Consider the following 48,262-nt stretch of genomic DNA (forward strand, 5'->3'; position numbering starts at 1 on the left):
AAGTGAACCCGTTAAAATACATGAGTGACCCCTTGTTTTATCCTCTTATCTAAAGGAGGAACTATTATGGGCTTTGGTGGTAGTTGTGGTAGTTGTGGTAGTTGTGGCGGCGGTGGCTTCGCTGGAGGATTTGCTTTATTAGTTGTATTATTTATTTTATTAATCATAGTTGGAGCTAGCTGCTTCTGCTAAAAAACTATCGGAAAAGACACTCATGTGAGTGTCTTTTCTTTGTACGTTAAAAAGGCCCAACCATTTTCTTAGGTAGGCTATATCTTTATTACACAATACCAAAGCAAACTCTCTTCTCGCCTTAAATTCTATGTAATAATAAAGGGATTTTAGAATCAAGGGGGAATTATATCAGTTGTATATGATTTCACATATCGTGATACGATTAGCATGTCAAATTCAAGAGATTTTTTGCAATAGAACCGTAAAAACAATTGATGCTCTATGATAAAATACAAGCAATGGAGAACACGCAAAATGAAAATTAGTTATGGGGGATATGTATGATTAATGACATCATTAAGCAACAAAATGTAGAGTGTATTGGTGGATTTATTGCTAAGTACGCAGATCCAATTATGGCTCATATAAATCCTGGGAATTTACATAAAAATGATATTGCTATCATAATTAAAAGCGATAAGACAGTATGGGCAAAGAAAGTGATTCAGCAAGACGTAAATCAAAATTACACCGAGTGGTTAGAAATCCCGAGAGATAATATAAAGAAGAAAAGAAGTCTTATTCTGAAAAAAGTATGTTTTTTTGAAATCAAAAAGGGTAATTTATATGGTACTTATGTAATTTCAGAGAATTTGATTTCAAATGACCGATTTTCCGACCAAAAATCTTACCTTGATTTTATGATAGGATAAACAGTATTATTTTTAATCTTCACGAAGTGAGGAACCTTTATAGATGGGCCCTTAATCTTTATACAATGATTAACATTTACCAGAGTCTAAATAAAAAGCATAAAAGTCGATACTTCATTCGTTATACTAGATTTAATCTACTATAACTTTTTTCGAATAAAAAATGCTATTCTTTCTTCAAAAATCATTCGAGAGAATAGGCATTTTTAGCTTCATTAATCATTATTTTATTAAGGCTAAAATATAAAACTAGTAATTTATATGTATTAGTAAATTTAACGACGGATCGCTTCTATAGGGCTTAACTTAGATGCTTTAATTGCTGGTATAATACCAAACGTTATACCTATAATCATCGATGTAAGAGTCGATCCAATAAAAACATTAGCTGTTAAAATGGGTTGAACAGGTAAAAATATACCTATAAAACGTGAAAGACTATATCCTAGTGCAATTCCAAAGCCCCCACCTAGGGTAGTGATAAAAATCGCTTCAACTAAAAATTGCAATAATATCACCCTCTTTTTCGCCCCTATAGCACGGCGAATACCAATTTCTTTACGGCGCTCACTAACAGAAACATACATAATATTCATTACACCAATGCCGCCAACAAATAAAGAAATACCTGTTACAATTGTAATAAACCCAGTGATTCCATTAATGATTTTCTGTAAAGATTTAATTGCTTCATTTTGATTCTCTTGTTTATATCCCCCTTTAAGATCTGAATGAATATGTTCTAATTCCCTTTTTATATCTTTGAAAACAACTTTTTTGTCATATCCTTTTTCTACTGTAATATCTATTGAAGAGATAGTTTCTTTTTTATCAATGAGTTCCTTAGAAAATTTCGGAATATAACTAGAATTACCCGTTAAATCATCATTGCTATCATCTTTAATACCTATTACCTCAAAAAGTTCACCTTTAATTTTAATTCCTTTCCCTATCCCGATGCTAGCATCAGAACCAAATAAATCTTTAGCTTGCTTCTGTGAAAGGACGATTACGTTGTTTTTTTGGAAAAAGGGCAATTTTTTTCGGGTTTTTCTTAGTTTTTCGTTTGACACTCTTTCTGTCCCTATTATGGGGTTTTGTAACATTTGAATAATTGTATTTTGTTTAGTTTCTGAGCTTGTTAGAAAGGAAAACATGAGGTTGTTTTATGATGAAGAAAATAACCTTTTCTTTTGATGTGTAAATTATATTAAAGGTTTTAATTCTAATTTCAGGTACAAAGATACACGCGTTTTGAATTAAATAAAGTGAAACTTTAATCACCCCTCATCAATCGGGCTGCTCGGCAAATAGCGGGATAAAACGACGGTAACGCATAGACAAGCTGCCTAGCGAAAAAAAACACGGTTTAATTAGGCTTCTTTGGCATGCTTACTTTCCTATCACTTGCTAGTTTTGAAACAAGAAGCATTTCGTACCTAGTAATTTACTCAGCTAGCTTGATGGGCATGTGGCGAGACACCTATTTGGTAACAACTACATTAATCATTACAAGTAAAGTTACAATGCCTATTAATGCAGTAAAAATCTTCTTTTTATTCATTATTAATCATCCAAAATATAAAATTATAAAAGCTATCATATTCTATCGAATTAATACAATAAAAAAAGCATCTAAAACAGATGCTTTTTCTCATTCTCAATACATAAACGTAATCGTCACCAAAGAATACCCTTCTTTTGCATTATACGGCTCCGCTTTATAAGAAACACGGTTCGCTCCTTGCGGGAAACGAATTTCTCCAATTGCCTTCTTCACATCTTGCAGTGCGCCGTCCATTGATTGCTTATACAGAATTTCAATCTTTTCAGGCTTTGCACTATAGCGCTGCTGCATTTTATTTTTTAATTCGTTATAGCTATTTGCGATGTATTCATTTCTTAAATAATTTAACTTTGTATCTTTTAATATTTGTCCGTATGCAGCTGATTTCGAGCTACCCCCTGCAATTTTACTCGTCAGTGTATCATAATAATTTGTTGTAGCCTGCGGATAGTCTCCGCGGTTCCACTCGTGATTTCTTGCAATTTGTTCATCTGATAAGTTGAAATAAGAATATGTTACGCGGCCTTGTTCATCTGGCACTGGATCATCGAATGTTGTATCAAGATGGTACCATTTGTTATTGATTTTAACTAAATTCCAAGCATGAGGCTGACCGTCTCCAGTTCCTACTACAAAATGATTCTCAATTCCAGCTTCTTTTAATAATTGATAGGTTAATAGGGTGTAACCTTGGCAAACGGCAGAACGATTCGCGAGTGCCTCATATGCTGTATACGCTTTATAAGACGTATCGTAAGAAACATGTTTTACTACGTAATCATGAACCGCCTTCACTTTTTCATGATCATCCATACCGACTTGAATAATAGAAGAAACGATCGCTTTCGCTTCTTTCATCACATACTCGGTTTGTTCTTTCGTTTCGCGATATGTAATATGTAGCGTAAACGTATAATTCCCGGGCGATCCAGATAGTGAGTATGAAACATTCGATCTATTATAATTTGTATACTCATTTTTATTTGCGACTTCTTTATATGCGTTAAAAAGTGTATTCATAACTTCTTCTTTATTACTATTTCTCGTGTAATATGGAAGTGTAATATTCGTTTCGTACGTATTAATATGCTTTTGCACTTCATCTTTAAACGCTGTTAATAATGCCGCATCTCCTGTATCCTTTACATCAGTATTTTTATATTTCAAAGTTTTATATAAAAACTGTGCATACTGTTCACGTGTTACTGTGCCATATGGTTCAAATTCCCCGTTGCCTGTACCATCTGCGATTCCGTTTGATTGCACCGCACTAATCGCATTTTCTGCCCAAAATGGACTTGGAACATCATTAAATATATGTTTTTGTTTAGCAGAAAGATGAAAAGCATTTGTAAGAATTTGTGCCATTTCCGCACGACTCACAGAAGCTTTAGGTCTAAATCGGCCATTTTCATCACCTTTAAAAACCCCTAAATTCGTTAAAGTTAATACCTCTTCTGGAAACATTGTAGAATCTCGATTAATATCACCGTAAGGATTTTTAAACGTAGAGCCATCTTTTAATACGTAACGAGTTCCATCATTACTAAACGAACCGCCTTGCTTATTCGGCACTAGCACTCGATAAATTAAAGCTGCAACTTGCTCCCTCGTCGCAACATCTCCAAAACCAAATATCCCATTTCCATAACCTGAAATAATATTTTTGCCCGCTAAATCTTTAATCGCCGGATACGACCAATGCGATGTAGGTACATCAGAAAAAACGCCTGCTTCAGCAGCTTTCACATCACTGCCATTTGTATATAATAAAGCACCACCTATTAGTGATAATGATGTAATTGATTTTAATAGTTTTGTGTACATAATGCCTTCTCCCAATACGTCTTCTATTTTTTGTTGTTTTTTGTCGAAAAATCTAAAAGAATATGACAAAACACATTATACAATTAAAACTTTTCGGAGGATATACTGAATTTCAAAATATGCAAAAATTCATATTACTATAGGGATTCATACTGATATTATGCTATTTTATTTGCGAATATATAAATAAAAAGGAAATATAACATACAGACAGCCCTCCTCAGCATATTTCACAAAGTTTTACAAAGGGACATGGTGTATCATGTCGAAAACACTATTTATAACCAAGTTAATTTACTTCTATTTGTAAAGGAGATGGAGAAATGTATTTTACAATAGAAAAACACACCAAAATAAATATCAACCTAAAGAGGTGTTAGTACTATGAAAAATAAGAGATGTGATAATTGCGGTTCTACTAAATTTAAAGAGGGGAAAGTTGGATTTGCTTATCATGCATATGTTTGTGAAGATACGTCTAGTTCGCTCTTTAAAGCAGGAGACCGTTCTAAACTATTAACAACATTCTGTTTAGAGTGCGGTGAGGTGAAATCATTCAGAGTGGAAAAACCAGAAATATTTAAAGGATAAAATATATCCAAGACACTTAAATTATTTATACTTTTGAGTGTCTTGGATATTAGTTTGAAGTCGATTTATTTAAAGAGACGCTTCGTTCCGGCAACAACATTGGCTAGAATAGCAATTATAGCTGCACCAATAATTATATATTTGATTTCAGGTTTAATAACAGATTCTAGAAAAAGAATAGATACAATTATTGGAATCCACTTCATACCTCCATGCAATATTCTTTGGAACTTTTGGATACATTAAATATGCATAGCATTGTAGTTTGCATATATTTCACTTTTGTATTTTTGAACCAAGTATTAGGAGGGTATTTATGATGAAAAGCTGTACAGCATTCCTTATTATTGATGTACAGGTAGGTTCATTTGAGGAGAGAAAAGTCCTATATAATAGAACGGAATTATTAAGAGTCATTCAATTATTGATTTCTAAAGCCCGTTCTGCTTCAGCCCCTATTTTTTATATGAAGTTTAATGGGAAGTCTGGTTCTTCGCTTAGACAAGGGACACCTGGATGGGAAATTCATAAATCAATTACTCCAGCAACAGGAGATGTCGTTCTTGAAAAGAATCATCCGGATTCTTTTCATAAAACGAGTCTTCAACAAGAGCTGGAAATGAGAAATATAAAACGAGTTGTTATAGCAGGAATTCAATCTGAAATTTGCATAGATGCAACATGCCGGCGTGCATACAGCTTAGGATATGACGTTACTCTTGTAAAGAATGGACATAGTACATATAACTCTACATTATTATCGGCGTCTCAAATTATTGAGCATCATAACGAGATAATAGGTCAATGGTTTGCTTGTGTGAAAAATTCCGAAAGTATAGAATTTTGATTCTATCTCTATATAAACGAAACCGCAGTCAGGGACTAGACTGCGGTTTTTCGACGTACAATGAATTACAGTAATTACTAAGAGTTGCATAATCTTTCATTGTAATTAACTTAACTTTTTATTTGCTAAGAAGCATTGCAACAGAACCTAGTAAAGTCTCAAAAAACAACTTATTATCAATCAATATTTAGTAAAAACATATTAATACTTTAGAATTTCTTTAATTTTCATTATTTTTTATTTAAGATTGTCCTTTATATTTATAATGTGTTATTTGAATTTATCGTATTGAAGCGGATTTTCACATCACTATAAGCAATTTAAAAATGGAAAAAATAAAGTCCCCATTAGATTAATTATCCTGTTCTTTTGCGTCTTTTATCTAATTATGTTAATTATTATGCAGCTAAAAAAAGTACAACTTATTGATGGAGAGAGGAAATAAAATGAATTTAGTGAACTTACGTCCTAAACAGCGGTCTAAGTATCGCATTCTACTAGGGACATGGTATTACTCTACAAAGAGGTACATTCAGTGGTTAGCAGACGGAAAAACATATGCAAAAACGTTTCAACAAGAAAAGTTACCCTATACAGCGATTCAGCACCGAACGATACTACTTCGTAAGCTCAAAGATGTAGATATGTGGTATCAACAAAATAAAGTTGTTAATTTGAAGATTGCTATTAAACAACTAAATGGTATCGTCATTAGACCGGGAGAAACATTCTCTTACTGGCGTTTAATAGGTAAGCCTACGAGGAGAAAAGGGTATGTAGAGGGCATGATACTACACTATGGATCTTTTCAAGCAGGCATTGGAGGAGGGCTTTGTCAGCTTTCAAATTTAATATATTGGATGACCTTACATACACCATTGACAGTAACAGAGCGATATCGTCATAGTTTTGATGTCTTTCCTGATTCCAAGCGGACCCAACCATTTGGAAGCGGCGCAACTTGTTCTTATAACTATTTGGATTTACAAATCAAAAATGAAACGGACCAATCGTATCAACTTCACCTTTATATTACAGATAAGCATTTAGTCGGTGAATGGAGAGTTACCCATCCGCAGCTTTATCAATATGAAGTATATGAAAAAGAACACTCAATCCAATCTGCATACTGGGGTGGTTATATACGACATAATGTTATTCAACGTAGAGTATATAATCAACAGAAACAGTTTATAGAAGACCAATATGTAACGGAGAATCACGCTATAATGATGTACGAACCACTATTAGCTTATAATAATGAGGAAAGCGAGTGACGGTAACATTCGTGTATCAAGTATTTTTGTCTAATAACACAATACATGCCTTTCTTCATATAATTAATAGGCCCATTCCTTTTTGTAACATAACTTTTTCGTTTTTATTGAAAATGAATTTTATATCTTCCTTTCCAACAAACTGGTTCCTAAACTAAACTGCCTCGTTTCCACAATAAAAATAGAGCTGCCCATAAGTCGGTTTCACCAACTTATGGGGCAGCTCCCTCATAGTTTCACCTTATTCTATCGATGAATCCAAACTGCACCTGCAGACTTGTCTTCAGCTTGACCTACTACTTCAAACTTCAATCCTAGTTTCGGCAACTTACGTCCTGCATCTGGAATCGCGCTGTTGATGTACTGCTTAGAATCATCAAATTTTGCAACTCCTGGTAATCCTTTATAGTCAAAGATACCGCGAGTTGGCGAATCTACTCTCCATGCTGGCGCTTGATCAAATGAGAATGCCGCATCGGCAATTTGATAACGCGTACTGCTCTTCACAGTCGGTTGTCCGTTTAATGTACCTACGATTGCCTCTGGATGAGAATCTACTACTCCTAAGAATCCTTCACCTGGATGAACACCTACCCAGTTATCTGTAAAGCTTTGATCCGCATACCATACAACCATTCCTGTATTAAATACTGGACCACGCGCATGTTGTAACGCTGTGTCAGAACCAGCGTAATTTCTCCACTCTACATAGTAGTTATTTTTTTTCTGTTCCAATCCGTTAGATACAGTAAATCCTTTTAACGTCATTGCTGGTTGACCTTCTGCATCATCTGAGAAAACAACTTTTCCATCTACAGTTAATGCAGCATTATCTAACGCAAATCCTTTATAAGCTACTGCAATATCTGTTAAATATTCAAATTGCAGTTTTACTTTTTTCCCTTTGAATTTGCTTAAATCGTATGATTTATCAACCCACTTACCATCAGTTGTATCCATACCGCCTTTTACATCTTTTTCGCCAATTCTATCAATACGTGTCTTCGTTCCATCTTCTGTAATCGCATTTACGTCAAGGAAATCATACTTCGCTTCAAGTTCGTAGAATGTCTTATAATCGAACTTAGCATCCTTTGCATTTGTTAAGTCAAATACTGGTGTTTCAAGTGTTGTATGAATGTCATTTCCTTTTGTACTGTAATAAAACTTCTTACCAAATGCCGCTTCGATATTTTTTATATCTTTGTCCGGCAAGTTAACACGAACGATTCCTGGTCGTTTTGATTTTGTAACACTTTGATCTAAATATGTTGCAACACCGACTCCTGTGCGAAGTTTATCATAATCTACCTCAACGATATTCGCCCAGTTGCCATTCATATTCTTTTGGAAAAATTCTTTATTTTGTGGTGAGAAACTTGTTGGCTCTGTTCCTGCAATTTTTCCAGCCCAGCTGCCGCCGCTCATAATAGACCATGACTCAACAGGTTCACCTTGTCCTGAGTACTTCGTATCGTACTCATCTGGTAATCCTAAATCATGACCATACTCATGCGCAAACACACCAACTGCTCCGTCCTCAGGCTCGATTGTATAATCGTATGCAGCCATCTTTCCGCCCCAATTTGAAACAGAAGATTTTGTGCCATCAATCGCATATGGTTTTGATCCAAGTTTTGAACGATGAGACCAAATTGCATCATCTTTCAATTTACCGCCGCCAGCTTCTTGACCTACGCCCGCATGTACAACCATTAAATGATCAATAATGCCATCTGGCTCGTTTTTATTTCCATCACCATTTTGATCGTATTGATCAAATTGATCATAGTCAGCTAAGTTAATTCCTTTTGCTACCGCTGCTTTTAATGCTTCTTTCACAAGATCACGTGGCCCTAAAGGACCTTTGTTATCATGACCAGTGCCCGCATCCGCACCATAATCTGAAGCTTTCCCTGGAACAGTAAGCCATTCCGTTACAGTTCCATCAACTGTGTAGCTCCCGCCAGATTGTTCTTCATAATATTGTTTAAATGTATTAATCTTCGATCCATCAAATAACGTAAATGGTTCATCACCAAATAACATTTTTTGATAATGTTCACGATTAAAGTCCTTAGAATACATATATCCTGGCTCTTGATCAATATTGTTATGCTTAAAATCACTAAATTCTACGAGTAAAACAAGCACTTTATCTTTTCGAACAGCTCCGTTGTACTCTTCTTGCTTCGCTGGTGCAGTAGGTACTTTTCCATTTAATTTACTAGAATTCAATCCTGCACCTTGTCCAGCTACTGGTCCTACTGCGGGCTGCTGCGCCTGTTCATTTTCCTTCATTTTTGCATCTTTTACTTTTTTCATAAAATCAGAAGCTTCTTGCGTAAGACTATCTCCTGTCAAGATTTCTTTCCCAGGGTTTTCCCCTTTCTTTTTCTCAACATATTTTTCGACAGCCTTTGACGTCTCAGCTTGTGATGCAGATTGATCAATTACGCCTCGTTGTTTTAGCGCTTCCGCTAAACGCTCATCCGGTATTAAATGCTCATCTATTGGTAGAGATGATGGCGCATCAGCATAAGCTGCATGACTTCCAAAAGCAAAACTACTACTTAGTACTGCCGCTGTTGCTAAAACTGATAATGGTTTTAACTTCTTATTCTTTTTCAATGCATTTCCTCCCCAGTGTCTGCAAATTATCGTTTTTTTTGCCGATAGCAACATAATATTCTCTTTATAGAGAATATTCAATCTTTTTCAACAAATAAAATGTTGAGAAATATTTTTTTGTGCAGGGTGAAATGCGTAAGATAGAAAAATACAAAGGTTCTGCTGGTTTATGCTTTTTTCAAGTTTTGTACATAACCATACAGTGGGATTACTCGTTCTTTTATCTTGATGGCAATGGAGTAAAATGCTTATTTACAATACTAAGGAAATAAAACATACAAATAACCCAAGTTCCTCATTGGAACTTGGGCTATTTGTTATTTGAATGAATACTTTCCATATGGATTCTTATAAGATTTTGAATCAGTTTATGTAGATTCACTTTACAAAAAGGCTGTTATTTATTTTAAGTGCAATAGTCATACTTGCTCGATTCACTTATTTTTTGGCAATAAATAAATGATCACCACCTAAGGAATCCTATTGAATTCCTTTTCTATTTATATTCTAATTACCCTTTAAATTATCAGAAAATTATTGAAAAAGTTTTTTTCTTTCAATCTATCACTCTATCACACTTAATTTCTTGCTAGTATATACATACCAATATACAAATAAATATAGTAGAAAGCGGGGAGAATTATGGTAAGTCATCTAAAAACAAAAGATATGATCACACAACTTTTAAATAATTGGTATCAAGAGATACGTGCCCAGCACCTAAAAGAAGCAAAACATTTAAAAACAGAGATTGATACACACATAAAAAGTATTAATGAAGATCCAAATTTACTATTCCATTACTCACTTCTTACTTTTCGCTTTAAAGTTTTGCTTGATCATTTAAGCATCACACCAACAAGCTTCCAGGCAATCGATTCACTGGATATACCCAAAAATGAATTGTTGTCTTATTATTACAAATTTTTCAAAGGGATTCACGCCACACTACTTTCAAACAACAATGAAGCCTGGGAATACTACGAAAAAGCCGAAACACTATTACAACATATCCATGACGATCTTGAAATAGCCGAGTTTAACTATCGTTTTGCTAACTTCTATCTTCATACCTATCAACCTCTATTAGCAATTCAACATGTGACTCAAGCTAAAGAGATTTTCTCTAAACATAATGGTTATGAAAATAATGTCGCCGCTTGTGAGAACTTATACGGTTTAGCATGTATTGATATAAGACAATTCCCTGTAGCAGAAGAAAAATTTAATTCTGCAATAGATATTTTACGTAAAAATAATGAAGATTCCCTAATATTAAGAGTCCGCAATAATTTAGGTTTTTTATATAGTAGCCAAAACTTATCCACTTTAGCAATTCGACACTTATCAGAAGTAACAACTAAAACTCCAGAGCATTTTAGGGCCATTTTCCTTAAAGCTAGAGAACATTTAAAGATTACTGAACTTGAACAGTCGGCCGAGTTAATCGAACGAGGATTAGCAATTTGTGAGAAGCTAGACAACAAAGAATACCTATATCATTTCAAACTTTTAGATTGTATGAATAAAGGTGTTTCAGCTGTTATTCTCGAAGAATTATCTTTGGAAGCCATCTCATTTTTCGACACACAACAACTCTATAATTACACACAAGAATACACTGAAAAATTAGCAGTTAAGTTTTATCAAGAAAGTAATGACTTAAAAGCTAGTAAATACTTTTATCTTAGTCATCAAGCCAAAGAAAAAAATTTCGAAAAAGGAGCGTTAAAATAATGAAGAAAATTTTCGGGACGATTTTAGGTTTAACACTTTCAGCTGCTTTATCTGTAGGATTAGCATTCTCTTCACAATCAGATTCTAAGAAACAAGTTGATTCGACTAAATCTAGTACAATTATGTACATGCAATCCAGCCACGGTGACTCCTGGTAATACAAAGAGTTTTTTATCCGTTAACATCATTAATTATGAAAAGGGCACTCCCTCAATGGAGTGCCCTTTTCATAATTAATAGACAACATATAGCAGACTACTTATTAACTTCAGCCCATTTAACCTTGAACTCTGCACCGGAATTATTTGCTTCTAAGCCACATTAATATACCATTTCACTAAATTTAAAAACCCCTCCACCTTAAGGTAGAGGGGTTCTTCTAATTTCTATTTCAAACTACCCGTAATCTCCGTAAAGATAACCCCAAGCGCATGCGCACCTGCATCCGGATATCCTAAACTTCTTTCGCCAACTGTACCAGCGCGACCCATGCGAGCTACGATTTCTTTCGTATACTCTGCGCCTTTAACCGCTGCTTCTGCTCCTTTTTCAAAGGCAGTTTTCACGTCTACTCCGTTTGAAGCGCTGCCTAGCCAAGAGTCTACACATGGAGCAAGTGCGTCAACAAGCGTTTTATCACCAACTACCGCTCCTCTACCGAATGATCTTTCACCGATAGATTGTATACCTTGAAGTGCCGCTTGCAACATTTCAGCGAACTCTTTTACTGTTAGCTCACGTTTTTCTCCTGCTTCTTTACTAGCTGCGCGGAATGCACCACCCCAAATTGGACCAGAAGCGCCACCGCAATGTTCCATAATAATCATTGAACAACCGTCAAGAAATGATCCGATTGTTACATTCTCTTGTCCTACAATAGATTGCCACTCACGTTTTAATTGCTTAAATCCTTTTGCTACACTCATTCCGAAGTCGCCGTCACCTGCATGTGTATCTAACTCACAGAACGGTACTTCGTTTTTAATAATAATGTCGCTCATTTTATCAACGAGATAGATCATGTTATTTAATGTAATGACATTATCTTTCATAACAGCGTGCTCTTCCGCTGTTTCTAGTTCAAATGAAACTTCCTTCTCCTCTACCTCTTCAAGCACATTCACGTACTCAACACTTTCAACTGGTCCATCTACTTTAAACGCAGGTGTATTACACTCTTTCGATAATAACGTTTTTAGCTCGTCATCTAACTTCATCACTGTTAAAGACATCCCAGCCATATCGATACTCGTCATATAATTACCGACGAATACTCGATTAATTTTAATGTTTCTAGCAGCTAATTCTCTCGTAACTGCGTTGTTAAATAGGTAAAGTTCTTGCAGTGGTGTTCCGCCAAAACCGTTTACTAGAACCGCAATTTCTTCGCCATCTTTTACTCCTAAATCTTTTATTAAATCATTTGTCATACGGTTAGCTAATTCATCAGCTGACATCGTTTTTTCACGCTTAATTCCTGGTTCACCGTGAATACCAACGCCGTATTCCATTTCATCTTCCGCAAGTGTAAAAGTAGGTGAACCACTCGCTGGTACTGTACAAGAAGTTAACGCTAAACCAATTGTGCGCACGTTAGCCGCTGCTTTTTCAGCGATAGCTTTCACCGCTCCTAAATCCATACCTGCTTCCGCTGCTGCGCCGGCAATTTTATGAACTAAAATAACTCCCGCAACGCCGCGGCGCCCTACTGTGTACAGACTATCTTCTACCGCAATATCATCATCCACTTTTACATAGTCTACTTCAATTCCATCTTCCGTCGCTAAATGTGCACCGTTTTTGAAATTCATAATATCGCCGCTGTAATTTTTAATAATTAATAACGTACCCTTTTTACTAGCTGTCTCTTTAATCGCCTGATATACCTGAATTTGTGTGGGAGAAGCAAACACATCTCCGCACACTGCCGCATCTAACATTCCTTTTCCGACTAGTCCGGCATGTGCTGGCTCATGACCACTACCGCCGCCGCTAATTAACGTTACTTTATTTTCATTCATTTCTTTCTTCTTAATCACTTTATATTTTTTCAAAAACTCAAGTTCTGGATGAGCCATAACCATTCCGTTGCACATCTCCATTACTAATGTTTCAGGTTTATTTATAATCTTTTTCATTGTGATTCTCCCTCAATTCCTTTAATATATTGTGATATATTTGAAATCTTCTTCTTACTACTCATGTTAAAATGAAAGCGTTTTATAGTAAACGGACAAATTGGGCAATTTGTCTAAAGACACCGCTCTCATTTATAGATAGGATTTTCATATTACTACATTCTAGGGATGATTAAGATGACCTCTTCTATAATTTCTAAAAAGATAATCGCTAATTCATTGAAATATTTAATGGAAACGGAATCGTTTCATAAAATATCAGTGAGCGATATTATGTTACACTGTCAAATGCGTAGACAAACTTTTTACTATCATTTTAAAGATAAATTTGAACTATTAAGCTGGATTTATAGAGAAGAAACGAAAGAAAACATTATAGACTTTCTCGACTATGAAACATGGGAAAATATTTTCGATTTATTATTTGATTACTTTTATGAAAATCAAAAATTTTACCGAAATGCTTTTAAAGTCATTGAACAAAACTCATTTAATCACTATTTATTTGAGCATACGAAAAACTTATATATGAAGATTATTGATGAACTATCTATGAGCTGTAGATTAACTCTTTCTATTGAAACAAAAAATACGATTGCCTCCTTTTATAGTCACGGCTTCGTTGGAACGATAAAAGATTGGATTGAAAGCAAGTGCGAAGTAAATCCGTCCATCATGTCTTCTCTCATGAAAAATATGATAAATAATCAATTACTACTTTTACTCGAACAATCAGCAAACAAATCATAAGGTGGCCAAAGCAATGAAAAAGATTATGAATGATGTAGAAAATATTGTTCAAGATATGCTGCATGGCTTTTATTTTGAACATAACGACAAAGTAAATTACGACGAAACACATAACATCATTTATGTAAAAGATATCGAAAAAATGAAGCAAAACGTTGTCATTATAAGCGGCGGTGGTAGCGGACATGAACCTGCCGATATTGGTTATGTAGGAAAAGGAATGCTTACGGCAGCAGTAAACGGAAATATTTTCACCCCGCCTACAGTGGAGCAAATTGTGGCGGCAACTCGCTTAATGCCAAAAGATAAAAGTATTTTATTCATCATTAAAAACTTTAAAGATGACGTAGAAAACTTTCTAGCTGCAGAACAAGTCGCAAGAGAAGAAGGAAGACAAATTGACCACATCATCGTAAATGACGACGTTTCAATTGAAGATGATGCTTCTTTTAATAAAAGAAGACGCGGCGTAGCTGGCACTGTTTTCGTTCAAAAAATATTAGGTGCGGCCGCTCTTGAAGGCTATTCTTTAGAAGCACTAACAACACTCGCCCGTTCTGTCACCGAAAACTTACATACATTAGGAGTCGCCCTTTCACCTGCAAATGATCCAGTACAGGGAAAAGCTTCATTTTCATTAAACGACGATGAAGTCTTTTACGGAGTCGGCATCCACGGCGAAAAAGGTTACCGTAAAGAAGCACTATCCTCTTCTGAAATATTAGCGATAGAACTTATGAACAAACTAAAAAGTATTTATCGCTGGAGAAAAGGCGACAACTTCGCCATCCTCATTAATGGACTCGGTGCGACACCATTAATGGAACAATACATTTTCGCAAACGACATTCGCCGTTTATGTGAGCTGGAAGGGTTACATGCGAAGTTCGTAAAAGTTGGTACCCTTCTCACTTCTTTAGATATGAAAGGTGTTTCATTGAGTTTGCTTAAGGTAGAGGATTCTGATTGGGTGAAGTGGTTGAAGGCGGATGTTGGAGTGAGTAGTTGGTAACAAATTTGCAATTTATCCACCAGTTCCCACAATCCAATACATGAAATGTGGTTATCCAGTCGGAGGAAGGCACCTTAGGGTGTCTTTTCTTTATTTTCAAAAGGACCTGCTCCATTATTGCGTAAAAAGCATAAAGTAAGTTGAATCCGTTAAAATACATGAGTGTACCCTTGTTTTCCCCTCTTATTAAAGGAGGAACTATTATGGGATTTGGTGGTAGTTGTAGTAGTTGTGGTGGCGGCTTTGCTTTATTAGTTGTATTGTTTATTTTATTGATCATTGTCGGAGCTTCTTGCTTCTGCTAAAAAACTATTGGAAAAGACACTCTTATATGAGTGTCTTTTCTTTATAATAAAAAGCTCTCCATAAAGGAAAGTTTTTGGGTTTATACATTCAAGTCATCCAAATCAGTTATTTACACAACACTTTATCACTTTCGGTCTTTAGTGTGAAATACAAATAATCCTTCCGCTACACAAAGTTGCTCAACTAACTTTAATTCCTTAGATTCAAAACTTATATAAGTAAAACACCCATCATAATAGGGTGTTTTAAATAGATAGGATAAAACGAAAAAAGTCCAATTTCTTAATACCGAGAAATTGGGTTTTTTAATATCGTAAACTCCTTAACGTTGTAAATCCGCATTTTCCTGACGCTAAGGAAATGTCACTTATTAAAAAAGCCGATTTCCATCTCAAGGAATCGACTTCTTTAGTTATTCTTAATGAACTAACGCATGCGTTAGTTGCATAAGTAAGAGGTTTGAAAAAATAGCCCGTATATATTTGAACGATGAATAACTTACCTATTTTCTTGTGTTTGCACCATATACAGAAAATAGGGAAAAACGTAACATATTATTTATCTGTTTGTTTTTGCTTCTTTTTCAAATACTCCGCGCGCAATTTTTCAAGTTGCTGCTTTTTATCAAATTTGGCAGGCGTCTGTTTTTCATGAAACTTTGTCACAGCTGCCTGACCTTTATAATCCAATTGATATTTTCCCACTTTGTTCACCTACTTTTCTTGTCTTTAAAGAGAATCTATTCAACAAATATACTATACCTTATTTTCCTGAAGTAAACCTTATTATTTTATTAGTTGCAAAGTCTTTTTACTACTTGTTTAAAAAAATCTACATCCCCCATATTTTTCTCCAAAAAATCACCCCTTGTTATTAATTTTTCTACTTATATCTATCCCAATCCAAATATTACCTTATTAAACTAACCTGCCCCGTTAGTTTAAGTAGGAAACTTCACAATCTCAATAGAGTAAAGCCTATTGGTACATAATCAAATCACCTTTAAATTAGACTTCATAATATCTCATAAGACTTGTATCAAAATGCTTATCGTTGTAAATGCGCATTTTCCTGACGCTACCCCATACCCATCAACCTAAGATTTTGAAGTATCCCCAAAACGGAAATTTCATCCTTTCATAGTTGTCCGTAGGAATTTAGTTCATTTTGAGGAAGAATGTATTTCTTAACTTGATAGCGATGTGACGCTACCCCATATATGACGTACTATAATCATTCTTGCTATCAATGGAATTTAAAGAAGATGACTCCTGTTTGCATACAGAAATCATCTTCTTTATGTTGCCTAACTTTTTTAGAATGTCCTTTACAAAGAGTACAGATCCAGAGCACCTCCTTCCTATTCACCGAGATCACGTATACCTTCTCCCCTCAAAATCACCAAAACCCATTTACAAATCTATAAAAGTAGATATAATATCCTTATGGAACCTTTATTAATTTATAAAGCATTGTCAAATAAAACAAGATGTCAAATTTTATCATGGTTGAAAAATCCAGAAAACCATTTCGATGAAAAGCCTTATCTAGAACAAGGCCTTAACTTTCAAGTTGGAGTATGTGTAGGAGATATCCAGCTTAAAACTGGCTTAGCCCAATCGGTTATTTCTAGTTATTTATTAACTATGAAAAAAGCAGGCTTACTAGAATCTGACCGAATTGGAAAATGGACATACTATCGTCGAAATGAAAAAACAATACGAGAGTTTTCTGAATACGTCCAAAACGAATTATAAAATGAAAGCTAATAATCAATCTGCATATCAATTGATTATTAGCTTTCACACATTCTGCTTTTTTACAGGTATCCAATTACTTTTTTATAAATTGCACTACCTATAAAAGCAAGAAACATAGAAAGGAGAAATTTTTTTAATATATCACATCTAGTTATTTAGATATCTGTTATTGTGTTTCAAATTACATAATCCTAATTGACATCCAATCATGCTTGTAATAATGCTTCTTTGCTAATGAATTCACTTTCAAAATACTGATACGAATGGAGAGTTTTATAAATGAAAAAAGTAAATCCTTTACTTATTCTGACACTCGCAATAGGTGTGTTCGGAATTATTACTACCGAGATGGGTATTGTCGGTGTATTACCACAAATCACTCGAAAATTCGGAATTTCAACTACACAAGCTGGATTTTTAGTGAGTATATTTGCACTAGTTGTTGCTATTTCTGGTCCGTTTTTAATTCTGCTCGTCTCTAGTATTAATCGCAAAATAATTTTATTAACAGCAATTTTCATATTTGTTATTTCAAACATAATCTACGCTTATACAACACAATTTGAAATCATGCTTATTTTTCGTATTTTACCGGCAGCGCTTCATCCACTCTTCTTTTCAATCGCTCTTGTAACAGCTGCTAAACTTGTCCCTCCAGAAAAGAGCGGTCAAGCAGTTACAAAAGTTTTTATGGGAATTACTGTTGGCTTTGCTTTAGGTGTACCACTAACCTCTTACCTTGCAGACCAATTTTCACTCGAAATTGCTTTCTTATTTGGAGCGCTTGTTAACACTCTTGCATTCATTGGAATACTAATCCTACTTCCTTCTATGCCTGTTAAAGAAAAAATGTCTTTCGGCAAACAAATTCGTATACTCGGCAAACCAGGATTATGGTTAAATATTTTAACCGTCACATTCCTTTTTGCAGCCATGTTTTCCGTATACAGCTACTTCGCCGAGTACCTTGCAAAAGTAACTTCCATGAATGGATCTCTCATCAGTATCATGCTATTCATATTTGGTATAGTTATGATTTTAGGTAATCATTTATTTGGTAGTCTCCTGCAAAAAAGCATAATAAACACCGTAATATCATTCCCTATTCTATATTCTGTTGTTTACATATTAGTTTATTATTTAGGTTCCTACCTTGTTCCAATGATTTTTATAGTATTCATTTGGGGAATCGTACATGCTGGTGGATTAATTGTTGGTCAAACATGGTTAATAAGCGAAGCAAAAGAAGCACCTGAATTTGGTAATAGTCTATTCGTTTCGTTCTCAAATCTCGGAATTACTCTAGGAACAACTATTGGAGGCTGGTTCATTTCAAACCTAGGTATTCACCAGCTTATTTGGAGCGGATTTATATTCACACTACTTTCATTTCTATTAATTATAGTAAAACTAAAATTTTTCAATTCTAATAGCCAGGCTTCATTATCAAGCTAGTACATTTTCAGTTCCAAATTTGAATTCTATCCATAAAAAATCATAAATTTTTCTCTATATAAAATACAGGTTATTCTTCTTATAAGATTTTATAAACTAAAAAGTATAATGCTCAAAGCCTTTAGCCATAATTACGACTAAAGGCTTTTTTGTATATAAAGTGAAACTTTAATCAGTGGGGGTTTTGTTCATCCCCCACTGATTATTAGCCCTCACCAATCGGGCGTTTACGGGCAGCAGGGCTCCCACCTAACTTCTTTGCTCCAGCCAAATTTTGAGGTGGGAGTCTTACTGCCCGCAAATAGCGGGATAAAAATAAATCTAAAAGGAGCTAGTTTTATGGAACATAATCAAAATGGAGTACTTGCTTTAATTGTTTTGTTTTTAGGATTAGTGTTTTTTGTTAGTGGAATGGTTTATCATTTATGGGGTTCTTATTAATTTCAACTTTTAGAAAGATAAATAATTCAAAAACTAAAACGTGTATTGTAATTATCGATATGGCATATTTCCAAAAACAACTTAACATGGTAAAATAATATTCGGACGGGAGTCCAATATTATTAAAATTAAGATGGTTCAAGTCGGAGGAAGGCACCTTAGGGTGTCTTTTCTTTATTTTCAAAAGGACCTGCTCAATTATTGCGTAAAAAACATAATCATCAAACAAATTCCATATAGACCCATTATTGGTTAAAATGCTATAATGAAATCAACCTACATAGTTACTCATCGTCAGACTGAGGAACTAACGTCTTGTTAAGCAATGCGCATAACTCAAATAAAAAAGACACTTCAAAGTGTCTTTTTTATTTGCATCAAGTTTCCTTTTTATCCCAAAGTCAATATAATAAGATGTAACATTTAATACACATAAAGAAAAATATAGATTTACTAAATCATCATGGCGCCCATGAAAGTACTTCTATTTTGGAGGAACAAACTATGAACAAAAAGTTATTAACATCATTATTATGTAGCACATTCTTATTTGGATTATCAGCTTGCAGTTCACATGATACATCTAGCAGTAACACGAAAAACGAACAGGAGACTTCTAAAGAAACAAAGAATGATGAACTTAGCAACAAGGATCCTCAAAAAGAACTTCCCACCCATGGAGATTTTTCTGATGTATATATATCTATAGGCCCTGTCGATTCATTAGATGTTATAGGTAATGGAGAAGTTAAAGCACAAGGTGTATTTAAAGTATTAGACGTCAGAGTGCATAATGATAAAGAGGAACCCATTACACTAAATAGCAACAACTTTAAATTAATTGACGGAATCGGAAGAGAATATCACATTTCTAATGAATTTCAATTAACACTTAAAGCTGCCAATACCGCTACATTAAAATTTGGTGTTCTTAATCCTCATGAAAATTCGGAAGGGAACATTGTATTCGATGTACCGAAAAATACGCAAGGATTAACTTTAAAAGTGAGTGGCGATATGTTGGATAAAGGTATCGAGTTAAAAGTGGAATAGTCAAAGAAAATATAAAAGTTGTTTTTCTACAAAATATATAAACCGCCTATCACAACTTATACTAACATAACAAAAAGTACAGCCTCTGTATTAACTACAGTAAACTGTACTTTTTCATTTGTGATTTTGTATAACTTACTATAACAGGATTCCTTAATCCCTTTGAGTTGATGCTCTCCAATCACGAAAAGATGTTGGGCGTCCAGAAGTAGCTCTTTTCTTTGGAGCAGCTGGTTTTTCTTCAAGAGCAACTGGTTTTTCTTCAAGAGTAGTTGGTTTTTCTTCAAGAATAGTCAATGCTGTTTGCATTTTCTCCAGCTGTTCTCTTAAAGCTTGCTGTTCAATCTTTAAATCCGTAAGTAAACGTAATATCATCTCAGAATTAGCCATAACGATCTCCTTTCCCCAAATGCACAGAATAAAATACCATATGTAATAAGCGTAATACTCGTGACAAAAATAAGTTCGTCACCTCTCTTAAAATACCGAGTGCTTTTATTTTTTCAAAAGGACCTGCTCAAGTTTATCCGTAAAAACATAAAGTGAAATAAATCCATTAATATATGGACTTTATGGAAGGAGGAGTTAATATGGGCTATGGTGGTAGTTGTGGTGGAGGCTATGGTGGTAGTTGTGGCGGAGGCTGTGGTTTTGGCGGTGGATTCGCCTTACTTGTTGTGCTCTTTATTTTATTAATCATCGTTGGAGCTAGCTGTTGGGGCGGCGGATTAGGCTGCTAATAAGAGGCACTCTTGAGAGTGTCTTTTTTTATTTCTCAATATAGGGCTAACCTATATGTGTTACTATCAAAGTGCGAGATTCCCTAAGCGTAATATAGTAGTTTACCAACTATGAAAGCCACTGTCACAAGAAAACAGTAGGCTTTTATTTTTTTATTTAGAAAGATTAGAACAGGGATTATTCTTTGCACTAATCAACATTTTAAAATTGACATAGCACTTCATGCACCATATACTGTTAACAACAGTATACTGTCATTAACAGTATATATTCCAATTCACTCTAGGAGGTATATTCATGAAACATACAGGAAGACATACAGGTGCATTTCTTTTGTTATTTTTAGCAGAAGGTGATAACTATGGCGGACAGCTACTTCAGAAATGCGTGGAAGAACTTCCGGTCAATCCAATCGATAGTGCCATCCTGTACCGCACGCTGAAGAAATTAGAAAACGAAGGTGCTATTGAATCTTATGTAAGTACAGCTCATCAAGACAAACCGAGAAAAATGTACAAAATTACCCCTGCCGGAAAAGAACAATTAGCAGATTTTCAAATGGATATTGAGGAAAAAATGAAAAACTTATCATTTTTCCTGGGCAAATATAAAGACTTAAAGGAATCTTATCATGATTAATGGCGCTATCCTTTACACTTTGGCCATTGTTCTTACGGGGATTTCTTTTATGAAGGATCGGAATAAAACGAAAGCTGCCCTATTAAAATCATGGAAAATATTTCGAAACCTCCTCCCTGCCATGCTCTCCATTATGCTTTTCGTCGGACTATCACTTTCTATCTTAACACCGTCCTTTATCTCTTCTATCATTGGAGAACAGTCCGGATTCTTAGGTATTATTTATTCAGCACTACTCGGCTCCGTTGCACTCATTCCAAGCTTTGTCGTGTTCCCTCTTGGTAATACGTTAATACAGCACGGCGCAGGTCTTCCTCAAGTTGCGGCACTCATGTCTACATTGATGTCAGTAGGAATTACAACCTTGCCGATGGAACAAAAGATATTCGGACGAAGCTTTGCTTACGCTCGTAATGCATCTGCATTACTCATGTCACTCCTATTCTCATATATCATTTGGGTGGTGATGGTATGAAGGAACTAAAAAGATATCGCTTCTTTTTCATATTGCTGATTGGACTTATCATACTAACTTTTATAAACCAATCTTTAGGATGGAGCGCATTACAATTAACGGGGAATAGCATTTTAGATATGCTGTTTCTACTCCCCCCTGTCCTAATATTTGTAGGGTTACTTGATCAGTGGGTGAAGAAAGAAACGCTAATGAAATATATGGGAGAAAAGTCCGGCATATATGGAATATTATTCTCCCTATTATTAGGCGGAATTGCAGCTGGTCCCCTCTATGTTGCCTTTCCGATTGCAGCACTACTATTAAAAAAAGGCGCAAGCATTAGATACATCGTATTTTTCTTAGGCGTTTGGACAACTGCGAAATTACCAATTATGGTGTATGAATTTTCTTCATTTGGGGCTACCTTTACACTTATTCACATTTGCTTTGGTCTATTGTTCTTCTATGTAATGGGCATTATTTTCGAGAAGTTTTATGATCAAAGGCAATTGTTGCAGTATGACATTACGAAAGAAATGTAAAAAGACATCTCGTAAAGATGTCTTTTTTATATGAACCTTAATTCTCATTCTGTAAAACCTGCGTTGCCTTTACTCCCTCTTTTTCTTCTTTTAAGAACAAAGATACGATAAAAGCAATAATGATAAAGATTAACCCTAGTGTAAATGCACCTTGGAAGCCGGATGTTAAACCGTTTAACTTCTCTACTGGGTCCATTGGATTTGCGGAGCTTTCCATATACTTAGTTGTTCCTGAAGACATTTTCGAAATAAAGATAGCCGTACCAATTGCGCCAGCTACTTGCTGTAACGTATTAAACAGCGCTGTTCCGTGCGGATATAGATCTGGTGTTAATTGATTTAACCCATATGTTTGTGCTGTTATTACAAACATGAGTCCAACCATTAATACACTATGCATAATAATAATTTGCACCATTGATGTATCAGGAGTAATGTCTTTAAATAAGAACATTGCAATCCCTACTAACACAATGCCGGGAACGATAACAACTTTCGGGCTAAATTTATCAAATAGTTTACCTGCGATTGGCCCCATTATGGCGCTAATAATACTTCCTGGAAGCATTATTAGTCCTGATTTAAAGGCTGTAACGAGTAAAACTGTTTGCAGAAACATCGGTAATAAAGTCATCGTTGAAAATAACGACATCATCACAATGACGATTAATCCAACTGATAATGTAAACATCGGAAATTTAAATGTACGTAGTTCTAAAATTGGATTATCGATTTTTAATTGTCGCACGATAAAAATACATAGTGCTATAAGCCCAACAATTAAAGTGCCATACACTTTCGGATCGGACCATCCTAAGTCACCTGATGCACTAAAGCTATACACAAGCCCGCCGAAACCTAATGTTGATAAAAGAATAGATGGATAATCTACTTTCGGTCTTGTTAACTCTGAAACATTTTGAATGTACTTCATTCCAATTACAATAGAAATAATTACGATTGGAACGACAAAGTAGAATAACCAGCGCCAATTCAATGAATCAACGATTACTCCAGATAATGTAGGACCAATTGCTGGAGCTGACATCATCACAAGTGCGATTAACCCCATCGTGGCACCACGTTTTTCAGGCGGACAAATAATTAAAATCGTATTCATTAATAACGGTGAAATTAACCCCGTCGCTACTGCTTGGACGATACGGCCGACTAATAAAACGGAAAATGTTGGTGCGAATCCCGCAATTAATGTACCGACTAAAAACGTTACCATAGCGATCAAAAACATTTGTCTCGTTGTGAGCCATTGCTGAAGTAACGCTGTAATCGGTACTAAAACACCAACAACTAGCATGTATGCTGTAGAAAGCCATTGGATTGTTGAAGCTGTTACGTCAAATTCTTTCATTAATACAGTTAACGCATTACCAAGTAACGTTTCGTTTAATAACGCAACCATCGCCCCTAGAAGTAATGCAATTAAAATGGGGGTATGTTTCATTTTAGACGTATCAACTTTGCCACTTGCGGGGCTCTTAGTTGTTATATTCATGTATTGATTCTCCTCCTGTTTTTTCTCCAAAAGCTTTATAGAAGCCTGAACACATGTAATATAATATACATATGTAGATTAAAAAGGGAGAATCAATTTTCAGCCATTGTATATTTAATCTACAAAAAAGGAGAAGTGTAGATGAACGATAATGAAAAACAACTTGATTTACGTATTAGACGTACACATAAATTACTATGGAATTCCTTATTTGAATTAATGACGCAACCAAAACAAAAATATAGTGCCATCACCATTAACCAAATATGCGATCGTGCGATGGTACACCGAACAACCTTTTATAAACATTTTGAAGACAAAGATGCTTTATTAGCATTTGGATTTAAACGATATAGCGAACTGATTGCTGAAATACCACTTTTAGATCGATTAAGCAAACCATTTCAAGTGATGGAACGATTCCTGCATCATGAAGAAATCTGTAAAATGTTTGAGGCGCAAATGTCTGATGAACAATTTATTAGCCGTGTACATTATTTAAGTCATGACACAAGAAAGCAGGAAACGGAAGCATTAAATCGACTGTGCAAAAATCATACGATACCAAACGATTTAATTACCGAATTCTATTCCGGGGTAATCACAACATTAAGTGCGTGGTGGTTTCAAAATGAAAGAAAAGTTTCTGCAGCAGAAATGGATAGGCACTTCCATCAACTCATTAATCGGAATATTTTTCAGTTTGAAAAGGAATAGTATTACACCTTTTCAATCATGTAATCAAATTGACCATAAAATAAGAATATGATATATTTTCGGTAGAATACTATATAAGTGTGACATCGAATGAAATTGCGTATAATAAAAGAAGAGATGCGCTAACATCTCTTCCCTAACTGCTACCGCCTAGGGTGGTGGTTATTATAAGTTATTTCTTTTTGCGGAACCCACCCTTTTGCTTGTGACGGCGCGGAGTGGGTTTTTTGTTGTCCTTATCCAGGAACTGCTTCCGCAAAAAACACGCTGAAACTTCGCGCACAGTCGCTTTCACAAACTCTTTTACAAGATCAAACAAAAACTCCATATTATCACCTCCTTTCCTTCCGAATAGAAAGAAGGGATAACCCTCCACCCTCACAATATGCAGTTAACTTTATTTTATCAAATGATTGTAAAGATATTATGTTAATAAAACAAATGAAATTTTACATATAAAAAAAGCCCTATGAAAAAGGGCTTTTTTGCACATACTATTTATTCTCTTTTAACTTCTCTAACTCCAGCTGTACTTCTTCTTGCAAATTTTGATCTAACACTTCTTGTTGATTAGGAGACTTCAAATTATAAAAATAGTTACTAGCAGCTGTTTCTGCTTCTAGTTTTTGCACATACGATTCAATGCGTGCAAAGCCTTTCGCTGTACTTTCTGTATGGAACGAATCAATTGCTCTGTTGCTCTCTTTTATCGCTTGTGCTGCATTTAACCGCGAAACAAGAACTAGTTCTTTATATTGCAACTCTCCATATTTCTTTTGCAATTTGTCAATTTGTTCATAAATCGTCGCTGTTTGCTCTTTTGTTATTTCGTACTGCTGGCGATATAGCTCCGCTTTTTTCTCATTTACAATCTTTTCTTGCAGGGCTAACTGCGCCATTTGATCTTCTTCGCGTGATACTGCAAGCTCAGCTTGACGAGTTCTCTTCGCAATAAGAGCATCCGTTTCTAAAATTAATGATTCATATTTCTTTTCTAAATAATATTGATGAGAAAGTGCTTTTTCAGCCTTCGTAATTTGCTGTTCTGTTTCACGAAGATATTGCTTTAACATGCTAACAGGTTTTTCTATCTTATCTAACGTTTGATGCACATCCGCCACTACAATATTTTTAATACGTTTTAAAATACCCATTATTACTTCTCCTCCTTACGAATATTGCGTTCCCATTGATCTAAAATATCTACTTGTTTTTGTACTTGAAAGTCGCTGTATACATCTATATCAGTTGCCATTCTTTTTTCTTTTAATTTTTTATATACCCAAACAATCATTGCAACAAATGCAATCATCGGAAGGACTGGTAATAAACCAATAACTAGGAGCAATATGCCTGTCCATTTTTTAACCGTATTCCCTTCAGACTTACGAATCATGAACCAGCCGAAAAGAACAAATCCAAACGCTAACAGGAATGGTATAAAGAATAAACCTTCAAACTCTTTTTCATGGTGTTTTTCATGATGCTGATTTCGCTCAAAGTTATTAAACTTTTCTTTTTGCGCGACGAAAGCTTCCCTTTCTTTATCGTGAGAAACAGTATACGCCGCTTGCTTATGCTTCTCATGGTCCCACCTTTCAAACTTCATACTATGTAATCCAAACAATAGTAATGCCAGAAGTAACGGAAGGATCAAAATCCATTTTAACCAACGCAATTTTTTACGCTTATTCTTTTTCATCTGTTCACCACCATCTATCATTCGTTTTGAGATAAGTAAAAAATGTATTACCTCCCTTTACCTTTGATACATATGAGTGTAAAACTTGGACGTGAGAAGAGCATGAAAGAAACATGATGAATATATGAGAAATATCTAAAATTTTTCTCATAATTATTCCAAAACGAAAGAACCCAACTTCTCCATATCAAATAGAGAAATTGGGTTCTTTTTTCATTATTTCTATTTATTTTCGAAACTCACATACCAATCTTCTTCAAATCCAAACTTTCAATAATTGAATGGAGAAAAAAGAGTCGATAAATTTTTGTTCCAAATATTCAGAATTAATATTAAAATAAACAATGGGGCCACGGGTATTACAAATTATACATAACGAGGGAATAGAAATGAAAATTCAATTAAAAGCTGATTTAATGCTACTACTAGTTACATTTTTTTGGGGTGCATCCATCCTACTTACAAAGCTTGGACTTGATGGCATAGAAGAATATAATTTAATCGCATTACGATTTATTATTGCCTTTCTTTTATCAGGTTTAATATTTTACAAACACTTATTCAAAGTCGATTTTAAAACTGTAAAATATGCTTTTATACTAGCTTCCGTTTTATTTATCGTCTATATTTTCGCGACTTTCGGTACAAAGTATACAAGTGTGTCTAATGCTGGTTTCTTACTATGTCTCACAGTCATTTTCATTCCAATATTATCAGCTATATTTTTAAAACACATTCCTGAAAAGAAAGTTATATTAGGAATTGTGTTAACGATAATAGGAATTGGCTTATTAACATTAACTAGTGAATTCAAGATTGGTAACGGCGATATATTTTGCATACTGTCTGCCTTATTTTATGCGATTCACGTCATCATTACTGGAAACGTAACAAAACATGTGAATTCAATTGCACTTGGGGTAATACAACTTGGTTTTGTCGGCCTATTTAGTCTTATTTTTTCATTAGTTATGGAAACCCCAAAACTTCCTGGCACTATCGACTCATGGCTAATAATCTTAGCCTTAAGCATATTTTGCACCGCAGTCGCATTCATTGTGCAAGTTATTGCCCAGCAATACACCACTCCCACACATACAGGTCTTATCTTTTCATTAGAACCTGTCTTTTCCGCAGGGTTTGCCTTCTTCTTCACAGGTGAAACGCTCACAGGTAAAGGGTACTTAGGGGCGACGCTTATATTAGTAAGTGTGTTGATTGCTGAGGTGGATTTTAAGAGTTTGTTGAGGCCTAATTATAAGAAGAATGTGGAGTGAGTATTTTATTAAGATAGATGAACATACCCCGAAAATAGTCGTTTGTATTATTTTCATTCTCTTAACTTAAATTTTCTTTTAAATGAGCTTTTTTTTAGATGCTATCTTCGAATGAGGTAGCATCTAAAAAATGTTCAAAATTACTTAATGAATATAATCGTAAAGATTTTTCGCTAACAATAAACAGGTTACTGTAATGAAAAGAGCACGAACATACCCGCTTCCTTTTTTTATAGCAAATTTGGAGCCAACAATCCCTCCAGCAATTTGAGCAATCCCCATTATAAAACCATACACATAGTTTACTTGCCCTACATACATAAACATCAACAATGCACCAACATTACTTCCTAAATTAAGAAGCTTCGCATTACCTGCTGCTTTTAAAAAATCATACCCAATAAATAAAAGAGAAAACATTAAAAACGAACCTGTGCCAGGACCTAGAAACCCATCATAAAAACCAATAATAAAAATAAAAAAAGTAAAAATAATGAAGTGTTGACCGGACAATTTCTTATGAGTAGAAACACTCCCCCAATCCTTTTTGAATATCGTATAAATAGCAACCGCACCAAGCATGATCAGCATCAATGGCTTCAGTACTTCTGGGTTCATTAAATGAACGATCCATGCCCCTATTATGGAACCTATGAAAGTGAGTGGAAATAATTTAAACGCCGATTTCAAATCAAGATTACCAGAACGATAAAACACAATATTACTAGTTGCACACCCCATTGTCGACGCTAGTTTATTCGTAGCTACTGCACTTGCTGGATTCAATCCTGTAAATAATAAAGCGGGTAAGGCAATGAGTCCTCCACCACCTACAACTGAATCAATAAATGCGGCTAAAAATCCAAAAGCAATCAAAATAATTAATACTGATGGGTCTAAATAAAAATCCATTTTATCAACCTCCCCTTAGTCACTATTTGAATAGTAACTAATGATTTGCTATATGTAAAGAGTTATTGTAACGTTAAAATATAAAAGCAAACATCGGAGGACGAAAAAAGTGGACTACATAGTGCAACAGCTTAAAAAAATTGGTTTTAATGAATATGAAGCTAAATCTTATGTATCTCTTGTTAAACAGGGGCCTGTTACAGCCTACCAAGTAAGTAAGGATTCAGGTATCCCAAGAGCGCGAATTTATGAGGTTTTGGGTAACCTTGTAGAAAAAGGAATTGTCATGAAAGAAGAAATAAATGACACCACTCGCTATTCACCTCTACCTGTTGAAATCTTTTTACAAAAGGCGCAATCAGAATGGCAGTCTACTTATGAAGTAATCAGTGATTCATTAAACAAACTAGAAACTTTCGAGGAAAAAACAGATAATCGAGTGATTACTTTAAAAGACAATAAAACAATAATTAGCTACTGTCAGGCATTAATAAAAAAAGCCCAAAAACGTATTGTCATTTCAATGTGGGATGAGATGTATGAAGCGTTAAAAGAGGAACTATCTGAGGTAGCTGATAAAGTTACAGTACAAGGTATTACCCTGCATGTTGAAAATCCCATTAAAAATCTAGAAGCCCATCGTATAACACCTTATACAGAAACCCTGTCTACAGAACATTGGTTTATTTTATCGATAGATTCTAAAGAGATGATTTATGGACCATCACTTGAGGAGCGTAATATTGCTTTTTATACAGATGACCCCGTTCATATATACCTATTAGAGGATTATGTATGGCATGATGTGTTAGTGAATCGACTTGTCCAACGTAGCCAAGATAATTTGGAGCAATGGATTACTACAGAGCGAAAATCCTTCTTTATGGAAAAATAAGAAGCATATTCAAGAGCAACCCAAAAAATTTGCGTATTAAACCTAACAACTTCTCCGTACAAAAATAGCCGACTATTATATAGTAAATAGTCGGCTATTTTTATATAAATTTATACAGACGCTGCCATTTTCCCTTTGCGGAATATTCCCATTAACCCAGCGATTAATGAGATAAACGCTTCTCCCACTCTTTCACCTTCTCAATTGTTACATCTAATTTCTTAGCCACTTCCTCTATACTCATTCCCTTAAAGAGCATTCCAGCTGCAGAAAGAGCTTTATCAATTTCTTCTTGCTTCTCTTGCTCATATAAACGACCTACTTTTGTCATCCGTAACCACTCCTTTACCTTTTATATGCCTTCTTCTATTTTATCATCCAATCTCCACAAACCGCCCAAACTCCTTCAAAAACCTCAATTTAAAACTCCCCACAGGTCCATTCCGATGCTTCGCCACATGAATCTCCGTCATCTCTTTCTGCATCGTTTCCTTATCATAATAATCCTCTCGATACATAAGCATAATGACATCCGCATCTTGCTCAATTTGTCCTGTCTCTCTTAAATCAGATAAAAGTGGTCGCTTATCTTGACGTGACTCTACGGAACGAGACAATTGCGACAATGCTACTACACAAACATTTAAATCACGCGCTAACAACTTAAGCTTACGAGAAATCTCACTAATCTCTTGAAATCGATTACCCTTATGCTTCGAATCGCCCGTAATAAGCTGCAAATAATCTACAATAACTAACAGCTTTTTATCACCGTGCTTCCTCTTTAACTTACGAGTCTGCATCCAAATATCTTGCATTGTAACGCCTGCCTTATCATAAATCTCAAGTGGCAACTCACCAATTTCCGCAAACGCCTTACTCACCTTTTCCCAGTCCTCTATCGTAAAACGATGCTTCGGATTTTTCAGCCTACCTCCTGACACTTCACCCGCGCAAGACGCCAGCCTTTTTAACAATTGTTTACTACTCATCTCTAACGAAAACAACCCAACCGCCGCTCCAGACTTCGCCGCATGCAGTGCAATATTTAACGCAAACGCCGTTTTTCCCATAGAAGGACGCGCTCCAAGAACGACAAAATCCCCTTCCTGCAATCCGCACGTCATCTTATTTAACGATGTATAACCCGTCTCAATACCAGTATTCTCTTTCGTATCTTGATGAAGCTCCTCATATAGCCCAACTAACGCATCCTTCAAATCAAACTCACATACATAGTCCTTTTCCTCTAACTCACAAAGCGCCGTAATCGTCTCACCAATAATTTTCTCATTCTTCTCCGCAATAAGACGCTCTCCCATCTTGTGCCCGAGAACGCCAGCCTGATACATTTTCCATGCACCTCGAACAAGCCCCTCATAATAAGAAAAGTTACTAGTCGTAGGCACACCCTCTATTAATGCTATAAAATACTCCATTCCCCCGATATTCTCCAAAAAATTTGGATTCATCCGAGAAACGAGCGTCACAAGATCAATAGGTTGCCCCTCATCTTCAATTTCTCGCATTAACCGAAATATAGACTTATGCACCGGCATAGAAAAATAATGCTCCGTCAAGCGGCACTCCTTAATAAGCTCTCCATCAATTAAAAGAGAACCTAAAACCGTCTTTTCCGCCTCCACATTTTGAATACTCATGGACGCCACCCGCGTTCAGTTAAGAACCGCTGCAACTCTTCCTCTGAAGGCGCATTCTTCTCCCACTCCTCACACCTCGCCAAAAACTCCTCCGTCTCCCCCGTGCTAACAGACGACTCCTTCTTCCTAAACTGAGCCGTATCCGCCTCAACCTCAGAAACCTTCGTAAATCCCTTCCCGTGCCAACCACGCAAAATCCCCTTCACATAAGCAACCGTCCGCTTATTATTCTCATGCGCAATTTGAAGAGCCTTCAGCACAAGCTCCTCTGACAAATCAACCATCCACGCACTCAGTTCCTCTACCGTATGAGGAGACAAACTACCAAAATGTTGTTCATAAAACGTGAACACCTTACTTCCCGTTTCCTCCTCTATAACCTCTTCTTCCACTGTTTCCTCGCAAACTGGATCAACATCATCCATAACCAAATCACTAGGCATACCGAAATGTGCTAAAAGCATCGGAACATTCAGCTCCTCCTCCGCACACTTCTGAAGAAACATATGTACAAACTCCTTATTCTTCACACCCTTAAGCTCACGAAGCACACACTTCTCCACATTCGTATTCGTCACAGGATTATAACGAAGCCAATTTAAAATAAATAACTCCCTCGTCTCCGCATCATAAAGAATCTTTCCATAATCAATGAAGCGCTGCACTAACTTATCAACAGTCTCCCTGTTATAACCAGTCTCCATCTCAGCTAACCGCTTCGGAAACGGAAAAATCCCACACTGCGTTGTCTTCGAACAAGTTAACAAATACACATAAAAATACCGCTCCTCCGGCGTCAAATCCAAAACAAAATCATCCTGCCAAAAATTCACCTGCACATTACGATACACCGCCATCAAAGTTCCTCCCGTCTCCATTCAAAAATGAAAATTCCTCTTTGTACTATATATAGGAAGGAGGGGCGGGTTTTTGGCGTGTTATTTCAAATTTTTTTTTGACTACTACTACGGTTTTTGTTTTTGTTTTTGTTTTGTTGTGTTTTTTCTTAGTGATTTATTACTTGGTAGGGGCTTGGTAGGGGGTTATGAGGGGCTAGTTATCGGTTACTTTGATTAAGAAGACTCGATCTGAGAAACCACCTCTTTCTTCTGCTTTCTTTTTACGGATGTTGTTGATTTCTTCTAGTGTTGTGCCTTCGTGTTCGGCTAGGGCGTTTATTAGTTCTAGTAGGTCGGATAGTTCTTCGAGTCTATGTTCTTTTGTTGTTGCTTCTAGGTATTCGGTTAGTTCTTCTTGTGTTTTTTTGCATAGTTCTTTTATGTAGTCTTCTTTGGGTAGGATTCTTGTTGTGGGTGTTTTTCCGTTGTTTTTTATTATTTGTGGGATTTTGTTTCGGATTAGTTTGTTGTAGGTTGGCATGGGATTTTCCTCCGTTTGGTTTTTCTTCTATTATAATGGAAAAGCAGTTTAACTAGTTGTTAAACTGCTGCATTGCTTCTTTTATGCTGTAGTGATGAAAAGATTCCAACAATAGCTGAGAGTAGTAGCATGATGGTCATGCTTCTTTTTTCTTGAATGGTATTTTTCATATTTGCTTTCTCTCCCTATTTGTTATGTCTTCTTTAGGTTAGGAATTGACATTAAGGAAATTTCAGCACCATTAATGGAAAATATTAAATTTCATATAATCGAGTTACTATTCTTGCCGAACACTTGTATCTATTTTATAATAAAAAATATAAATTACGTACGTAAAGAATGGAGATGTAATAAATGGATTATGGTTTTAGCTATAACTTCCCTGCTTTACGTGGAAAACAAGGTGGTAATGAGTACTTTGTTGTAATGTGTCCTTTACGCTTAATTCCAAAAATTTTTCTATTTGATGAAGAAGAAATCCCTGCTGAACATCGAGCCCAGAGGATATTAAATAAAATTAGGATCCCAGAAATCACAAATTATATTATTGAGAATCAAAATGATTATGTTTTTTCATCCCTTACTGCATCTATAGATGGTGATATCGAATTCCAGCCATTTAGTTCGGACCAGTCATTTCAAGATTTAGGACAACTTCGTATCTCCCTGGATTCTAAGTTCCTGATTAATGACGGACAACACCGTAGGGCAGCTATCGAAGAGGCGATAAAGCTTTCACCAGAGTTAGGACATGAAACGATTTCAGTTGTGTTCTATCATGATCAAGGTCTAAGAAATTCTCAGCAAATCTTCTCCGACCTTAATAGGCATGCAGTCAATACAACTTCTTCTATTGGTATCTTGTACGATCATAGAGATAAATTGGCATTAGTCACAAAAGAAATTGTAGAGGAAAACAATTTATTAGTCAGATATACCGATAAAGAAAAAGTAAACCTATCAAAGAATTCACCGAAGATTCTAGCGCTGAATCATATTTTCAATACAAACCTTCGCCTACTAGGAAAAACAAAAGGTGACTTAATTACAGAAAATGAAGAACAATTCTTAAAAGAATTCTGGAACCTTCTTTGTGATACAATAGTCGAATGGAATTTAGTTTACAAAAAAGAACTAAGCCCCCGTGAGCTCCGAATGAACTATATTGTTGGACATGGAGTATTTATTGAATCTGTCGGTTTAATAGGAAAATATGTTTTTGAAAAACATCCACAGGATTGGAAAAAATACATCTCTCTATTAGCCGATATCGAGTATAGTCGTTCTAATACTTCTGATTGGCTAGGACGAGCTTTTAATGCAAATGGTCGTATACAAAAAACAAAAGAAACGGTCACTTTAACTGCAAACAAATTAAAAGAAAAATTAGGTCTTCCTCTTACAGAAGGAGAACAAAAGATAGAAGAGAAATTCCAGTTAGGAGCATCATAATGTTAAATAATCTCATTACTGACTTATTAAATAATAAAAATGACTTTGTTTCGGAAGCGAAAGAACATATAAAAAAAGTTTATCTTTCTGACGACCGTCCCTGGGTTGTTGGTTATAGTGGTGGAAAAGATTCCACAGTCGTCGTTCAACTTGTTTTCGAAGCTCTATGTGAATTACCTACAGAGCAATTACACAAAAAGGTGTATGTAATCTCCTCAGATACATTAGTAGAAACACCGTTAATTATTCAATCGATTAATGTTACTTTACACAGAATCCAGGAAGAAGCTTTAAAACGCGATTTACCTATTGAAACCCACAAAGTAAAACCTAAATATGAGCAATCATTTTGGGCGAATATTGTTGGAAAGGGCTATCCATCACCAAATCAACAATTCCGCTGGTGTACTGATCGCTTAAAAATCGAACCAGCAAACGCATTTGTGATGGAAAAAGTTTCTACGTTTGGTGAAGTAATCATGGTCCTTGGTGTACGTGAAAATGAAAGTGCTACTCGTGATAACGTTCTTAAATCCCATACTGTTGAAGGTAAAGATTTAATGCGCCATTCTACGTTAACAAATGCATATGTTTTTGCACCAATTAGACCGTTTAGTTTAAATAATGTGTGGGACTACCTACTAGAAAACCCTTCTCCTTGGGGGAATGATAACCACGAATTGAATAAACTTTATCAAGATTCAAGTAGCGGTGAATGTCCTCTTGTTGTTGATAAAACAATTAAAGAAAGTGCTGGTTCATGTGGAAACAGTCGTTTTGGTTGTTGGGTTTGTACAGTAGTAAATGAAGATAAAGCCTTAAATGGCTTCATCCTTAGTGGATCTGATTGGATGAAACCTTTACTAGAATTCAGAAATTGGCTAGCTGGGATTCGTGATAATCGCAACTTCCGTATGAAATATCGTAAAGGTGGTCAAATTTACTTTAATACGTTAAAAACTGAAACAAAAGATGATATTGAATATGTTATTATCCCAAAAAAATCTAGCCGCCCTAAACAACTTATTAAATTAGAAGAATTTACAATTTTAGAAAAGGACGAGCTAAAATTATACGTTGATCAAAACAACATTGATTTAAGTTCTTCTGAGGACCCTAAAATTTTAGTCAAACTTGAAGATAATCAATTCGGACAACTAGGTTTAGGTCCTTTTACACTGGAAGCAAGGAAAGAGATTTTACGCAGACTTCTTATTGTCCAAAGAGACTTAAAACATCCAGACGAGGAGAACTTTGAATTAATTAAAGAGGAAGAACTCCGAATCATTCGTCGTTATTGGTTAGAAACTGGTGATTGGGAAGATGCTTTACCTAATATCTTTAAAGAAGTAATGGGGCATGACCTAGATTGGGAATATGATGATCGTCCATTATTTGATAATGAGCAAATTACTGATTTAGAAGTATTATGTAGTAGATATAATGTTGACTTTAAAGCATTAAAGAAACTTATATCATTGGAAAAGAATTTTGCAGGCTATAAAGTCCGTCGTGGTTTAATGCAAGAAATTGAAAAAGTACTAAAGCAAGATTACTTACATTTGTAGGGTGAGGTTAAATTTATGTTAATTGAACAACTAGAATTAGAAAATATAGGAGCATATACGGAAAGAAATACCTTTGACTTGTCTATTTCCTCTCCTAAGAAAAAAGTTATCTTAATAGGTGGCGAAAACGGTGCTGGAAAAACAACGTTTTTAAACTCCATCAAACTGGGGTTATTTGGTTGTTTTGGATATGGATATAAGACGGAGAATAATGATTACTATAAACGCGTCCATGGGTATTTAAACGCTTCTGCTCGTAAAGATCAAACAAATCCTTTTAGCATTACAATTACGTTCAGTGAAGTAGAAAATTTCAAAAGACACGTTTATACTTTCAAAAGATCCTGGAATATTTTAAACAGCGCTGTAAAAGAAAAATTCACTGTAAAAAAAGATGGACAGTATCTAAATGATGTAGAAAAGGATATTTTCGAATCAAAACTGAGAGAGAGTTTCCCACCTAAATTATTTGATCTATGTTTATTTGATGGAGAGGAAATTTCAAAAATTATAAATGAAAATAAGTTATCATCTTATTTGAAAGAACTATCTACTGTCATATTCAACTTAGATTTATTCCGAAATTTAGAAGGAGATTTGACCAATTATCTACAACAAGAAATTGATCAAGAGCACCTTTCTTCTATAGAAAGTGAAATTATTTCACTTCAGCGTCAAGAAAAAGAGCAAACTTTAAAAATTAAAGCTCTCGAAGACACAATCAATGCCGCTAAACAACAAATAGAAGAATCGAAAGAGTCATATGCTTTACTGAAAAAAGATTTTGAAACACACGGTGGTTTAATTAAAGAAGAACGTGAAACATTAAATAGACAAGTACTGGAGATCGAATCTCACCGTAAAGCTAATTCCGAAAAAGTTCGAGAATTTATTCAGACCCTGTTACCTTTCTATCTAAATAAAAATTTATTATTAGCTACTAAAAACCAATTACAGAATGAAGAAAAACAGTCATTGGCAAATCAATTAACTGCAGAGTTGACTGATGACCGTGCTCTGGAACTAGCTAAAAGTTTACCTGGTGTCTCATCCCCTGATGATTTAGCAGTTGAATTAAGGAAACAAATTTTTAATATTATTAAACCTAACGATACAGATGTTGAGTATATCCATCGAGTATCACCTGCACAACGCACACAATTTGAAGTAGCAGCACAAAATGTTGAAAGTGAGTCTCACGACACATATATTCAATTGCTTCAAGAGAATAGGCAGAAATTACTTCAATCGCAAGAACTTAGAAAGAAAATTTCTACTAATGATTCAACAAATGAATTCACACAAATGTTAGAAAATATGACTCAAACACAAGAGAAAATCTTTAAATTAGAAAAAGAAGTAGAAGAAAATTCAATTGTTTTAGAATCACGCCAAGAGGCTTTAACAGCACTAAAAAACACAATTGATTCAAAGCAACATGTAGTACAACAAAGTAATAAGACGAGAAATACATTCTTAATAGCACAAAACATTATGAAGTTAAGTACAGAGTTTCAAATGCTACAACATCAAAAGAAATTACAACAAGTACAATTTGAGGCTACAAAAATGCTTAATAAGTTAATGCGCAAGCATCAATATATTTCTTCTCTACGCATTGATTCTAGTACATTTGAAGTAACTTTATATGATAGTAATCGTGACCATGTAGCAAAAGAAACACTCTCTGCAGGTGAGAAGGAAATCCTATTACTATCGTTAATATGGGCCATGTTTAAATGTTCTGGACGTCGTGTTCCATTTATATTTGATACACTTCTGGGCCGTCTTGATCAGACACATAAACATAATATTTTAGTAGATTTCATCCCTGCTTGTGGTGAACAGGTCTTAATCTTATCAACCAACTCCGAAGTTGATGAAAAACACTACAATTTATTAAAAAACTTTGTATCCCATGGATACTTATTAGAATTTGATACAGAACTACGAAAAGTGAATATTTCAGATCAATATTTCAACTTTAATAAGGGGCAAGCAAAATGAACTACCGTTTAAAAATATCTAAAAGAGTATCGGATAAACTTAAAGAATTACAAGCTCCTACTAATTTAACACCTAATATTTTAGCTCGTTTAGCTGTTGGCTTATCTTTAACTGATCCAACAGTCCCTGAAATTTTAAACGATAAAGAAGCTGGTGGATTAGAAATCAATCGCCACACACTAACCGGGGATTATGATTTCATTTATAAATGCTTAATTACCCAACATGCTGGACGTGAAGTATCTGATGATGAATACTTCCCCACTCTATTCGATGCTCACCTAGAACGCGGGATTAATTTATTAGAAAGTGAGTACAAGCATGCTGGAAACAACGAGAAATTCTCAATGAACTTACTAAAATACGGTAAGGAGTGATCCTATGCTTTATCTTGATAATAGTGCTACAACACAATTATTACCTGAAGTTAAAGAAACAATGCTACCCTATTTACTTGAAGAATTCGGAAATCCTTCGAGTAAATATTATGGATTAGCACAAAATGCTAAAGACGCTGTAGAAACCGCAAGAGCACATGTAGCTCAATTATTAGGTTGTGAAACTGATGAAGTAATTTTTACTAGTGGTGCTACAGAAAGTAACAACTTTATTTTGAAAGGCATCACTCATTTTCATAAAGATAAAGGCAATCACATTATTACTTCTAAAGTAGAACACCCTTCTATTATAGAGACTTGCAAATTTTTAGAGGAGAACGGGTATAAAGTCACCTATCTTGATGTAGATCAATATGGAAGAATAAATTTAGAAGAACTAACAAGCGCTATTCAAAAAGAAAAAACTCTTCTCGTTTCAATTATGTGGGGAAACAACGAACTTGGTTCTCTAAATCAAATAAACGAGATCGCTAAAATCTGTAAAGAGAATGAAGTATTCTTCCATACAGATGCTACACAAGTAGTTGGAAAAGTACAATTCTCTCTTTCAGACATAGATAGTATAAACTTTTTATCCTGCTCTTCTCATAAGTTTCATGGTCCAAAAGGTGTTGGGGTAACCATAATACGTAAAGATAATTTAGGATTACCAATCCAAATTACCCCTCTACTTCATGGTGGTGGACAAGAGCGTGATATACGCAGTGGCACACTACCCGTCCATAATATTGTCGGAATGGGAAAAGCTGCAGAAATCGCATATATTAATTTAGAACAAAACATCTATAAATTAAAACAACTAGAGAATAAATTAACTGATATTCTAAAAAACAAATTCCAAAATCATATTGAATTTAATAATGATATCCAAGATAAAATACCTGGAATTCTAAGTGTTATATTCAAAGGTGTAAATAATGAAACACTTGTAAGGACCCTTTCCCCAGTAGCTGCTGTTTCTACTGGTTCGGCTTGTAGCTCAAGTAAACCAAGTCATGTATTACAAGCTATCGGGTTGTCTATGGATGATTTACGTTCTACTATTAGATTCTCACTTTCTTCAAATATATCTTTAGATGAATTAGAGGTATTTCAGAAATTGTAGAAAATTCAATTAGAATTTAATAATTATTAATTTAAAACAAAAAAGGGCTTAGCTCATAATATAATGAGTTACGCCCTTTTTTATTATTCTCATATACAATTTACGAATTCTTGTTTATGCTTTACTGACTAAAGTCAAAATATAGTTATCTAAATTAGACATAGAACTGATCTCTTGCTCCATAATTTCTAATCCTTCTTCAATAAACAATAACATAAACTCATCTATCTCTTTGCCATCTAAAGTTTTTCCAATTTTATTTATAATAAGGTGCTTAAACAACAAATATTCTTCTCCCTTAGCTATAACACCATTTGGAATGACAAATTTAGATGCTTTTCGTTCTTTTTTTTCTGGTATCCCATTATATTCCCTTACCCCTTTTGCAAATGCTATTCGCAAGGCATTAGGACGTTTCTCCTTCATATCTAACTCAATCATCACTTGATGTAGAACCTCTTCTCCATGTTGTGATAAGGTCATTCTACCATTCGCCATATTACATCACCTTACTAAATTGAAAGTAGCCTTCCTTAATTTTTGTTACTCTTTCTTCATCATCATATTCTAAAAGATACGACTTTTCCACAAATGGTTCTATTGTTTCAGCAAAATCCTCTGTGACCTCTGTATCTGTTGAAAGAATGATAACTTGATCACTTAAATTTGTAAAATAATAATCTACAATATTCCTTCTATGTACACTATCTAAACGAGCAAGTGGTGTATCAATCACAAAGGGAACTTTTGCTCCAGACACTTTTGTTAATGCCCAAATCATAGATAATGCTATCAACTGTTTTTCTCCTTCAGATCTTGACATTAAATCGATTTCCTCACTAAATTCATTAAAAATACGGAGTGTATAGTCCGCAGGACTAAATTGAATTTCAGCAAAATCGGATTTTCTAAATAAAGAACTTAATATCGTTTCGATTTCTAATTTAAGTTGATTAGCTTTTAACACCGTAACATTTTCAATAAACTCTTGTGTAGCACTGATATAAAGGTTTAACAATTCAATTTTTTGTTCAATTGGTCCTAAATCCTTCTTAAGCTCTTGTTTGCGGGACATTTCATTTCTAAGATTCGTCCGCCGATCACGCAATCTAACTAGATCTTGCCCTAAGTTACTTCGCTCTTTACGTAAACTTCCTAATTGCTCAGAAATTTGTGATAAGTTATCATCAAATTCAACTGTATTAATTTCTTCTGGAGCATCCCCTAGCTCCCTATTTAATTTTCCAAGTTCTTCTTGAATCTTATATTGTTCATCAAATAATCGCTTTATATTACTTGAATTAACATTATAACTAATAAGTTTACTATAATCCCCTGGTGAAATATCATGAAGGATTTCAATATCCTCACTAATAAGTGCCTGTTGTATTTTATTAAGTTGTGCCCAAATCTCTTTTCCATTTGTATATAACTTTTTCTTTTGATTTGGTAATAATGGTGGGAAAAGATCCGTTTTCAAAACCTTTTGCATAAAATTATCATAGGATGAAAAAGTACTCTTTTCCCTTTCCTTCGCATTAATATATTCCTTCTCTTTATTCAATCGTTCTTTTAAATCTTTGATAAGTGGTAATAAAATATAATTTGGGAGAGTTTCTCCACCAAACTTCTCAATTTTCACTTTTACCTCTACTAATTCTCGCTCTTTATTACCTATAACTCGATTAATTTGTTGCTTAGTTCTACTATTTTCTGCAATTTTCTTTCTTCTTTCTCGTTCTACTACTTGTTTTTCTCCTTCAAGATCTTTAATTTGTTGAGAAAGTTTTTCTTCAAATGATTTTTTCTCATCATATTCCTCAGTAACCGCCGTAAGCTCTTCAATAATCGCTTGAATTTCTTCGTCTTTTACTAATTTCTTTAGATTTTTAGTACCTTCATCAGAAATATGGTTTAAATCCTGAAGTAATTTATTGTACAGCTCCAGCGAAACAATTTTTTGAATAGCATCAATAGTTTCTTTTTTATCATGTTCTCCAACAAGATCTCTAATTTTCTCCGCATCAAATATGAAAAAAGGAGCAACATCTATTGGGATACGCTGATCAACAAAATCATTAAATTCTTGTTCAGAATTAGTGATTTCTCTAATTATTTCCCCTTCTTCGCTTAATACATATATATTCCTGGTTTCAGAAATATCATTTCTTCTCTCATCATATGTAAATTGAACCTTTATTGCGTAAGAGCCTGTATGATCATGAATTCCTAGTTCAATAGAGCTCTCAACCCCTCCTTCATTCCTATATGTTGTATTAATAGAATTTTGTCGTATTTCATCATATTCCTTTTTTGAAAATTTTCTTCTTCCATAAAAGCAAATATGTATAGCATTAATAAGAGAGGTTTTTCCTGCTCCATTAAGACCACCAACTAAAACTATATTTCGCATATAAGGAGAATCATTGGGTTCTTTCGATTGAAAATAAATAGTCTGATCTCCATAATAAGGTCGATAATTTTGAAATCTTAAATATTTAAATAGCACTTAACTCACTTCTCCTTGATTGTTAAATTTTTCATAATTTGTTCAGACAATTGATTATATATTCCAACTCTTCTACTTAAATTACGATCCGCAAATTCTTTTTCTATATTAAATAATTGTTTAAATGTGTCTTGATTTATATTGTACTTTTCGCATATCCCGTTCAATAAATCCTCTTCATCTTTATGCATACTTCTTCCTCCTTACTACTATATAAAACCCAAATTTCACCTATACATTTTAGAAAATCTTACTATAATTATAAAAGAATAGTAAATAAAATACTAGGAGGTTAAGAATTGAAAGTCTATTGTTCTCCCTATACAGAAAATATAGAGTTATTTATAAAAAAATCTTTCAATTTAAACAAGAAAGTACTGCATATTGTGCCTACGTTAATTTTACATAAAAGAAGAAATAATTTTTATATTAAAGACGTTTTACATCCATATCTACCAAATAGATTAAAAGCAATGAATATAAATGATTTAAAGGAAGCAATTGATAAATATGTTACGTTAAATGAAATGGATCAATTTTTAAGATCTTCCATCTATAAATTAAATCGAAATATACTCTCTAAAAATGAGTCTTCCATTATTTTAGAAAGGCTATTGACCGAAGATAAAAATACAAATAACCTAGCATGGACTTCAACCATAAACGACCTACTTACTTTATTTTTTCAGCTATCAGAATCAGGCTTATCATTAGATGAGATAGGGCTACTAGAAAATAGTAAACAATGGGGGCATATAACAACTATCTATACTCGTTACATAGAAGAACTAAAAAATTTAAACACAATAGATATTGGTCTTGCATCAAGCATTGCCTTAGATGAAATGGATCTATCTGAATATGATGAATTAATTATGGATGGTGGTTTTCTACCTATGTTACCGAAACACCATCGTCTAATTAAACGCTTTGTAGAATGCGGAAAACCTGTAAAGTTTTTCATTCCATTTGATATGAAGAATCCTAACAACCCTGCCTTAGAGGCACTAAAAATAATTTATGAACCTTATCAGCCAATAAAAGATTGGATATGTATTCAGGAAAATACAAGATCTTCTTCTTTTTTCATTAACACATTACCAAAAATAATCTTTCAAGATGCAGGGCCAGCGCGGTTAGATCGCACCTTTCACTTATTAAAGTTCGCAACTCTAGAAGAAGAAATACATTATATCATTAGGAATATAAGTATTTTAGTAAAGAATGGACAAGCTGATCCAAGGAAGATTGCTATTGTGACATCAAATCCGATGGAAATGCGTCCGTTAGTTCGTGAAATATCTGAATTATATGGCTTAGATACAGATATTCCTGAACGTCCTCTCTTACACTTACCTAAAGGAAGAGGAATAAAAAACCTAATCGATATCTTTGTAGATAACAGGAAATTTGAACATAGTCATTATCTTGATTTAACAATGGTAAAAGACTTGCTTCAATCCAGCTTATTTAAAACGACAATTGATTTATATACTTTGGTCAAAAAATTAGAAGCTTTCTTTAATTACAGCAATACTTTTGAGCAATGGTACAATAAAATAGATGAATTACTAGAAGCAAAGAGACAAACTGACATTAGAGAAAATAAATTCCACCCTATACTGACTATCACCGCCGATGACTTATTACACTTAAAAGAGACAATAAAAGATTTTGAATCCTTAAGTATGCAAATTTTCAGTTCAACTAACAAGACGATAAATCAGCATACAAAGCATATTATTGAAGTTTTAACTAGTCATTCTAAATTGAATCCAATAGATGATGAGATTTTAGAAAAGATTACAAATGTTAGTGAAGCTATGGAGACACAAACTAATATTCAAATTAGTCCATTGGAGTACGGAAAAAGGATTTCATCTTTCTTTATTGAGCCTGAAGATAAAAATGCAGATAATATTAATAAAGAAGACAATTTTTCTAAAGAAGTTTTAGTTACTGGGCCTAATAACATAGAATTCCAAAATTATGAATATGTATTCCTTTGCCGATTTACACAGGACATGTACCCTGAACCACAGCGTCATACGTGGCCAATGACAATAGAAATTGAAAGAAACCTTCTCAATAAAGTCACCAAACAATATTTTAGCTCGAATCGATCATTAAGTCTTTTTTACCTAAATCGCGGGTTATACCATTTTTACTCTGTATTACATTCACCAAGTAAACAGTTAACTATCTCATATTCAGATGTAAAAGATGGAATTAAACTTTCTCATGCTCATTACCTACACGATATTTCAAAAGTATTCGGTATCGAAGAAGGGAATCGCTTAGAAGATCGCTCACTACCGTGTTTAGAACATTTATTAATGCAATATAAAGTATTAAAGCAGCCAGATGAATTTTCGCTACTATTCCATGATGAAACAACGCCTGAAGTAGTTAACTCGAACTTTCAAACTACATCTTTAAGCATAGAGGACTTAGCGGTGTTTAAGTTCTGCCCAAAACGTTTTTATTATGAAAAATCTTATCCAAATGAACGTATTTATACAGACCATTTCCATCTCACTTCTTATGCTGCTGCTATTTTATATGAAGCTGCCGTAAAAGAAATGGTTGCTAAATATCCTGAGTTTACGGAACAAATTGATACAAAAAGAACATATCATACTATACTCAACCATATCCCTGTCTATATTAGCTTAGCAGAAAAAAACATTTCTCTTCTCTTTCCGCTTAGCAGAAGGGAATGGTGTGACATTAGGGCTAAAACCAGTTTTAGATTGGAAAATTTATTGAAAAATATTTTCTATAACCCTTACTTAAAAAAAACACAAATATCAGGCTATAACAATATAAGAATTAAACTTTCTATAAATGATGAACCTGTAAGTAAAACATATAAAGGGATTACCCTTCATGGGATACCCAATTTAGAAGTTTGTTATAACAATGCCATGATCCATCGATACTCTATCTCTAATCTTAAAGATTTTCTTTCACTTAGCTCTTCAAAAGTCACTGAAAGTGAACGCATGGAGCAAATTAAACAATGGTACTTTGATACTAGAAGACAACTTTTTAAAAAAGGACAACCTTTAAATCGTGATATAAATGATCTAATAGACACCATCTTCTCAGGAGAATTTAGTAAAATCCCTGGGGGGCACTGTACACATTGTAACTTTTATAGATGGTGTCAACAAAGGGAGGTTAATAATAATGTCGACATTAACAACCGAACAGGTACAAGCGATTAATGAGAACTCTAATCTCATTTTAGTAAAAGCCGGCGCTGGTACAGGAAAAACAGAAATCTTAACTCGAAGAGTTATAAGACTTCTAAAAGACGATCCAAATCTTAGCATTCAAGATATGGCTATCATTACCTTTACAAATAAAGCTACCGAGAATTTAATTTCTCGCTTAAAAGAATATTTATATCAATATTGGAAAAACGAGAAAGATCCTAAACAAAAACAAAGGTTTCGGTACGAATTAGAAGGGTTAAATACTGCTTCTGTTTCAACTATTCATAGCTTTTGTAAAGAAATTTTAGACTTTTCAGGTCCCGTTTCTCTTGATGATTTTTCATATTCTCCATGTTTTCGTATCTCATCAATGGCCCTTTCAAGAGCTATTGATGATGCCCTTGAACAATGGCTAGAAAAAAAACAACGGGAAAACAAACAGATCCAGCACCTCACTATCATGCCGGTTCATGAACTGAAGAAACAAGTAAAAAAAGCCTATACTATGATTCGCTCTAAGGGATTAGATTTTGATGCTGTAGTAGATAAAACAAGAATACAAATGTTATTAGAAGTAGGAGACACCCCCAGAAAATTAAAAGTTGAACTCATAGAAATACTTACTAGTATTAAATACTTGCATAATAAATATAAACTACAATCTTTAGATACCGACGACCTTTTAGAATACTGCGCTAAAACACTAACGAGACGCGAGGATATAAAAGAACAAATTAAAAAAAAATATAAACATCTGTTTATCGATGAATTTCAAGATACGTCTGCATATCAAACAGAAATTATAAAATCTATCTGTCCAGGTGATCAAACAGGCCCTAAACTCTTTGTAGTTGGAGATATAAAACAATCTATTTATAAATTTAGAGGAGCAGACTTAGGCTCTTATTCAAGTGTCGAAGAGTGGATAGAATCTAATGGCAAGGTCCTACATTTACGTACTAATTTCCGCTCTACTCCAGAGTTAGTAATGTTCGTCAATCAAGTTTTTGACAAAATATCCAAAGATGAAAACAAAAAGTATGATTTCTATCCTGAATCATTACGCCCAAGAATAAAACAGGGGAATATAGATATTAGTAAAGCTCATGACTGGATATTAGCACCTAATTCTTCAGGACAGTCAAACTGCTTAGTTGAATTTTTAAAAAAACAGATGCAAAATAACGTAGAACTTAATAAATTCACTATTCTGTTCCGTAGTAACTATGAGGTAGTAGAGTATAGTAAAATTCTAACAGAGGCTAAAGTTCCCCATAAACTTATTGGCGGTGGAGATTTATTTAATCAACAAGAAGTAGTTGATATTTATAAATTAGTAAATTTCATTATTCATCAGGATTCACAAATTAGACGCGAGGAAGCACTGCAAACGATCTATTTTCAGAGCGATACAAACCTCTTCCAAACGTTTCTTGATTCTATAGGAAACATTCATTTTGAAAAAATGACTCCTGCCCAATCACTAGATTTCATTTATAAGAAAATAAGAATTAAAGATACAAGAAATCTAAATATAAAACAAGTTAATGCAAATCTAAATAAATTAAAAGAATTAACGCGGAGGATAACTCAAAATGAAAATTTAAATTTATACCACTTTCAAGACTGGTTATTAAGCATGATTTCATCTCATCATGATGAACCACAAGCCGATATAAAACCAGATGATGAAGATGATAAGTGTGTAACATTAATGACTATTCATAAGTCAAAAGGTCTCGAATTCCCTATCGTCATATTACCAGAGCTAGATAAACAGTATACACAAGCTGTTTTGCGCCCCAATATTATATATGATGAAAATACTGGTTTAGAAATTGCGTATAAGCAGTACTATGGTGAAAATAAAAATAGTACTACTTTCCCTTCCACTAAGTATGGGGAGAAAGTAGTAAATTTAGAGAAAGAGCATTATAGTGAAGAATTAAGAGTACTTTATGTTGCCCTGACTAGAGCAGAAGAAAAACTTATTTTAATTGGAGATCAGGAGTGCCCGCCTTCTAGAATTTGCTTCCAAAATTGGTTACTGAAAAAATAATCTCCATGAAGAGCTTATTTTTTCAGTAACATTGGTTGAACTATTAAAACTAACATATGTGAACTTTTGAATACTAGTCTCTTTTATAGTGACTAGTATTTTACTATACGTTTCCACTCCCCTAATTTGATTAAAATCAATTATAAAAACATATTTAAAGATAGCTTTAGATCTTTCCAGTTGTTCAAACGATAATAAGTTTACTTTCCTTGTTTTTACAATCCCCTCTTCTATAGGTATTCCCATTTCTGATAACACTTCTCTTACTTGTTTTACCAATTCTTTCTTCAAAATCCTTCTATTTTCATAAAAAACTATAGCAATATTGTTTAATTCCTTCTCCCCGACATTATATAAATGTCTTATTTCAGTGGAGACAAATAATAATTCATCTATAATAGAATAAAATTCATTTACATTAAACAATAAATCATGTATGTTAGATAAATTTTCACAGGCATTTTCTTTTTTATCATCCCATGATAAAAAAGAAAATAGTTGAGCAGCCGATTCATTATTATCAGTTACTGGTACACTTGATCCAGCTATTTTTTTTACTTGTTCCTGTGTTGTAATTTGTAACTTAGGATACAACTTCGATTTAATTAATGTCGCCTCAAATTCTGTAAGTTGTGGTATCAAGAAATATGTCCTGAAAATATTATGTAATTTCTCTTGTAAATGTTCTTCATCAAGTTTTAAGAATTCAGAAGTAACTATACTTTCTAATGGGATAACCCGATCAACTCCTAGAGAAACAATATCCTGCTTAGTAAGATTAGTAAATACACATATGGGCACTACAGGAATTTTTAATTTCCCTGAAAAAACTGAGCTATTTGTCAATAATGGTTCTTTTGCTAAGAAGTCCATAACTGTAAATGTATAATTTCTAGCCTGTGTATATGGGGAAGATAAATGAACCTCCCCTCTTTCTCCTTTTATCATCCACTCATTAGGAGAGACAGTTACAATAGTAGATCTTCTATAATCCTTAATTTCAAGAACCAATATCCCATACTGATCATTAAATAGAAGCAAATCCGGTTGCCTATTTACAATTAATGGTTCATAAAAGAGAGTCCAAGATTCATCTAAATTGCTAGTAAGAAATTCAATTACTTGTTTCTCTCCTATTGTTCTTGGCTCTGGTGAATCTGGATATACATTAGCCATAAGTTTTCACCCTTAATTTTATTTTATAATAAAAAAACATCTATATTATTTC

At 34.3% G+C, this 48,262-nt stretch carries 45 protein-coding genes and 5 pseudogenes; 28 read left to right on the forward strand and 22 right to left on the reverse strand.

Annotation, left to right across the window (positions count from 1 at the left end; translation table 11 throughout):
• Positions 1-66 precede the first annotated feature (66 nt).
• Positions 67-192, forward strand: a complete 126-nt coding sequence (locus ACFWDE_RS19325) for a YjcZ family sporulation protein (RefSeq protein ID WP_215588150.1) — start codon at positions 67-69, stop codon at positions 190-192.
• 323 nt (positions 193-515) lie between these two features.
• On the forward strand, positions 516-887 hold the full coding sequence (locus ACFWDE_RS19330; protein ID WP_377894045.1) for a hypothetical protein: 372 nt from the start codon (positions 516-518) through the stop codon (positions 885-887).
• Positions 888-1,162: 275 nt separating this feature from the next.
• Here ACFWDE_RS19330 and ACFWDE_RS19335 read toward each other — a convergent pair.
• The 3 genes and pseudogenes from ACFWDE_RS19335 to ACFWDE_RS19345 form a co-directional block, all read right to left on the reverse strand.
• Positions 1,163-1,522, reverse strand: a pseudogene (locus tag ACFWDE_RS19335) (ABC transporter permease); the annotation flags it as partial.
• Positions 1,523-1,651: 129 nt separating this feature from the next.
• Positions 1,652-2,044, reverse strand: a pseudogene (locus ACFWDE_RS19340) (ABC transporter permease); the annotation flags it as partial.
• 503 nt (positions 2,045-2,547) lie between these two features.
• Complete coding sequence (locus ACFWDE_RS19345) at positions 2,548-4,281, reverse strand: S-layer homology domain-containing protein (RefSeq protein ID WP_377894047.1); 1,734 nt, start codon at positions 4,279-4,281, stop codon at positions 2,548-2,550.
• 384 nt (positions 4,282-4,665) lie between these two features.
• On the opposite strand from ACFWDE_RS19345, the gene ACFWDE_RS19350 reads away from it, so the two are divergent.
• Complete coding sequence (locus ACFWDE_RS19350) at positions 4,666-4,872, forward strand: hypothetical protein (protein WP_002011051.1); 207 nt, start codon at positions 4,666-4,668, stop codon at positions 4,870-4,872.
• A 65-nt stretch (positions 4,873-4,937) separates the two neighbouring features.
• Here the strand turns inward: ACFWDE_RS19350 and ACFWDE_RS19355 are convergent, their stop codons facing one another.
• Positions 4,938-5,078 carry a hypothetical protein gene (locus tag ACFWDE_RS19355; protein ID WP_002011050.1) on the reverse strand — a complete coding sequence of 47 codons (141 nt, stop codon included), beginning with the start codon at positions 5,076-5,078 and terminating at the stop codon, positions 4,938-4,940.
• Between the two features lie 110 nt (positions 5,079-5,188).
• Between ACFWDE_RS19355 and ACFWDE_RS19360 the strand changes: the two genes are divergently transcribed.
• Entirely contained in the window at positions 5,189-5,719 is a 531-nt protein-coding gene (locus ACFWDE_RS19360) for a cysteine hydrolase family protein (RefSeq protein ID WP_377894050.1), read from the forward strand.
• 446 nt (positions 5,720-6,165) lie between these two features.
• Complete coding sequence (locus tag ACFWDE_RS19365; protein WP_078179746.1) at positions 6,166-6,996, forward strand: VanW family protein; 831 nt, start codon at positions 6,166-6,168, stop codon at positions 6,994-6,996.
• Between the two features lie 246 nt (positions 6,997-7,242).
• Here the strand turns inward: ACFWDE_RS19365 and ACFWDE_RS19370 are convergent, their stop codons facing one another.
• Complete coding sequence (locus ACFWDE_RS19370; protein WP_377894052.1) at positions 7,243-9,627, reverse strand: immune inhibitor A domain-containing protein; 2,385 nt, start codon at positions 9,625-9,627, stop codon at positions 7,243-7,245.
• Positions 9,628-10,269: 642 nt separating this feature from the next.
• Between ACFWDE_RS19370 and ACFWDE_RS19375 the strand changes: the two genes are divergently transcribed.
• Entirely contained in the window at positions 10,270-11,364 is a 1,095-nt protein-coding gene (locus tag ACFWDE_RS19375) for a response regulator aspartate phosphatase (RefSeq protein WP_377894054.1), read from the forward strand.
• Positions 11,364-11,522, forward strand: coding sequence for a general stress protein (locus tag ACFWDE_RS19380; protein ID WP_377894055.1), 159 nt, complete (start codon positions 11,364-11,366; stop codon positions 11,520-11,522). The genes ACFWDE_RS19375 and ACFWDE_RS19380 overlap by 1 nt, the downstream gene beginning before the upstream one ends.
• Before the next feature lie 228 nt (positions 11,523-11,750).
• Here the strand turns inward: ACFWDE_RS19380 and dhaK are convergent, their stop codons facing one another.
• Positions 11,751-13,502, reverse strand: a complete 1,752-nt coding sequence (dhaK, locus tag ACFWDE_RS19385) for a dihydroxyacetone kinase subunit DhaK (protein ID WP_377894057.1) — start codon at positions 13,500-13,502, stop codon at positions 11,751-11,753.
• A gap of 177 nt (positions 13,503-13,679) precedes the next feature.
• Here dhaK and dhaS point away from each other — a divergent pair, with 177 nt between their 5' ends.
• From dhaS to ACFWDE_RS19400, 3 genes are all read left to right on the forward strand, one after another.
• Positions 13,680-14,252, forward strand: coding sequence for a dihydroxyacetone kinase transcriptional activator DhaS (gene dhaS / locus ACFWDE_RS19390; protein WP_377894058.1), 573 nt, complete (start codon positions 13,680-13,682; stop codon positions 14,250-14,252).
• A gap of 13 nt (positions 14,253-14,265) precedes the next feature.
• Positions 14,266-15,264: a DhaKLM operon coactivator DhaQ gene (gene dhaQ / locus ACFWDE_RS19395; RefSeq protein ID WP_377894059.1), complete on the forward strand. Its 999-nt coding sequence runs from the start codon at positions 14,266-14,268 to the stop codon at positions 15,262-15,264.
• A 203-nt stretch (positions 15,265-15,467) separates the two neighbouring features.
• Entirely contained in the window at positions 15,468-15,569 is a 102-nt protein-coding gene (locus ACFWDE_RS19400; RefSeq protein WP_000505688.1) for a YjcZ family sporulation protein, read from the forward strand.
• Positions 15,570-16,124: 555 nt separating this feature from the next.
• On the opposite strand, the gene ACFWDE_RS19405 is transcribed toward ACFWDE_RS19400, so the two are convergent.
• Positions 16,125-16,274 (reverse strand): hypothetical protein, encoded by a 150-nt coding sequence (locus tag ACFWDE_RS19405; RefSeq protein WP_215554625.1) that lies wholly within the window; start codon positions 16,272-16,274, stop codon positions 16,125-16,127.
• 741 nt (positions 16,275-17,015) lie between these two features.
• On the opposite strand from ACFWDE_RS19405, the gene ACFWDE_RS19415 reads away from it, so the two are divergent.
• Positions 17,016-17,327, forward strand: coding sequence for an ArsR/SmtB family transcription factor (locus ACFWDE_RS19415; protein WP_377894062.1), 312 nt, complete (start codon positions 17,016-17,018; stop codon positions 17,325-17,327).
• 218 nt (positions 17,328-17,545) lie between these two features.
• Here the strand turns inward: ACFWDE_RS19415 and ACFWDE_RS19420 are convergent.
• Positions 17,546-17,638: pseudogene (locus ACFWDE_RS19420) on the reverse strand (hypothetical protein); the annotation flags it as partial.
• Here ACFWDE_RS19420 and ACFWDE_RS19425 point away from each other — a divergent pair.
• Together ACFWDE_RS19425 and ACFWDE_RS19430 are read left to right on the forward strand one after the other, a co-directional pair.
• Entirely contained in the window at positions 17,610-18,785 is a 1,176-nt protein-coding gene (locus ACFWDE_RS19425) for an MFS transporter (protein ID WP_377894064.1), read from the forward strand. The pseudogene ACFWDE_RS19420 and the gene ACFWDE_RS19425 sit on opposite strands and share 29 nt — an antisense overlap.
• Positions 18,786-19,730: 945 nt before the next feature.
• Entirely contained in the window at positions 19,731-20,279 is a 549-nt protein-coding gene (locus tag ACFWDE_RS19430; protein ID WP_377894066.1) for a DUF4352 domain-containing protein, read from the forward strand.
• A 153-nt stretch (positions 20,280-20,432) separates the two neighbouring features.
• Here ACFWDE_RS19430 and ACFWDE_RS19435 read toward each other — a convergent pair whose 3' ends face one another.
• Complete coding sequence (locus tag ACFWDE_RS19435; RefSeq protein WP_002150192.1) at positions 20,433-20,669, reverse strand: hypothetical protein; 237 nt, start codon at positions 20,667-20,669, stop codon at positions 20,433-20,435.
• A gap of 200 nt (positions 20,670-20,869) precedes the next feature.
• Here ACFWDE_RS19435 and ACFWDE_RS19440 point away from each other — a divergent pair, with 200 nt between their 5' ends.
• The 4 genes from ACFWDE_RS19440 to ACFWDE_RS19455 all read left to right on the forward strand — a co-directional run bounded on the left by ACFWDE_RS19440 (position 20,870) and on the right by ACFWDE_RS19455 (position 22,658).
• The gene (locus tag ACFWDE_RS19440; protein WP_002150194.1) at positions 20,870-21,019 is read left to right on the forward strand and encodes a YjcZ family sporulation protein; all 150 of its coding nucleotides are present in this window, start codon (positions 20,870-20,872) and stop codon (positions 21,017-21,019) included.
• A 298-nt stretch (positions 21,020-21,317) separates the two neighbouring features.
• Entirely contained in the window at positions 21,318-21,659 is a 342-nt protein-coding gene (locus ACFWDE_RS19445; RefSeq protein ID WP_377894068.1) for a PadR family transcriptional regulator, read from the forward strand.
• Entirely contained in the window at positions 21,652-22,134 is a 483-nt protein-coding gene (locus ACFWDE_RS19450) for a hypothetical protein (RefSeq protein WP_377894069.1), read from the forward strand. Before ACFWDE_RS19445 ends, ACFWDE_RS19450 begins: the two co-directional genes overlap by 8 nt.
• On the forward strand, positions 22,131-22,658 hold the full coding sequence (locus ACFWDE_RS19455; RefSeq protein WP_377894071.1) for a permease: 528 nt from the start codon (positions 22,131-22,133) through the stop codon (positions 22,656-22,658). The genes ACFWDE_RS19450 and ACFWDE_RS19455 overlap by 4 nt, the downstream gene beginning before the upstream one ends.
• Before the next feature lie 37 nt (positions 22,659-22,695).
• On the opposite strand, the gene ACFWDE_RS19460 is transcribed toward ACFWDE_RS19455, so the two are convergent.
• The gene (locus tag ACFWDE_RS19460) at positions 22,696-24,171 is read right to left on the reverse strand and encodes an MDR family MFS transporter (protein WP_377894072.1); all 1,476 of its coding nucleotides are present in this window, start codon (positions 24,169-24,171) and stop codon (positions 22,696-22,698) included.
• Positions 24,172-24,312: 141 nt separating this feature from the next.
• Here ACFWDE_RS19460 and ACFWDE_RS19465 point away from each other — a divergent pair, with 141 nt between their 5' ends.
• Positions 24,313-24,888, forward strand: a complete 576-nt coding sequence (locus ACFWDE_RS19465; protein WP_377894074.1) for a TetR/AcrR family transcriptional regulator — start codon at positions 24,313-24,315, stop codon at positions 24,886-24,888.
• 172 nt (positions 24,889-25,060) lie between these two features.
• Here ACFWDE_RS19465 and ACFWDE_RS19470 read toward each other — a convergent pair whose 3' ends face one another.
• From ACFWDE_RS19470 to ACFWDE_RS19480, 3 genes are all read right to left on the reverse strand, one after another.
• Positions 25,061-25,216 (reverse strand): hypothetical protein, encoded by a 156-nt coding sequence (locus tag ACFWDE_RS19470; protein ID WP_377894075.1) that lies wholly within the window; start codon positions 25,214-25,216, stop codon positions 25,061-25,063.
• Positions 25,217-25,382: 166 nt separating this feature from the next.
• Positions 25,383-26,042: a PspA/IM30 family protein gene (locus ACFWDE_RS19475; protein ID WP_377894077.1), complete on the reverse strand. Its 660-nt coding sequence runs from the start codon at positions 26,040-26,042 to the stop codon at positions 25,383-25,385.
• Positions 26,043-26,044: 2 nt separating this feature from the next.
• On the reverse strand, positions 26,045-26,590 hold the full coding sequence (locus ACFWDE_RS19480; protein ID WP_377894078.1) for a hypothetical protein: 546 nt from the start codon (positions 26,588-26,590) through the stop codon (positions 26,045-26,047).
• 389 nt (positions 26,591-26,979) lie between these two features.
• On the opposite strand from ACFWDE_RS19480, the gene ACFWDE_RS19485 reads away from it, so the two are divergent.
• Complete coding sequence (locus ACFWDE_RS19485) at positions 26,980-27,867, forward strand: DMT family transporter (RefSeq protein ID WP_377894080.1); 888 nt, start codon at positions 26,980-26,982, stop codon at positions 27,865-27,867.
• Between the two features lie 144 nt (positions 27,868-28,011).
• On the opposite strand, the gene ACFWDE_RS19490 is transcribed toward ACFWDE_RS19485, so the two are convergent.
• Entirely contained in the window at positions 28,012-28,779 is a 768-nt protein-coding gene (locus tag ACFWDE_RS19490; protein WP_377894082.1) for a TSUP family transporter, read from the reverse strand.
• A gap of 109 nt (positions 28,780-28,888) precedes the next feature.
• Here ACFWDE_RS19490 and ACFWDE_RS19495 point away from each other — a divergent pair, with 109 nt between their 5' ends.
• On the forward strand, positions 28,889-29,674 hold the full coding sequence (locus ACFWDE_RS19495) for a TrmB family transcriptional regulator (protein WP_377894084.1): 786 nt from the start codon (positions 28,889-28,891) through the stop codon (positions 29,672-29,674).
• Between the two features lie 163 nt (positions 29,675-29,837).
• Here the strand turns inward: ACFWDE_RS19495 and ACFWDE_RS19500 are convergent, their stop codons facing one another.
• The 4 genes from ACFWDE_RS19500 to ACFWDE_RS19515 form a co-directional block, all read right to left on the reverse strand.
• The gene (locus ACFWDE_RS19500; RefSeq protein ID WP_000169779.1) at positions 29,838-30,005 is read right to left on the reverse strand and encodes a hypothetical protein; all 168 of its coding nucleotides are present in this window, start codon (positions 30,003-30,005) and stop codon (positions 29,838-29,840) included.
• Between the two features lie 43 nt (positions 30,006-30,048).
• Complete coding sequence (gene dnaB / locus ACFWDE_RS19505) at positions 30,049-31,335, reverse strand: replicative DNA helicase (RefSeq protein WP_377894086.1); 1,287 nt, start codon at positions 31,333-31,335, stop codon at positions 30,049-30,051.
• Positions 31,332-32,192, reverse strand: coding sequence for a DnaD domain-containing protein (locus ACFWDE_RS19510; RefSeq protein ID WP_377894089.1), 861 nt, complete (start codon positions 32,190-32,192; stop codon positions 31,332-31,334). Before ACFWDE_RS19510 ends, dnaB begins: the two co-directional genes overlap by 4 nt.
• 196 nt (positions 32,193-32,388) lie before the next feature.
• Positions 32,389-32,715, reverse strand: a complete 327-nt coding sequence (locus ACFWDE_RS19515) for a phosphoribosyl-ATP pyrophosphohydrolase (RefSeq protein WP_377894091.1) — start codon at positions 32,713-32,715, stop codon at positions 32,389-32,391.
• Positions 32,716-33,069: 354 nt separating this feature from the next.
• Here ACFWDE_RS19515 and dndB point away from each other — a divergent pair, with 354 nt between their 5' ends.
• The 5 genes from dndB to dndA are packed head-to-tail and all read left to right on the forward strand — an operon-like array spanning position 33,070 to position 39,245.
• The gene (gene dndB, locus ACFWDE_RS19520) at positions 33,070-34,167 is read left to right on the forward strand and encodes a DNA sulfur modification protein DndB (protein ID WP_377894093.1); all 1,098 of its coding nucleotides are present in this window, start codon (positions 33,070-33,072) and stop codon (positions 34,165-34,167) included.
• Positions 34,167-35,735 (forward strand): DNA phosphorothioation system sulfurtransferase DndC, encoded by a 1,569-nt coding sequence (gene dndC / locus ACFWDE_RS19525; protein ID WP_377894094.1) that lies wholly within the window; start codon positions 34,167-34,169, stop codon positions 35,733-35,735. Before dndB ends, dndC begins: the two co-directional genes overlap by 1 nt.
• Before the next feature lie 15 nt (positions 35,736-35,750).
• Positions 35,751-37,742 carry a DNA sulfur modification protein DndD gene (gene dndD, locus ACFWDE_RS19530; RefSeq protein ID WP_377894095.1) on the forward strand — a complete coding sequence of 664 codons (1,992 nt, stop codon included), beginning with the start codon at positions 35,751-35,753 and terminating at the stop codon, positions 37,740-37,742.
• On the forward strand, positions 37,739-38,119 hold the full coding sequence (dndE, locus tag ACFWDE_RS19535; protein WP_377894096.1) for a DNA sulfur modification protein DndE: 381 nt from the start codon (positions 37,739-37,741) through the stop codon (positions 38,117-38,119). The genes dndD (ACFWDE_RS19530) and dndE overlap by 4 nt, the downstream gene beginning before the upstream one ends.
• A 4-nt stretch (positions 38,120-38,123) precedes the next feature.
• Positions 38,124-39,245 carry a cysteine desulfurase DndA gene (gene dndA / locus ACFWDE_RS19540; RefSeq protein WP_377894097.1) on the forward strand — a complete coding sequence of 374 codons (1,122 nt, stop codon included), beginning with the start codon at positions 38,124-38,126 and terminating at the stop codon, positions 39,243-39,245.
• 114 nt (positions 39,246-39,359) lie between these two features.
• Here dndA and ACFWDE_RS19545 read toward each other — a convergent pair whose 3' ends face one another.
• From ACFWDE_RS19545 to ACFWDE_RS19555, 3 genes are read right to left on the reverse strand one after another with little or no spacing between them, the layout of a single operon-like run.
• Positions 39,360-39,743 carry a hypothetical protein gene (locus tag ACFWDE_RS19545; RefSeq protein WP_377894099.1) on the reverse strand — a complete coding sequence of 128 codons (384 nt, stop codon included), beginning with the start codon at positions 39,741-39,743 and terminating at the stop codon, positions 39,360-39,362.
• A 1-nt stretch (position 39,744) separates the two neighbouring features.
• Positions 39,745-41,754, reverse strand: coding sequence for a DNA sulfur modification protein DndD (gene dndD / locus ACFWDE_RS19550; RefSeq protein WP_377894100.1), 2,010 nt, complete (start codon positions 41,752-41,754; stop codon positions 39,745-39,747).
• A 5-nt stretch (positions 41,755-41,759) separates the two neighbouring features.
• Entirely contained in the window at positions 41,760-41,945 is a 186-nt protein-coding gene (locus ACFWDE_RS19555; protein WP_377894102.1) for a hypothetical protein, read from the reverse strand.
• A gap of 108 nt (positions 41,946-42,053) precedes the next feature.
• Here ACFWDE_RS19555 and ACFWDE_RS19560 point away from each other — a divergent pair, with 108 nt between their 5' ends.
• The 3 genes and pseudogenes from ACFWDE_RS19560 to ACFWDE_RS19570 form a co-directional block, all read left to right on the forward strand.
• Positions 42,054-44,984, forward strand: a complete 2,931-nt coding sequence (locus tag ACFWDE_RS19560) for a PD-(D/E)XK nuclease family protein (protein WP_377894104.1) — start codon at positions 42,054-42,056, stop codon at positions 44,982-44,984.
• Positions 44,947-46,401: pseudogene (locus tag ACFWDE_RS19565) on the forward strand (UvrD-helicase domain-containing protein); the annotation flags it as partial. The gene ACFWDE_RS19560 and the pseudogene ACFWDE_RS19565, both read left to right, overlap by 38 nt.
• A gap of 39 nt (positions 46,402-46,440) precedes the next feature.
• A pseudogene (locus tag ACFWDE_RS19570) lies at positions 46,441-46,977 on the forward strand (3'-5' exonuclease); the annotation flags it as partial.
• Between the two features lie 42 nt (positions 46,978-47,019).
• Here ACFWDE_RS19570 and ACFWDE_RS19575 read toward each other — a convergent pair.
• The gene (locus ACFWDE_RS19575; protein WP_377894105.1) at positions 47,020-48,210 is read right to left on the reverse strand and encodes a nuclease-related domain-containing protein; all 1,191 of its coding nucleotides are present in this window, start codon (positions 48,208-48,210) and stop codon (positions 47,020-47,022) included.
• Positions 48,211-48,262: the final 52 nt, after the last annotated feature.

Source organism: Bacillus sp. NPDC060175 (assembly GCF_042728695.1).
GTDB lineage: Bacteria > Bacillota > Bacilli > Bacillales > Bacillaceae_G > Bacillus_A.

Bases quoted from the DNA above. Each gene is read 5' to 3' on its own strand.
- dhaK (WP_377894057.1), bottom strand. From the start codon at position 13,502: ATGAAAAAGATTATAAATAAACCTGAAACATTAGTAATGGAGATGTGC.
- ACFWDE_RS19330 (WP_377894045.1), top strand. From the start codon at position 516: ATGATTAATGACATCATTAAGCAACAAAATGTAGAGTGTATTGGTGGA.
- dndA (WP_377894097.1), top strand. From the start codon at position 38,124: ATGCTTTATCTTGATAATAGTGCTACAACACAATTATTACCTGAAGTT.
- ACFWDE_RS19415 (WP_377894062.1), top strand. From the start codon at position 17,016: ATGGAACCTTTATTAATTTATAAAGCATTGTCAAATAAAACAAGATGT.
- ACFWDE_RS19365 (WP_078179746.1), top strand. From the start codon at position 6,166: ATGAATTTAGTGAACTTACGTCCTAAACAGCGGTCTAAGTATCGCATT.
- dndD (WP_377894095.1), top strand. From the start codon at position 35,751: ATGTTAATTGAACAACTAGAATTAGAAAATATAGGAGCATATACGGAA.
- ACFWDE_RS19430 (WP_377894066.1), top strand. From the start codon at position 19,731: ATGAACAAAAAGTTATTAACATCATTATTATGTAGCACATTCTTATTT.
- dndE (WP_377894096.1), top strand. From the start codon at position 37,739: ATGAACTACCGTTTAAAAATATCTAAAAGAGTATCGGATAAACTTAAA.
- ACFWDE_RS19325 (WP_215588150.1), top strand. From the start codon at position 67: ATGGGCTTTGGTGGTAGTTGTGGTAGTTGTGGTAGTTGTGGCGGCGGT.
- ACFWDE_RS19350 (WP_002011051.1), top strand. From the start codon at position 4,666: ATGAAAAATAAGAGATGTGATAATTGCGGTTCTACTAAATTTAAAGAG.
- ACFWDE_RS19455 (WP_377894071.1), top strand. From the start codon at position 22,131: ATGAAGGAACTAAAAAGATATCGCTTCTTTTTCATATTGCTGATTGGA.
- ACFWDE_RS19500 (WP_000169779.1), bottom strand. From the start codon at position 30,005: ATGACAAAAGTAGGTCGTTTATATGAGCAAGAGAAGCAAGAAGAAATT.
- ACFWDE_RS19450 (WP_377894069.1), top strand. From the start codon at position 21,652: ATGATTAATGGCGCTATCCTTTACACTTTGGCCATTGTTCTTACGGGG.
- ACFWDE_RS19475 (WP_377894077.1), bottom strand. From the start codon at position 26,042: ATGGGTATTTTAAAACGTATTAAAAATATTGTAGTGGCGGATGTGCAT.
- ACFWDE_RS19575 (WP_377894105.1), bottom strand. From the start codon at position 48,210: ATGGCTAATGTATATCCAGATTCACCAGAGCCAAGAACAATAGGAGAG.
- dhaQ (WP_377894059.1), top strand. From the start codon at position 14,266: ATGAAAAAGATTATGAATGATGTAGAAAATATTGTTCAAGATATGCTG.
- dndC (WP_377894094.1), top strand. From the start codon at position 34,167: ATGTTAAATAATCTCATTACTGACTTATTAAATAATAAAAATGACTTT.
- dndB (WP_377894093.1), top strand. From the start codon at position 33,070: ATGGATTATGGTTTTAGCTATAACTTCCCTGCTTTACGTGGAAAACAA.
- ACFWDE_RS19515 (WP_377894091.1), bottom strand. From the start codon at position 32,715: ATGCCAACCTACAACAAACTAATCCGAAACAAAATCCCACAAATAATA.
- ACFWDE_RS19440 (WP_002150194.1), top strand. From the start codon at position 20,870: ATGGGCTATGGTGGTAGTTGTGGTGGAGGCTATGGTGGTAGTTGTGGC.
- ACFWDE_RS19510 (WP_377894089.1), bottom strand. From the start codon at position 32,192: ATGGCGGTGTATCGTAATGTGCAGGTGAATTTTTGGCAGGATGATTTT.
- ACFWDE_RS19485 (WP_377894080.1), top strand. From the start codon at position 26,980: ATGAAAATTCAATTAAAAGCTGATTTAATGCTACTACTAGTTACATTT.
- ACFWDE_RS19465 (WP_377894074.1), top strand. From the start codon at position 24,313: ATGAACGATAATGAAAAACAACTTGATTTACGTATTAGACGTACACAT.
- ACFWDE_RS19445 (WP_377894068.1), top strand. From the start codon at position 21,318: ATGAAACATACAGGAAGACATACAGGTGCATTTCTTTTGTTATTTTTA.
- ACFWDE_RS19490 (WP_377894082.1), bottom strand. From the start codon at position 28,779: ATGGATTTTTATTTAGACCCATCAGTATTAATTATTTTGATTGCTTTT.
- ACFWDE_RS19480 (WP_377894078.1), bottom strand. From the start codon at position 26,590: ATGAAAAAGAATAAGCGTAAAAAATTGCGTTGGTTAAAATGGATTTTG.
- ACFWDE_RS19375 (WP_377894054.1), top strand. From the start codon at position 10,270: ATGGTAAGTCATCTAAAAACAAAAGATATGATCACACAACTTTTAAAT.
- ACFWDE_RS19380 (WP_377894055.1), top strand. From the start codon at position 11,364: ATGAAGAAAATTTTCGGGACGATTTTAGGTTTAACACTTTCAGCTGCT.
- ACFWDE_RS19545 (WP_377894099.1), bottom strand. From the start codon at position 39,743: ATGGCGAATGGTAGAATGACCTTATCACAACATGGAGAAGAGGTTCTA.
- ACFWDE_RS19435 (WP_002150192.1), bottom strand. From the start codon at position 20,669: ATGGCTAATTCTGAGATGATATTACGTTTACTTACGGATTTAAAGATT.
- ACFWDE_RS19355 (WP_002011050.1), bottom strand. From the start codon at position 5,078: ATGAAGTGGATTCCAATAATTGTATCTATTCTTTTTCTAGAATCTGTT.
- ACFWDE_RS19470 (WP_377894075.1), bottom strand. From the start codon at position 25,216: ATGGAGTTTTTGTTTGATCTTGTAAAAGAGTTTGTGAAAGCGACTGTG.
- ACFWDE_RS19400 (WP_000505688.1), top strand. From the start codon at position 15,468: ATGGGATTTGGTGGTAGTTGTAGTAGTTGTGGTGGCGGCTTTGCTTTA.
- dhaS (WP_377894058.1), top strand. From the start codon at position 13,680: ATGACCTCTTCTATAATTTCTAAAAAGATAATCGCTAATTCATTGAAA.
- dnaB (WP_377894086.1), bottom strand. From the start codon at position 31,335: ATGAGTATTCAAAATGTGGAGGCGGAAAAGACGGTTTTAGGTTCTCTT.
- ACFWDE_RS19425 (WP_377894064.1), top strand. From the start codon at position 17,610: ATGAAAAAAGTAAATCCTTTACTTATTCTGACACTCGCAATAGGTGTG.
- ACFWDE_RS19460 (WP_377894072.1), bottom strand. From the start codon at position 24,171: ATGAATATAACAACTAAGAGCCCCGCAAGTGGCAAAGTTGATACGTCT.
- ACFWDE_RS19555 (WP_377894102.1), bottom strand. From the start codon at position 41,945: ATGCATAAAGATGAAGAGGATTTATTGAACGGGATATGCGAAAAGTAC.
- ACFWDE_RS19360 (WP_377894050.1), top strand. From the start codon at position 5,189: ATGATGAAAAGCTGTACAGCATTCCTTATTATTGATGTACAGGTAGGT.
- ACFWDE_RS19345 (WP_377894047.1), bottom strand. From the start codon at position 4,281: ATGTACACAAAACTATTAAAATCAATTACATCATTATCACTAATAGGT.